We start from the raw sequence: 57671 nt of genomic DNA on the forward strand, positions 1-57671 counted from the left end.
AGCAGAGCAAACAGCGCGTAGCGAAGAAGATAAGTGGCAGAATCCACATAACAACCTGCATTACGGTAAAGAGTTACCTTGCCAAGAGTGTCATGGCGAGCATACATCTAAAAAGCCAATGTGCAGCAATTGTCATACTTTTAAGTTTGATAAGTTCAAAGAGTAGTCTACTGCCGTTTAGCGAGTTCTCCATCTTCGGTTTGTACCGAAGTCACCCGCCATATTGAGTTTTTGTCTTCTTAATATGGTTGGGCTTTTCATAATGATAAACGCCTAGTCTATTGCTCCCTGCAAAAGTAGTTTGGACCCGGATGTTTGATTACACCAATTGGCGCACGAAGTTGCTTCACTGGCTTATTGCTGTTGAACGGTGTCTATGTGGAACGCCTTCTCTACGTTATTTTATTTTAGAGAAGGTTATTTTTTAACAATAAAAATAATGGTGATGTGATGAATAAATGTTTGTTTGCAACTCAAGAAAGCTCGATCAATAGTCAATTCTATAAAAATAAAAGAGGATTGAGCTTAATTGGAATATTTGTGGCGAGTGCTTTTTCTGCTACTTGTGTTAACGCAGCGGTTTTAGACAATACTGATATGCAGTTTGGTGGCTATGTCAAAGTCGATGCAATGTTGAGTGATTATAGTAATGGTGCTCCAGGTTCAGGAGCTATTTCTAGACAGTTCTATGTACCAGGCACAATATATGGTGTTGATGGTAATGGAAGTCAAGTTATTGATTTTCAGGCAAGAGAGTCTAGGTTTAATTTCAAGACCATCACTAATATAGAGGGTCATAAACTAACAGGATTTATCGAACTAGACTTCATGACTCACGCCGATGGTAATGAACGCGTGTCTAATAGCTATTCTCCGCGAATTCGTCATGCGTTTGTTAGCTTTGATAAATGGACCTTTGGTCAAACATGGACAACTTTTCAAAACCCTGCAGCCTTACCAGAGAATCTTGATTTTGTTGGAGCAGCAGAAGGGACACCTTTTGTACGTCAAACTCAAATACGTTACACCAATGGTGGCTTCCAATTTTCAGTAGAAAACCCTGAAACGACCTTAAATGAGTACCAAACTGGTTCGAGGATGGTGAGTGGCAGTGGTATGGTGCCTGATTTTGTGGCACGTTATAACATTAAGACCGACGGTGGCACCAAGCTATCTCTTGCCGGTATAGGAAGACAGCTCAATATAGAAACTAAGCAGGGTGGAACTCAGCTAGATTCGACTGCATTGGGTTACGGCGTGAGTTTAAGTGGCATCTTACCCGTTGGTAAAGATGACATTAAATTTACTGCGACCTACGGTGAGGGTCTTGGTCGTTACATGGCACTCAACTATGTGAATGCTGGGGTTATCGATTCTGATGGCGATATTGAAGCGATTACCTCTTATGGCGGTTTTATTGCTTACCGCCATTGGTGGAATGGAAAATGGCGTTCAAGTGTGACTGCATCAGCCTTTAGCGCAGATAATGATGTCAGCTTGACCGGCGAAAACGTTAACAAAGACTCATATTCTGGCTATGTTAACTTGCTCTACTCCCCTATAAAACCATTAACGCTAGGGGTTGAATATATGTATGCTAAGAACAGTAAAGAAAGCGGCCTTGAGGGTGAGCTTAATCGATTGATGTTTTCAGCAAAATACGTGCTTTAGCTTACAGGAGTCATTATTGTTGACAGCATGATGACAAAGAGTGAGTGTAATAAAAAGGAGGCCTAAGGCCTCCTTTTTATTTAGTATATTTAAGTTATCTGTTACCACACGTGTCGTTAACTAATTGTTTTTAAATAATTACTAAGTGACCTTGCCAGATACCATTGGAACCTAATCTAATGTTTCTGCTTTGCTGTTCATAAAAGTTAGTGGTGTTTGGCCCGTTTGTTTCTTGAAAAATGCGATAAAAGCGCTATCAGAGGAAAACTCCAATCCATCAGCAACGTTACTGACTTGCATTTTTCTAGACAATAACTCAATTGCCTTGAGTAAACGCCATTGCTGTCTCCAGTCTTGATAGGACATTCCTGTTTCTGCTTTAAATAATCGGGTGGCTGTTTTGGTACTTGCCCCGATGGAAGCCGCGACAGAGGTCAGCGATGGAGGAAGAAAAGTGTCTTGTATCATTTGTTGGCGGAATTTTTGTAATCGGCGGTCTGAAGGTAAAGGGAGTTGGAACTCATAGCGTTTAGCGGCGTAAAATTCCTCCCAAAAAAGTGCAATAGTGTGCTTTGTTTCGTCATCGGGTTTATCCCATGGCCATAGCGCCATTTTATCAATTAACGCTTTTAACAGAGCATCTACTTCAAACATGGTGATGTCTTTTGGACATTGGAACATGGTGCAATCAAAATATAGCGAGCGATAAGCGACTACATTCGTCATCACCGCTCGATGCTGTGTATGCGGCGGGATCCAGACCGCTTTTGTTGGCGGCAATATGCAGATAGAGTTTTCTAAGGCAAAGGTCATACTTCCTTGTGGTGCATAGAGTAATTGCCCTTTGCTGTGCTGATGCATCCCGGAGTCATGCGCACCGACATTGATGGCGATCCCCACTACGGAGGAGGCCATTTTATCTGCGTCGAACTGGGTTTGTGGATTAATAATCGCCATTTGTCCGAATTCTGATGTTTTTGGTATTAATGTTGTTAATAGCTAAAGGATAGCCACATCTATACTGCCCGCCAAGTTAATTAATCACAGGTTCCAAAATGAACACTAAACCGTCTTTATGGTTGATGGTTGTCATGTTGATGTTTCCTCAAATAGTGGAAACCATCTATAGCCCAGCGTTAGGTTCCATTTCACAATCATTTGCAGTGACTTATGCGCAGGCAGCTCAAACATTATCTATCTATTTTACTGCATTTGCTATTGGCGTTGTGGTCTGGGGGATATTGTCGGATACATGGGGTAGGCGACCAACAATGCTCATTGGACTGTTTATTTACGGCTGCGCCGCTTTATTAGCAATGCAAACAGAAAACTTCACCGTTCTAATGGTCGCAAGAGCATTAAGTGCATTCGGAATAGCCGTTGGCTCTGTTGTGACCCAGACGATGTTGCGTGACGCATTTGAAGGCGAAGACCTCGCTAAAGTCTTTAGTTTAATGGGATTTGGGCTCTCTATTAGTCCTGTTGTGGGGATGTTATTGGGTGGTCAATTATCGCAAGCGGGTGGTCACTATTATATATTCTTAGCTCTATTTATGATGGCATTAGGCTTATTGATCCTTAATGTATTTACGCTTCCTGAAACTCAGCGTGAAAAGCGACCTTTAGCGCTGGGTAAGTTAAGTGTTCTAATGTTGAAAGATGCTCACATTTGGCAATCTGCATTATTGGTTGCGCTATATAACATTGCATTGTTTTCTTATTATCAACTTGGTGGGTTTATCTTTACAAAACTGGGATTTGATTCAGAGCAATTTGGTTACAGTGGAATGGTGTTAGGCCTTGGCACATTTATGGGGTGTTACTTTAACAAAGTCCTTCTGTCCAAAAAGGTGTCTGCACGCTCTCTGCTTTGGCTCTCTGCTGTTCAACTTACCGTGGGAGCTTTTGGGGTGTATATGTTGCTCGACTCTATCTTGTTTTTGGCGCCAATGATGTTGGTTGTGATGGCTTTTGCTATTGCGATCCCCAATGTACTAAGTCTGGCTTTAGTCAATTATAAACAGCAAGCGGGCAGTGCGGCTGCGATATTTGGGTTGATGTATTATCTGCTTATTGGCAGTGGTTTGGCGCTGGCTGGTACTGCTCAACACTTAGGCTTGGTGCTAATCGCCTGCGCTGTAGTGGCGGTGTTGGTGACACTCTCACGTAAATAGTGAGTTCGGGTCAGATAGCAATCATTGAGTAATGATTGCTATTCATTATGACGACCATTAGTCACCGCAGGGACCCGCTTCATGTATTAAGTGTAAAGTTACTTCGCAGTATTCTGATTGTAACTGTCTTGCACATTTTTTAAATTTTTTTCCGTTGTTAGTTTTCGCGCCTAGATTATTATTTTTAATACTATCAAGTGAATACACTCATTAAATGGATTGTTTATGGGTATCTGGAGCGAAAGAAATAATGCTATTATTGGTCATACGAGCCTCCTGTTATATGTGGAACACATATAACAGGAGGCTCTGGTTTTAAACTAACCCACGTAATGGAAACTAGCACCTCGTGGGGAGTCATTAGGTCTATGGCTACTATTTTAGCTTAAGTATTATTTTTATCTCATCATTCAAATATGTTGAGTAAAAAAATCAGGAAACAAGGTATTGTTAAATTGAAAATTCACGCCGTTACGATTGAATATTCCCTCGGCGATCTGGGATCGCTGCAACGTGGTATTGAAACGCTAACCCAAGATCTTGATTTAGAAAGTGTCGAAACAGAGAGGAGGTTGTATCGTGATTACCGCTTTATCGGCGTTGATGAGCATGGACAGTCGCTTGGAAAACCAAAGGTATGTAAGGCTAGTTTTTATAGTGTACTCGCTAAAAATGATGCACTAAGACCGTTATTGGTTGCTTATATAAAAAAGATGACCGCCTACAATTTTTTCCTCGGCACATCCTTTGCGTTGGTTACAACCGGTGAGGCACAGATCATCAAAGATCCCGTTTATGCTTTAGCGGATTTAGGGGAACAATATATTGATCTCTACTGTGACGCTTTTGGCACATCTGATCGCGGTTATGAATTGGGCTTTGATAAACCCAAACGTCAGTTTGTGCGGCAGTGCTCTGAAAGTGAACAGTTGGCCGTGCTTTATGCAGCGATGATCCTTGGCCGATTGACGGTTTATTCAACTGAAGCCGTCTTACCCAAACCGCCGGCATCATTTGTTAAGCGTTTCGCTGATGCTGCATATTGTGATGACTTTATTAAGCTCTGCGCTGCAGAATTTATCCGTAATGCGTTGATCCGTCGCAGAGAAAAACATCATTTGGGATTAGCTAGCCTTGATGTTAACAAAGTCGTCAGTGATATTTTTGAACTGGAAGAGCAGTTTACGTTTCAGCCTGAAATGATATTACTGCTTGAGCTGACAGGTCGAACTGCCAATGATATTTTGCATGGATTAAAGGACGAAGTCATTGGCATCTTTGATGGCAGCATATCGCCGGTCAAACCTGTGTTATTTGATTTCCCAACTCCCCAATGCGTTATTGAAGAATATGAAAAATAACATTGAATCGGATATCAATACTATAATTCAGAACGTCCTTTATTAGGCGCTTGTAATTGTAATCTACGAAGTCGTTTGATACGTCGCTACACTTGATCCGCGTTAGTGACGTTAGCGTGTTACCACAGTCATACTTGTGGTAGTTAAAACCGTAAATCATAGGGCTTAAGTGCTAACTGATTTTCCTCGGCCCCGCGTTAAGAGTCTCAACTTATTATAAAATTTCTCATCGGGTAATGAATGGTAACCCTTCTGGCACTGAGAGAGCGTCAAGCCTGTTTATTATCACTCATTACTATCGGGTTATTACATAAAATTATTATTTTAATAAATAACTATAATTTTACGTAATGCCATCTTGTCCATATACTTAGCTCATCAAAACAAACAACACATCAGTTAACTAGGTTTTTGGAGCATATTATGAAAATGAGTCATGTTGGGATCCTTGTTGGGGATATGGATAAAGCTGTTGAGTTTTATACCAATGCGCTTGGTCTTAAGATTATCATGGGCAATACTAAGGTCGAAGAGGAACGCGAAACTGCAATCGGTAAAATGTGTATTGCTGTTTTTGGGGAAGGCTTTAAAGGCTTTAATATTGCACACCTAGTGACAACCGATGGCATTGGTTTTGAGCTATTTGAAATGAAAGAGCGCCAAGAGCGACACGTAGTTGATTTCTCTCGGATTGGTATCTTTCACTTTTGTCTTGAAACGGATGATTTTGAAGGTGTTATTGAAAGAACCAAAAAGTTCGGTGGCAAAGTGAGAATGGATATCATGCGTTATCATCCTGAAGATGATAGCAAACCTTACCAAATGGTTTACCTTGAAGATCCATTTGGAAACTTATTTGAGCTTTACTCACACACTTATTCAGAGACTTACTCTTCTGAATACGATTAGTCTGAATACGACTAATTTGAATATGAACAGATTAGCGAGTATTTACAATTAACATTGCGAATAACCCGTTATGTGCCTAGTCCTAAAATAGGTTGACGGTTTTTATTAAGCCAGTTGGTACTCCCAGCTGGCTTTTTCATGCACCTCGTTTGAGGTTTTCATCCCTAAACTAAGATGCGGCCGTTAGCTACCGATGACTCTGTAACAATTGATAAAAGCTATTTATATCAAACTACTGCGAAATGATAAAAGTGATACGTAGACCTCGTAAACAAGCAGGCTCTATTTCTCCCTGCAAAATACTCTCTATTATTGGTAATAATTACGTAAATAAACCCATTTACGACAATAGCTTAGCAATGCTACCTTGGGTTGACATAAGCGTACAGTCAAGAACGTTATCGAACTGCTATTGAATAAGCTGTTGAACAAAACAGTTTGTTATGTTTATTGGCCATATTATAACTAACAATGTTAGTGCGCTTAATGCGACGTTATCCCGAAGAGAATCAAGTTTTATGCCTGAAGCCAATCCAGCGAGAATCATGACCTTTGTATCGCCGAAAGATCTCAGTCAGTGGCTCAAAGTGAATCACGCCTCTGAAAGTGAACTATGGGTGAAGATATACAAGAAAAATACTAGGATTCAGAGCGTGACTTGGGATGAGCTCGTGATTGAGGTTCTATGTTGGGGTTGGATTGACGGTATTAAGAAGTCAATCGATGACCAAGCCTACCTTCAGCGCATTACTCCCAGAAAAACGCGCAGTAACTGGTCTAAAAGAAATACAGAGCATGCGGAGAGTTTGATAAATGAGAGCCGGATGATGGAATCAGGGCTCGTGCATATTCGTGCTGCAAAAGAGGACGGTCGCTGGGAAAATGCCTATGTGGTAAGTGAAATGGAAGTACCCGCAGACTTCCTAGCGGCACTGGAGAGCAAGCCGAATGTTAAGGCGTTTTTTGATACTCTCAATAAATCGAGTCGTTATGCTATCGCGTATGGATTGAAAAGTGCGAAGAAACCCGAAACCAGACTTAGGCGATTTACAAAATTTATGAACATGCTTGTGCACGAAGAAAAGCCTAAATAAGTGGAATTAGGCTTAATAGGTTTTTCAAACGGACGCATAATAAGTCGTTATGCAACCAAGTTGTTCAACGCAAGGAGGAAATCTTGGAATTAGATATATATCAAGTTGATTCATTTACGACTAAGCCATTTAAAGGGAATCCAGCTGGAGTTTGTATATCAGAAAATGATCTTGATGAAAATCTCATGTTTTCTATCGCAGAAGAAATGGCAGTTTCTGAAACTGCATTTTTATCATTAAGTAACATGAAATTAAGGTGGTTTACACCCAAAATAGAAGTAAGCTTGTGTGGTCATGGAACATTGGCCGTCGCACATGTTTTAAAGGAAAATGGCTTGGTTGCGATTGGCGATACATTAGTTTTTGACACATTGTCAGGTGCTTTACTGGTCACAGTACAAGATAAAACGATTGAAATGGATTTTCCATCAACCACTATCAATCCGGGTATTTCTAGCCATGTAGAGCTCTTAGATCTTCTTGGGATCAATCCAGAACACGTGATTTTTTTGGGTCACTTCGATTCAAAATTTTTTATCGAAATTGACAGCGAGGAAACGCTGTTGGGGTTAAACCCAAACTTTGATGGCTTAAAGAAATTAAAGGGCCGTAGTGTTGTCATTACTGCAAAATCAGTATCCAGTGAATTTGATTTTATTTCTCGGTATTTTGCTCCTTGGGTTGGTGTTAATGAAGACCCAGTTACGGGTTCAGCACATTGTGCTTTAGCTGTATATTGGGAAGCAAAGCTTAAGAAAAACAAGCTTAAAGGCTATCAAGCTTCTGCCCGTGGTGGTTTCGTCGATGTTGAATTATTGCCAAATAATCGAGTGAAACTGATTGGTTCAGCGATAACTACGTTGAAAGGGGTTTTATACGTATAGGCAGTGTAACGATTTGATAATAAATGTAAAATTTAACATCCATCTTGACTCTTTGCACTTTTTCCAACCAATCTTATTTGTTATTAAGGCGTTGCGACACCGTAAGCTTCTTACATTCCCTAATCAGAATTTCATGAATTAAAGCCTAAGCACTAACCCACTGATGTAAAGATGTGGGTTAGGGTAAGTGCCTATCAAAATGCCCAAGAAGTGTTGGGGGTAAAGACGCGTTTATATGCTGTTTATCTGCATCTACTTTTCTCACACATTCCCTAATACAAGCAGAGTTAACCGGGGCATATATGGTTTTTGTCAAATCGTATTCGAGTACGAAGATACACCTAGTGCGTACTCAACAACGCGGGGATCTGCTACACTGCTTTTGGTTATTTTTTAATTTAAGATCAATTTGTTATGCAGCGCCAACCATTACGTCAAGCCAAAACTATCGATAACGTTTTCAATAGCGCCTATTGGCACCTTGGTCAGCAAGATTTTACCATTAATGAAATTCGGACCAAGCTTGAACGGAAAACCGAAAACCAAGAATGGATTGATATTGTCCTCGCCAAACTAATAGAGAACGAATATTTAAAAAATGACTTTGACTTTGCGGTGCGCTATTGCGAGGTAGCCTTTAGTAATGAACTCGGTAAAGGCGCAATAAGACGTAAGTTACAACTGCGCGGCGTTCCCGTCACCGACATTGATACCGCGATAGAGCAAGTAATGGACGAGCAAAAAGTCGATGCGTTTGAGATGGCCACCTCTAGGCTGTTAAGCAAGTTTGATAACTTTTATGGCACCAACAAAGAAAAGGTCTATACGCAGATGACCACTAAAGGTTTCTCTCGCGTAGAAATAGATCACGCATTATCACAACATCCAGAGCGTGAAACACTGCGCAGTAAATTAGCGGTGAAAGCAGACAAAGTTGACTTAACAACGGAAATAATCAAGCTATTTAACAAAGGTAAAGGCGAAACCTTGATCTTGCAAGAATTAAAGCAGCGACTGATTGATGTGAGTGACTTTGAAGATACGGTGTACAAATTAACGCTATCAGAAGATGTCGACTTTTATCAAAGTTGTAAAAAAGAGTTGGCGAAAAAGCGCTATGACTTATCGGATTATAAAGGAAAGTCGAAAGCGTACGCCTATTTATCCCGGAAAGGGTTCGGCAGTGATGAAATAAAAGAAGCAATGAATCCGGATGATGACTAACTAAAAGAAACCGTTAAAGAAACAATTATGGTACTCAGTATTGTGATTTTAAATATTGTAAACAGTAATATATCGATAAGCACCTAACACTAGAGGCAATAACGATGACCACTAAAATTCGAAGTGATAATTGCTACCGCGTCACCATTGAAGAGGTAGTATCGCTAGAGGAAATGGGGAAAACACGACAGTTTGAGTTACAAGATAGAGAAGATTTGTTCAAGGCTGTAGAAACTTAAAGAAAGGCAGTGGGTTGGAAGACTCTCTTGCAACTAAGGTTGCTGTTGCGCTACGCTTATTAGGTCCCGTGATGATTGAACATTGCAAACATGCGTTGTTTTTAGATTTTATGCCCCATTTTAAGACATTTATGCAACATATAAAAAGTATGGTGAAAAGTGCAGTAAAAGAAAAATAGTTTCGCTGCCGGAGGAAAGTGGTCTATTTTTCCTTATCGATGAGACTGACATCTACAGTGTTAATGTTATAGGGGCTCTAAGCTAACAAGTCGTCTTTGTTCGAAGAAAGCTATATCGCGATATATAGACTAATACCCTCTACGCTACATCAAGCCAATACGCTAACAAATCCTTGTCTAAAATAAGAGCTCAGTCATTTAGTATTATATTGTCATTACACAATGAAGACCATTTATACACGATTAAATGACCGTTAAGTAAACGCAGAGGAAGTGGCTAATGGCGCCACCTAATACAAACAAGTGCCATATCGCGTGGTTGTAGGGAATGCGTTTAGCAACATAAAAAACAATCCCTAAACTGTAAAATAACCCGCCAATAATGAGAAGGTTAAAGCCTAATGGCGACATTCCTGCAATTAACTCTTTCATCACGGTGACACAAAGCCAACCCATGGCAAGGTACAAGACTAGACTGAAGACTTTAAAGCGAGTGATAAAGAGTGTCTTGAAAAGAATGCCTCCGATTGCCAATGACCAAATGGCAATGAGCACCAAGTTGGCATTTCCGTTGCCATTTTCATTTTCTAAACTAATCAGCATTAAAGGGGTATAGGTACCCGCTATCAACAGGTAGATGGCACAATGGTCGGCAATTTTTAATTTATGCTTCAAAGCTTTATCTGTTGCGCTATGATATAGAGTCGAGCAAAGAAAGAGCAAAATAATGCTGCCGCAGTAAATCACTACACCTGCCATTTGCACAAAAGTTAATTGCTCATAGCCTTTTAAAATACACATAATCAAGCCGATAACACCTGCCACAACGCCTAACCCATGACTTAAGCTGTTTGCTAGCTCTTCTTTAACGCTATAACTAGCACTTGATACTAGGGTTTGCTTTGGCGACAAGGTTGATTCTTGAGTAGACATAAGGCGTAAATGACTTCTGGTTTGACCACGATTAGCTGCAGTGTATCAGCTTTAATGATAATAGTCATAGTTTAGCGTACACGTGTTAGCTTAAAATAGGTCCAATGTAATCACCATTACATTAGTGATGATCAATGATAAAAAAAGACAATAACACTCGATGTTGAACTTTTGTAATAAAGCGGTATCTAATGTTTTAAGTGATTATTATTCATTGATAAATTAGCTTAATTAATTAACCAGCCACAAACAAGCTTCATGTTAAATAAATCAGCATGAGTCAATCGTTATAAATAACGCCATTATTAAGGTTAACCTTGTCTTCTCATGGCGTTAATTGAACCTTATGGACTATAGAGTTATTCATCGGATGAAATCAGTTAGCAGATCCTCAGCACCTGTTTTTACTGCGCTTGCAGCAGAGAATGGCAAAGGACAACCTCTGCTCAGTTTATCGGTAAGCACTGAGGAAGCCAGTGCAACTTTGGCGGTCATTAGGGCTGATAAACAGTTTGAGCTCCCGGTCAGCCATCCTCTAGTTAAACCTATGTTTGGTATCAACACCGCTGCGGAATCAACCTCTATCGCTGAGGTCGTTGTTGAGGCGGATAATCGTGATAAAGGCGGCGTGAAACGCTCTTCTTGCTTGCGTTCATTTCAGCTGTTTCAATCATTCATATGGGTTATTTTACTGCACATTGTATTGATTGGTATTATTAATCAGCTTTGGGTGAGACAAACGCTAAAGGTTACAACTGTTGCCCCAATCAAAATCCAATCATACCTGTATGTCGAAGCTAAACCGGTAAAAGATGAGGTGATGGATAGCATCGACAGCTCAACAACTAAGGTGAGATCGCCACGTCATTCGCCAACAGATAGCGACAACCCCACCGAGGCTGACGAACTTGTCGAGACATCGCCAGTACATGAACCCGCGATGGAGGCTGACAACACCATTGAAGCCATACTGCCGACAACGGATTTATCGGAAAAAACGGACATAAGAATCAATAAGAGCCTGCCGACGTACGTTCCTCGCCGTAGTGCAATGGCTATTGCTCAATCCTATCTTCAACGAAAAAATGATGCCGCACTAGACGCACTGATTGTCGATAAAGCCAATAAATATAGCGGGCCGCACTCTTTGAGTAAGATGGATGGTGACATGGTAGAGTTAGTTTTTCCTGAGGTAGATGAGTACAGCAAAATACCCACGACAGATCATCGACTCGATCCTAACCGTATCGTACGTCACGGTGATACCTGCTTTCGAATAGTGCAGGTGCCGACCCAAATTAACCCTTACGCAGAAAATATCGGTTACCCCTTTAACTGCGGTGGCGATAAAGTTAAAAAAGCGATTAATGACGCTATCTCAGCACGATTAGAAAAGAGAATGATTAGTCGAAAATAGTCGTTTTTGAGGTGATAATTTTTCATGATAAATAGTAGTTTAATATGCAATATTAAATTATTTGTATTATTATCAATAAGCTATGAGTCAATAAAAATATTTACCATAACAGAGGTTTGTGAATGATTTGTACTTGTTTCTTAGTCACTGTTAGGCTTATACTGCCGGCTCATCTTGTCGGAGTGCCATAAGGCTGAGACCGTTTATTCGGGATCCGTTGAACCTGATCAGGCTAGAACCTGCGTAGGTAACAAGCGAAATAACTGCATAGTATCGGCTGTATTAATGCTGCTAGCAGTCACATTTCGGTGGTTAAGTGCATCTGGAATTAGCGTTATGACGCGGTTTCATTTTCAACTTTCAATTACTCATTTCTCCTGACAAGCAACTTCATTTTTATAATAGTGAGTTTGCTAATGTCTAAACGCCGCGAAACCCGAGCTCAAGCTCAACAGTTCATCGATAACCTAAAACCGTTACAACACCCAAATTCCGAGAAGATCTATCTTCAAGGTAGCCGCGTTGATCTTAACGTCGGTATGCGCCAAATTCATCAAGCTGACACTTTGCTCAGTGGTGATGAGAAAAATCCTGTATTTGAAGCTAACCCACCGCTGAAAGTATACGACTGTGCTGGGGCTTACTCAGATCCTGATGCCAATATTGATGTGCACAAAGGCTTAGATAAATTACGTCATAACTGGATCGTTGAACGAAATGATACCGAACAGTTACCCGCTGTCAGCTCTGGTTTTACCCAGCAACGCTTGGCCGATGATGGTTTAGACCATTTACGTTTTGAGTCGTTAGTGCCTCCTCGCCGTGCAAAGTCAGGTCAGCGCGTAACGCAAATGCACTATGCCCGCCAAGGGATTATCACCCCTGAAATGGAATATATCGCTATTCGCGAAAATATGGCAATGGCAGAGGTGACCGACCCTATGTTAACTCAAAAAAATAAGGGCGAAAGCTTTGGCGCCGTTATCGATGAGCCAATCACTGCTGAGTTTGTTCGCAGTGAAATTGCTCGTGGTCGAGCCATTATCCCGTTAAATATCAATCATCCTGAAGCTGAACCGATGATTATTGGACGTAACTTTTTAGTGAAAGTGAACGCCAATATTGGTAATTCAGCAGTGACTTCTTCTATCGAAGAAGAGGTTGAAAAGCTGGTGTGGTCTACCCGCTGGGGGGCTGATACGGTAATGGACTTGTCTACCGGTCGTTATATCCACGAAACCCGAGAGTGGATTATCCGCAACTCTCCTGTCCCCATTGGAACCGTGCCTATCTATCAAGCACTCGAAAAAGTGAATGGTGTTGCTGAAGATCTTAACTGGGAAACATTCCGCGACACCTTGATAGAGCAAGCTGAGCAAGGCGTTGACTACTTTACTATCCATGCGGGTGTATTGCTGCGTTACGTACCCATGACCGCAAAACGCCTCACGGGCATCGTATCGCGCGGGGGGTCTATTCTGGCTAAATGGTGTTTGTCGCACCATAAAGAAAACTTCCTCTATGAACATTTCAGAGATATTTGTGAGATCTGTGCAGCTTATGATGTCTCACTGTCATTAGGGGATGGTATGCGTCCGGGCTCGATTGCTGATGCCAATGATGAAGCTCAATTTGCGGAGCTCGAGACCTTAGGCGAGCTGGTTAAAATTGCCTGGAAATACGATGTTCAGACCATCATTGAAGGGCCTGGCCATATTCCAATGAACCTCATTAAAGAGAATATGGATAAGCAATTAGATATTTGTGATGAGGCGCCTTTTTATACTTTAGGCCCGCAAACGACCGACATAGCGCCTGGTTATGATCACTTTACCTCTGGGATAGGCGCGGCGATGATTGCCTGGTATGGCTGTGCAATGTTGTGCTATGTGACGCCAAAAGAGCATCTGGGCTTACCTAATAAAGACGATGTTAAACAGGGGCTTATTGCTTATAAGATTGCGGCTCATGCTGGCGATGTTGCTAAAGGTCACCCAAGTGCACAAATTCGAGATAACGCACTTTCAAAAGCACGTTTTGAGTTCCGATGGGAAGATCAATATAACTTAGGCTTGGATCCTGAAACGGCTCGCGCTTATCACGATGAGTCACTGCCGCAAGAGTCAGCCAAAGTGGCTCACTTTTGCTCTATGTGTGGTCCAAAGTTCTGTTCAATGAAAATAAGCCAAGAGGTTCGCGACTACGCCGCAGCGCAAGAGAAGCTGGCGTTAGAAGTTGAAGCAAAGGGGGTCGAAGTTAAGTCACCCGCAGAGTATCAAGCCTATAGCGGTCAAGCTGAAACATCAGCGCTTTCGGATAGTGATATTAGCAGTGGCATGGCGCAGATGTCAGCTGAGTTTAAGGCCAAGGGCGCTGAGTTATATCACGAAGCTGGCACTGGCGCTGAAAGTAAAGTCGTCGCGTTAGAGGAGTAGTTATGGCTGAGGTTAATTCTAGCCGACTGCCAACGAGCAATCGTCCATTAGTGTGGACGATTGCGGGTTCCGATAGCGGCGGCGGTGCAGGGGTTCAGGCCGATTTGGCCAGCATGCTTGATCTTGAAACACATGGTTGCAGCGTGATCACCGCTGTCACGGCACAGAGTTCGGTGACGGTAGCAGCGGTTGAGGCGGTCTCTGACGAGATGCTCGTGGCGCAACTTGATACGTTAGCAGCGGATCTCATACCAAAGGCAATTAAAATTGGTTTATTGGCAAGTCAGCTGCAGATTAATATCGTTGCAAGCTGGTTAGCGGACAAACTCGCGCAATGGCAAGGCGATAATCTAACTGTACCCGTCATTCTTGACCCTGTGATGATAGCGACTTGCGGCGACGCACTGGCTAAAGGTGCACAACTCGATTTTAGTCCGTTTAAAGGTTTACTGACGTTAATTACGCCTAATGTGAGTGAGTTGGAGATTTTAGCTGGGCGTCCATTATCGACAGCTGATGAAAGTATAAAGGCGGCAACCTCTATTGCGGTTTTATTAGCGACATCGGTACTGGCTAAAGGGGGCGATAAAGGGCCACATTGGCACCAAGAGCATGCCCGCGATTTGCTTGTTTGCTACCAAGTGACAGGGATCTCTAGTTTGCATAGAGACCAGACTTTTTGGTTAACATCGCCAAGAATAGCCACTAACAATAGTCACGGCACTGGTTGCACATTGTCATCGGCAATTGCTGCCGTTATGGCACATGGATTTGTATTGAATGACGCCGTTGTGGTTGCAAAAGCTTATGTGTCGCAAGGATTACACAACAGTTATCAACCCGGCAGCGGACCAGGTTGTTTAGCGCGCTGTGGTTGGCCAAATGAGTTGCTGTCATATCCCTTTATTGAGCCTCTTTCATCATTGAATCAGTCCCTTTATGGCGTTAATGCCATTAGTAAGCAGGTTTATGCTTTTAAAGAAATCGTTGAGCCATTAGGCGTTTATCCTGTGGTTGCAGAGATTGATCTTTTGCAGCAACTGCTCAGTGCAGGCGCCAAAACCATTCAACTGCGGGTTAAAGATGAAAACGATCCTTTGCTTGAGCAAAAAATTGTTCAAGCAATCGCGCTGGGCCGAGACTACAGAGCGAAAGTGTTCATTAATGACCACTGGCAGCTGGCCATAAAGCACCAAGCCTACGGTGTGCATTTAGGCCAAGAAGATCTGTTTGAAAGTAATTTAAAACGACTTAACGAAGCTGATATTGCACTGGGCTTATCGAGCCATAGTTATTTTGAAATCTTATTGGCAATGCAGCACCAGCCATCATATATCGCTTTTGGGCACATATTCCCCACCACCACTAAGCAGATGCCTTCGGCGCCTCAAGGGCTAAGCAAGCTGGCTCGCTATGTTGCTCTCATGCAAGGAGAGCTGCCAATTGTTGCTATTGGCGGTATTGATGCCGGTAATCTTGCTGCGGTGAAAGCCAGTGGTGTTGATGATGTGGCGGTGGTTCGAGCCGTTACTGAAGCTAATGATCCTGCAAAAGCCTATCAAACATTGGCAGATGAATGGACGTTGGGAGTAAGCAATGGCGCTCTCTGATCAAGCATTTATGCAGTATTCACGGCAAATTTTACTGCCTGAAGTGGGCGAACGCGGGCAAAGCATCTTTAGTCAATCTCATGTACTCATTGTGGGGGTGGGCGGTTTAGGCAATTTGGCTGCTCAGTACTTGGCTGCCGCTGGCATTGGCCAGATAACGCTCATTGATGGTGACATCATTGAGCGCTCCAATCTTCCTCGACAGTTGCTATTTACTGTTGAGGATTTAGGAGGCAACAAAGCCCATGTCGCAGCCAAAAAGCTAATGCGAGCTTACAGTGATTGTCATTTCAATAGCTTTCAACGCTATTTGACGGCAGACAATGGGGTCGAGCTGTTTAATGCCAATCAGCCAAAATTCGATTTGGTGTTGGACTGCTCAGATAATTTTTCGGTTAGGCAAGTTGTCAATCAGCTGGCCGTTGAGCATAAGGTCACCTTGGTATCAGCGTCTGCGGCTAACTTTCAAGGTCAGCTACTGAGTGTGAACCAACAACAATGTCCTGATACTGGTTGTTATCACTGTTTATACCCAAGCGACATGAGCGTCAGTCAGAGTTGTCAAACGGTCGGCGTACTTGGGCCTATGGTGGGCACCTTGGCGTCAATGCAGGCATTAATGAGCTTAAATTTATTGCTTAGTCATAATGCAAAAGCGGATCACCAGATAGATGAGCTAAAGACTCAAGTCGATAGCAATCAGTTATTGGGGCAATTATACCGATTCGATGGCGCTAAATTTACTTGGCGGCAAGCAAAATTGGCACGGGACCCTGATTGTACGGTGTGCAGGGCGTCATGAGTCTCAAACCGTGAGCAATCTAAAGATTAGAGATCTAGGAGATAGACAGATGATCAGCATTGTACTCAATGATGAAGTTGTAACCGTTTCAATTGGAACGTCACTTGTTAAGGTATTGGAGCATCAAACCATTGCACTCGATGCGGTGGCGTTAGCGCTAAATTCTGAAGTCGTACCGAGAAGCCGTTGGCCGCATATTGTGTGTCAGCAGGATGATCAGTTAGAAGTGTTTTCAGTCGTTGCAGGAGGTTAATGTGTTAAGAATTGGTGATACAGAGTTTAGTTCACGATTGTTTACTGGAACGGGTAAGTTCTCTCATGCAAGTGACATGCTTGCAGCCGTTAGTGCATCGCAGTCGCAACTGGTAACGTTGGCGGTTAAACGTCTCGATTTGAAGACAGGTAGCGATAATATATTAAAACCCTTGCAAGACAGTGGGGTAAAACTGCTGCCTAATACAGCGGGCGCTCGTAATGCCAAAGAGGCCATTTTTGCGGCGCATTTATCCCGTGAAATGTTAGGCACTCACTGGATCAAACTTGAGATCCATCCAGATCCAAAATATTTGATGCCAGATCCCATCGAAACCTTAGCTGCGGCGCGTATTTTATGCGAGCAAGGCTATGTGGTATTACCTTATGTGCATGCCGATCCTGTCTTATGTCGACGTTTAGAAGAGGTGGGCTGCGCTGCTGTGATGCCACTTGGCAGTCCTATTGGTTCAAATCAAGGCTTAGCCACAGAGCCATTTCTTAAAATGATTATTGAGCAGTCTAATGTGCCAGTGGTGATTGATGCAGGAATTGGCGCGCCGTCGCAAGCGACAAGAGCGATGGAACTGGGCGCGGACGCCGTATTGGTTAACACCGCAATTGCCAGTAGTGCCGATCCTGTTGCCATGAGCCGCTGTTTTGCTCAGGCAGTAGAGACTGGCAGAACGGCTTATTTGGCTGGGCTTGGTCGTGAGAGTAAGCATGCAAATAGCACGAGCCCCCTCACAGGTTTTTTAAATGTTTAATGCTATCTGGCCTGAGCATAATCAAAAGGCGATTTTATGAGCTTTGTCGATGAATTTAAAAAGTTGTCCCGCAGTGAGCTACAAATGTCGCTATATTCGACGACGAAGCAAGAGGTTGAACGCGCGTTACAAAGCCCGGCTGGCGATCTCAATAGTTTGCTCGCATTGCTGTCACCTGCTGCTGAACATTATCTTGAAGAGATGGCGCAGCGCTCTGCTGCACTGACTCGGCAGCGTTTTGGTGCCAGTCTCGGGATGTATATCCCGCTGTATCTTTCAAATCTATGCGCTAACGAATGTGATTACTGTGGTTTTACCATGAGTAATAAGCTTAAACGCAAAACGCTATCGGAAACTGAACTGCTTAAAGAGATGTCTTTAGTCAAACAGATGGGTTACGACGCGATTCTTTTAGTGTCGGGTGAGCACGACACTAAAGTTGGTTTACCCTATTTTAAGCAGATGTTGCCGCTGGTAAAGCAGCATTTTAGCCATGTTGCCATGGAAGTTCAGCCGTTGGATAAGAGCGACTACGAGTCGTTGATAGAAGATGGTCTAGATGCTGTTATGCTCTATCAAGAAACCTATAATCCCGTGACGTATGCTAAGCACCACACGCGTGGTAAAAAGAAAGACTTTAGTCATCGCTTAGAATCACCAGAACGAGTAGCGCAAGCTGGGGTTGATAAGATAGGTTTAGGCGTATTACTGGGCCTTGATGATTGGCGTTTGGATGCATTGTTGATGGGACATCATCTGGCTTATTTAGAGAAGCATTACTGGCGCAGTCGTTATAGTATTTCTCTGCCACGCTTAAGACCTTGTACTGGTGGCGTTTCACCTAAAGTTGAGTTAACGGATGCAGGCTTAGTGCAAATGATCTGTGCGTTCAGATTATTTAATCAGCAACTTGAAATAAGCTTATCTACCCGTGAAACCCCCGCGCTGAGAGATAATCTATTTGCATTGGGTGTGACTAATGTGAGCGCCGGCAGTTCAACACAACCTGGCGGTTACGATGAGCCAAATTCGCAGTTAGATCAATTTGAGATCAGTGATGATCGTAACCCACAACAAGTGGCTGCTGCAATGAATGCGCGAGGCTTCAATCCGGTGTGGAAAGATTGGGAAATGGGCTGGTAAAGAGGCATTTATTAGTGTTTTTTATGCGAGTATTGAGGGGGGGAGTAGCTTTTTAAACACTAGGCTGCAAAGTTTATCCCTCTTATTGGCATCGAAAGTAGGGTATTGCCAATTAATTGATAAATTGGGTCATTGGTTTAGCGCAATGTACCGATTCAATACGAGTTGATTTAGGCATGGCTAAAGACAATTTTTTTGCGCAACTGCTGCATGATAAAAAACACCGAATACGCTTTATACAGCTTGCCAGTCAATAAGTTAACTCACTAAGCTCATTTAAGATGTGTTTTTAATTTGTTGTATACATCATCAGGATTAATAGGCTTAAAAATGTAGTCTTGGGCACCTAATCTTAGGGCCAAATCTTCATCTGAACCTTCATTTAAACCGCTAATTATGATCACGGGAATTAAATTTGTTAAGTTATTGCTCTTTAGATCTTTGAGCACTTGATAGCCATTTTTTTCTGGCATCATGATATCAAGGAAAATACAGTTGGGTTGTAAATTACTAGCAAGATCAATTGCGTGTATGCCTGAATTAATTGTAATGACATGATAGTCATCACCTAATACTGATAGCAGCAGGCTTGAGCAAATGGGGTCATCATCAACAATGAGTATTTTAGGTTTATCCATATAAATAGTTTCCTCTTCCTAGTCTAATTAATTTTTTAACCTTACCGTATCATTTAAAAACAATAGTTGCTATTTTAAACCCATCTTCACCTCACTTTCTATAGAGAGTATAGATTGCTCATATCTGTGAGTAAAAATATTCATCACTTGAAAGACACTTCCGTTGAAGCTGACAATAAAAGATTACGCTATAAACCTTGAACTAAAGCTGAATAACGTCACTGATAACGGTTATTTAGAAGTGGCGGTGTGACTGGTCATTGAGTTCGGTGAGAAAGGCGTTGTAGCGATCATGCAAAGTATAATCTTTTGCTAGCTTTGACGTTAAATCTAAACCTTGCTAAATAGCGAAGCCATTGAAGCCGTCAGTAATGCACTTTAATGATGGGTTAGTCAGCGTTATCTTTACATAAATGCTGTACATTTTTAGTACGTTACTTGATAATCTAAACATTGACTAACAAGTGAGACACGTTATGCAAATACCTCCCAGTATTATTTCAGGGCACAATGGTTTTCAAAGCGCACAGTCTGATTTAACCCAAGCAACGGTTGATGTGGCAAGTTCAAGTCAGTCGGTGTCTTCAACTACGACAGTCGACAGCAGTGATAGTCAATCGGCGTTAATAAGTGCTACGCAAGCCGTAAGTCACGCTCAAGCATCAGCCGAGGTTATTGAGGCCTCATCTGAGACCATCGGAACTTTGATTAATATTGAAGTGTAGAAAGCACAAAAAACGCTCTTTCGAGCGTTTTTTAATTTTCAAATAGTATCGATTAAATGATGTTTTTTTATCAATGACTCGATTAACTCGCTCGCGGGCCCTTGTTTATCTCTATTAGGGATAACCAAACTTAGCGTTGCTTTGCGTTTAGATGAACCTTTCAAGTGGAGCTTTTTCAGCTCTCCATTTTCAATAAGAGACTGCACCACATCCTCTGGCAGCCAGCAAAACCCCATCCTTTTTTTTAAAATAACAATGGCTTCGTGAAAGTTTGTTACCGTCCAACGCTGCTCAGCTTTGAGCCAACCCAAGTCAGTATTGGGGCTTAGCGCGGTGTCTTTGATGACAATTTGCAGGTGCTGAGCAAGCGTTTCATCTTCTTCAATCACATCGTACTGAGCCAGTGGGTGCTCAGGATGACACACGAGATTAAAGTTAATATCAATTAAAGGCTCAGCCAAATGTCCTTTAGGGGGAGGGCCACCACAGATGGCAATATCCACAGCCTCATCGATAATAAGTTCGGACGTACCGGTTAATACCGTATCGATGACTGTAATGCGTGTGCCGCGACTAAGAGGATAGAATTGACTGAGTACATCAACAAGATCATCCATAGGATAGATAATTTCACGTGCTATCGTCAGTGTCGGTTCCCAACCGGTTTCTAAATTATTGGCCAGCAGCTCCAACTCATTCACCGATTGTGTAATATGGCGCGACCGGCGTAGCAGTACTTCGCCACACTCGGTGAGGTAGGCTTTACGGCCTTTAACTTCAAGCAGTTGAACGCCGAGTTGAAATTGCAGCTTAGCAACGGCGTGATTGAGTGAAGACTGACTCTTGTTCAGTTTTTCCGCAGCTTGGGCGTAGCCACCGTAATCGACAACCGCTTGTATAATACGCCACTGCTCTAATGTAGATTTTGCTCTATCCATTTTTTAGCGTTCACTATTTGTTTGTTGTTTAGACTGAACCTGCTTTGGCAAGTATTTTTTGGTTGCTTTTAGTTCAGACAAATAGGGTCCTTTATGCAGTTTTTCTGGCCAATCAAGCAGCATCATTGCTAACACATTACGATGCTCACCCATCGCCAGATCTGGATTGCCACGAGGCGAAGTGATCATCTGCTCTTGTTGATTGAAAGCCTTGATTATATGCTGTTGAGTTTTGGCGACAACGGGGTTATGGGGTTGTCCTGCAAGTAGGAAGCTGATGCCAACCTCTGCAATAATATCATCAGTAGCGTCTTCAAGGATCCGGTCAATATTTTTCTCAAAATGATCTAAAATCCAAGCAAACTCTTTTGCATCAACATCATGCTGATAATATTCGCTAGCGGCGAAAATGAAATGGGTCATACCATAGAGCTTATTCCGATACTGCTTTTTATCGAGCTGTTGATCTTGGCTATCAGGGTAGACACCAATGAATGCACTTTTATAGTCCGCTAAATAATCCCCAACACCAATCTGCTTTGCCCAATAGACATAGTTAATGAGTTGAGCTGCCCATGTTTCTATCATGGCTTTGTCAGTGAGTCCGGTTTTTAGATCGGCTTTTTTCAAGGTAGTGATCAATTGTTCATGGCATGGGCCAGTGAGACCAAATTCATCAATGCGGCTTGAGTAACGTAACAATACGTCGGTGTAGAAGATAAATTCTGGAAAAGGCTTTAAGGCTTTTTTACGCGCCTTAGCTCTCGGCCCTTTACCCAAAACTGAGATGGCTTTGGTTGCTTCGTTGCTGATGAAGTCTTTTTTATCAAGATTACAAGCGTAGAAGGCTTGGGCTTCTGTTACCGCATATAGGTCAACCAATGCTGCATTGGCATATCGACTGTCACCGGTCATTCTATATTGTCTAATGCCATAGTGGCCTTGAACGCGCGGAGGTAGCTCAAATAGATGCGTTTCAAGATTAGCTTTAATTCCTTGATAGACTTCACTTTTAGCCGCTTCAGTGACCAAAGGGGCTGATGCGAAACTACTGGCGCAAAAAAGTGCAGCGGCTAGGGTACTTATTCGGAGTATCGAAGGCATATTGAATCCTTTTTATAAGTGGAACAGCGGTAATCGGCGATCCCAATAGCTCTTGAAGGATAACTTCAATACTGTCGGAAGGTTCATTCACCACCAAAGTGTCAAAAATAACGGCTTGATTTTGGCAGCCCTTGGTCGATTGATAGATATAATTTGCGACGTTTTGTTGCCATGATTTTTGATAATAAAGCGGACCTTCGTAAACAATAGCACTAAAGGTAAAGGGCGCATCTTCTATTTTATCCCAGTATTTTTCGAAGCTTAGTGAAAACTGCTTATTAAGGTCGAACTGCGGTGAGCTTGAGTCTGCTCGGTATAAGTCCAGTGCGACTTTAGAGCGAAACAGCGAAAGTTGCTCTGAATAGAGTTGCAGTATGGCTTCTCGAGAACCTTGTTTAGGGGCTTTAAGTAGTTTATCTAATAACCAATACTCTATCCACAATGCATCGATATTATTACTATCTGCCGTTTCACCTAAGGTGTTGAGCAAATAAAATTGATGACCTTTACTCAGTTTTTTTATTGCCGCAGCAACGGCTTTAACGGCGTGCCTTTGTTGTTGGTATCGCGTTAGTTTTATTGGTAATGACAGTTCAATTTGACCGAACTGGTGTCCAACAACAAGTTGTCGAATTGGTTTGACGGCGATCTTCTTATTTTCAGTTAAATAAATATCACCGAGTAGTCGCTGCTTATGCCATACACGAATCGATTTTTCATTTATCCACTCAAAACGTATGGCTAACACTTCAAGTTCTTTAGCCACCAAAGTGAGCCATTTGCCCGAATCCATTGCGGTGACCGGAGAAGAAGGGGCAGACGCAAGCGCCCGACCAAGGTTCCATGGTGCTATGTTGATGTTCTTGGTTTGAGACAGCAAAAATTGCTCAACTATCTCTGAAGATGACAACATTTGTTGATGTAATTTGAATTGACTGTAATCAGTAAAACCTGACTGTCGCGCTTGTTGAGACCTTAAGTCTTTAATGGTGTCTAATGCGGTTTTATTTTTAGTTGATGCTCGTGATTGATAGGCTTGCCAAACACGCTTTCGACACAGCTCATCAGGCTGCCTAATCAAATAACTGGCTAATGAACCGTTGAAATTATTTTCTGTTTCATCGGCAGTGTTATGGGAAAGCTCACAGGTTTTATCTTGAATATTCAAGCTTAATGCTTGCGAGCTCACTTCCTGCTTAAACGCAGCTTGTGCAGTATGCAGTTGTGCTTTGTATCTGGGGGATTGACTGCTCTTTGATAACTGATTGATACGTTTTAGCAGGGCCGTGATTTGCTGACTATCGTTATTGGCAAAGCTAAATTGTAAAGTTTGAAACGGTGAGGAATCTAAAAAAAGTGCCAGTTCATCAGCGAGGTATAGCTGGCATTGGAGTACGAGTTCTCTATCAGAATAAGAGAGCGGATATTGACGATAATACTTAATTCGATCGTTAATATTGAAAAAGCCAATAAGCTGTCGTTCAAGTTTAATGGCATTGGTATTACTGTCTAAGGTGGGGTCAATAGCATGAGTTGGAAAACGATAGCGCAGGCATTGCTCAACCAATAGTGGAATAGGCGACACGGCAGCACAGGCTGCCGTGTGGACCATACTTGTTAGCATAATAACTAATCCAACAAGGTTTACTTTGAATCTAGCGGTTAGCACTAAAGTGTATCTTGGCGTAAGCCACACGTTCTTCAACCGACATGTTGTGGTTTGGCATCTGCTCAACATGACGCAAGTTTGCCAAGATCCCACAGCCATTTGCAATTTGAATCGCAAGGCCTGGACGCGCATTTAGCTCTAGTAATAAAGGACCTTTATACTTATCGAGCACCATATCGGTACCCAAATAGCCGAGCTCAGACATTTCATAGGCTTTAGAGGCGGTATGCAGCAGCATATCCCAGTGCGGCACCTGAATGTCAGTTAGCTTCTTTTGGGTATCTGGATGCAAGTCAATAGGTTTATCAAACTGGACGGCATGCAGCCCTTTTCCTGTTGCAATATCAACTCCAACACCCACTGCACCTTGGTGTAGATTCGCTTTACCGTCTGATGCTGCCGTTGATAGGCGTATCATCCCCATAATCGGGAAGCCTTTAAACACGATTAAACGGATATCTGGCACGCCTTCATAGGAGTAGCCATCGAACACCGGATCAAACTGGATTAAGCCTTCAACAATCGCGACATCGGGATTACCGCCTAATGAGAACAGTCCACTGAGCACATTTGATACATGGCGATAAACTTCAGAAGGCGTAACCTCCTGACCGTTTGGCTTGTAATAGCGACCATTCTCGACTTTAGTGACCACGAGGATCCCTTTGCCGCCAGAGCCTTTTGATGGCTTAATGACAAAACCAACTGTGTCATTAACCATTGCGGGAATATCGTTAATTCCGTGTTGCTCGGAGACAGTACCAATAAGATCAGGTACGGCAATATTATTAGCAAGGGCGAGTTGCTTTGTGGTTAGCTTGTCATCGACTCGTTTGTAGTACTTACGCGGGTTATAACGACCAATATAGTCGATATTACGCTTGTTCATACCCAAAACACCGCCACGCTTTAAAGCAGAGGGGTTAGCGAGAAACATATTATTCTCCAGCCAAAGGCTTAAAGCGTTTTAGCTCAAGCAAGCGATAACCCGTATATTGTCCCATCAATAACACGAGGGCCAAGATCACGAGGTGAATTCCAAGGAAGTTAAATACCCAATGTTGAACCCAAGTCGCGCTCATGGCTAAGTAAGCCAATGTTGCTACAAATAGGCTACCACCACCTTGTATAACCACTTCTTTAGCGCCTTCCTCTTCCCAGAGAATAGACATTCTTTCAATTGTCCATGCCAAGATAATCATCGGGAAGAATGTAATTGTGAGACCTTCGCTTAAACCGAACTTATAAGATATTAAGGTAAAGAGTCCGATAATACCGATAACCACAATAATCACGGCGGAGATCCGCGATATGAGCAACAGGTTCAATTCAGATAGGTATGAGCGGATCATCAAGCCAAATGCCACAATTAGCAAAAAGCCCACCAGTCCTGTAATGAGTGTTGTTTGGATAAAGGCGAGGGCAATTAGCACCGGCATAAACGTACCTGAGGTTTTAATGCCGATCAGTACGCGTAAAAACACCACCATTAACACACCGATTGGGATAAGCAATATACCTTTAAAAAGGCTTTGCTCCTCAAGCGGTAATTGATACAAAGAGAAATCAAGTGCATTGTCATTCTTCATTACATCAATGGCAGTCGCAAGGGCGGAACGAGTATCTTGTAACATTGAGAAATTAACTTGCGAGTTAACGCCGCCAATGACATCGAGTACAGATGTTCCTGAACGATCCCAGAGCAATAGATTCTCTGGACGGCCTTGAGTTCCTTTGACTGGGTCGAATAAGTGCCATTCACCGTCATTATACACTTCAACGAAAGTGGTCAATTGTTGTCTGCGGCGCTGGTCTTCAAGGAATAATCCACTCACTTCCTGAGCTGGAATGCCCTTGTTGTGCAGCATTCTCATGAATAACTTATTCGGTGAGTTTCCGGTCAGTAGTAGTTCAATATTTTGGCTGCGCTCATTAGCATTCAGCTCTTTGTTGAGCTGCTGAGCAAACGAAAGGTTAGTGGCACTTTTAGCCCAAACCTCTTCCGTTGCCTGTGTGGCTGCGGCACTTTCAGTTGCTGGCCACATATAAGGCGTTGGTGCTTCTGGTTCACCCTTTGCAAGCAGTTGCTCTTGACCTGTTGGGATCAAGGTCACTTTATAATAGAGATCTTGTTGGCCCGTCGCGCTGCGAATAGACCATATTGCGCGGCGATCATACTTGTTATTAGTGATGGTTAAACCATAGCCGGGTGATGTTGCATTTTCGACTAAGACTTCATAAGCAGGATCTTCAGGTAAAGAGAAAGAGACCTCAGAAGGCTCGCCGGTCCCTTGGAAGCTGACTTTTGCATCAATGGCCCAACTTTGAACTTGTTTGCCGGGGAAAAAAGGTACGCTGTGCTCAATGCCGCGATAAACACTCGCGGTGATGCCTGCAATAAAGAGCAAGGCAACTAAAATATAAAAAGGCTTTCTAGAATGCATTATTTGTATTCCTATTATTTAGAAGCAGACGATGCACTATCGCCTTTTTTCTTTCCATGGATATAAGTTTGGCCAACATCAACCACGGCAATATCTTGCATAAATTTGCGGCCAAGTAACAGTGGGAACTCTAAGTGACTTCTGTCGCTTAAGTTTAGATCTGTCTCAGCTTTGTATTGACCAATCTCGAGGTGTGCATGGATAACAGGACGTCTGTCCGTTTTATCATCAGATTCTTTAATCCGCACGAAGCGTTCGACTTTAGATTCAAACGTTTGTGCCGGCTGTTTAGCGCCATTAGTGAGCACATCAAATCGAACCCACTGGTTACCATCTCTTTCAAATAAAATAATATTATGAGCATCTAGTGAAGATGATTCTGCACCAGTATCGATGCGAGTGTTAAAGCTTGCTTTTATTTCATCGACATAGACATTTTCGACTGCGCCTAGAATAAACTTACCTTGAAGCGGTGATGGAGGGCATTGTTTTGGTGCAATAACCGGGATAACAGCGGTTTTATCTTTTTTATTCAGAGTGGTGATTTTTTCGTCTAATTGCGCTAGCTGGGCAGACAAGGTTGTCATGCTTGCTGTTTGCATCTCTTTGCACGAATCAATTGCGTTCACAATATTAACTTCTTGTTGATTCAAACTGGCTTCGAGCACAGTTGCATCAACGGGCATAGGTGCGTTGACGTCTTTAGTTGATGCACAACCGCTTATTGCGGTTGCGATGGCGGCGATACAAATTATCTGCTTTAACATAGTGCTTCCCATTACTATCGGCTAGATTAAATCTTTATTTGGTTGGTTTTTGGTGGCAATGATGGTTGCTCTTTTTGGCGCAGGATAACCTTCAACGGTAAGGCTAACATCATTAGGGTCTAAATAATCGACTAATGACTCATTCGGCATCCAGCTCGTACTTCTTTGTTCTGCTAAGGAGGTCACATCAATGTCAACACAACGTATATTGATGAAATCGCTCTTTTTAAGCCAAAGCATGAGCGCTGCAACTGAAGGTAAGAACCACACGTTATTCATTTTTCCATAGCGGTCTTCTGGGACTAGAACAGTGTTCTCGTCGCCATCAATGACTAAGGTCTCTAGAATGAGTTCTCCACCCGTACGTAATTGATCTCTGAGTTGGATCAGGTGATCGATTGGCGAGCGGCGATGATAAAGTACTCCCATCGAAAAGACGGTGTCGAATGCATCAAGGGGGGGCAGTTCTTCAATGCCTAACGGCAAGAAGTGAATCGGTTGGTCGTTACCAGCAATTCTTTTAACGGCTTCAAACTGACACATAAACAGGGGTGATGGGTCAATTCCTACCACATGTTTAGCACCATCACCCAGCATACGCCACATGTGATAACCACTGCCACAACCTACATCCAGTACCGTTCTGTTGGCTAAAGGTGAAATATGCGGTGCTAAACGCTCCCATTTCCAATCTGAGCGCCATTCTGTATCGATTTCTATCCCATGAATAGAATATGGGCCTTTACGCCAAGGTTTAAATATCGCTAACAGGTTTTCAAGTTTCTCTTGTTCGCCTGTCGATAACTGGCTACCAGAACCTATCGTTACACTGGTTTTAAAATCAATGCTATCGGGTGTAGGATAATGCAATTTGTTGAGCACTTTTTCCCATTTAGGCAGCGAACCATGTTTATGTTCTCGCTGCCATTCACCTAGAATGGCTGGGAGGGTCTCTAGCCAGTGTTGTAGACTAGAGTCCGAAATTTGTTTGTAAAACGAGCTAAAACTTATCACTTAATTGCCACCATAGATGCAAAGTTAAAACATTGGAACCAGACACTAAACTGGCTAAAACCCTGTTCTCTTATCCGTATTTCATGTTGTTGAAGCGTATCTGGCTTCATGACATGTTCGAGTGAACTTCTTTTTTGGCTGATCTCTAACTCACTGTAACCATTTGCTCTTTTGAAATCGAGATGTAAATCATCTAAAGTGGATTGAATTTTGTCTTGCTCGAAGTAAATCTTCTCAGACAAGACTAAAAGCCCACCAGGTAACAACCCATCATAGATTTTTTTGAGCAAGTTTTCTCTATGCTCAGGCGCAAGAAATTGCATGGTGAAATTGAGTATGACTAAAGAGGCATTTTCTATCTCGATATCGCGGATATCGCCGCAAATTAACTTCACGGGGGTTTCGCTGACATAAGCAGAAAGGTTTTCTTTACAGCGTTCAACCATGGATTCACTGTTATCGACGGCGATTATCTGACAATTACGGCCCTCTACTCGACGTCTAATACTTAACGTTGCCGCGCCCAAAGAGCAGCCTAGATCATACACTTTACTGTTTGGCACCGCATATTTTTGTGCTAAATCTCCAATAGTATTAATGATTTGCCCGTATCCTGGTACAGATCTACGGATCATGTCATTAAACACACCTGCCACTTTATCATCGAATTGAAAATCGCTGACTTGTTGGTACGGTTTAGCATATAGGTCGTCTTGAGAAAGTTTCATGTGATCAAATAGTGGGGATTCAACTCCTTATTCTAGCTAAACATATCTGCAACCAGCAAGACTAGTACTGGAAATTCCTCATAAAATTTTGTCTAATAGCATTATAGATACAAATTATTTACAGATAGTTGACCTTTTATAGGGATTGTAATTGAAATATAACGCTTACGTGTTGCTGACTGTTTTCTCCGTCTTTTTTTCGACATCAGTATTTTCTGCAGCTAAAGATAGCGGGCAGCCATTAGTGATATCAATGAGCGATGATAGTTACCCGTTCCAATATGTCGATGAAAACGGGGTCGCTGATGGTCTCTTAGTCGATTTTTGGCGGCAATGGGCCCGTCTTAATCAACAAGACGTTGTGTTTAGGCCTGTTAATTGGCAGCAATCTTTAGACAATGTTGAGCAATCACTTGCCGATATTCACATTGGGATGGCAAAGACGCCTGCGAGGCTAAAATTATTCGATTTTGCTGAACCTATCTCAAAGGTAAATGGCTACCTTTATATTAATAAAGCTTTGACCAGTATCAATACCTTAGAAAAGCTTATTCCTTATAAAATTGGTGTTGTTAAGGGCGCAGCCCATATTGACGCGTTGCTCGAAAAGCAGCCGAAGCTGACTTTTGCTTATTACGCTAATCGTCAACAGTTACTGGATGCGGTGATTAACAATGACGTTTTTGTCTTTGCTGGTCTTGAAGGTTACCTGCGTGAGAGCAACATTAGTCAAAAAGTGATCATGTCATTTCCAGTTAATCGGCGTATCGCGATTAGTGAATTTGCATTTTATCCGGCGGTTAAAAAGGGTAAAGCGTCATTGTTACGGACCGTAATGCAAGGATTCAGTTTAGTTACGCCACTAGAACGTAATAACATTGAACGTGATTGGCTGGGCATACAGCGCAGCCAGAACGAAGTTGTCGTGGCGATGCAGACCGGAGTTGAACCCTATGCGGATATTGGTCCCAACGGTTTACCACATGGTTTATTGGTTGATATTTGGAAATTATGGTCGGATAAAACGGGGTTGCCGATACGCTTTATTGCTGGAGACATGCAGCAAGGCATCGTGAATGTTCAACGGGGCATCGCGGATGTGCAGCTGGGTTACCCCGAAAGTGAGTCTATGAAGTCAGGACTTAATCGAGCCCATCTGATCTATCAAGTTAGCAGCAGGCTGTTTTCCTATAAAACGTCTTTTAAAACAGTTGAAGAGCTAAAGGGAAAAGTTTTTGCAGTCGCGCCTACATCGCCTTATCTAACCGAGTTAATTGAAGCCCTGCCGGATTCTGATTTTTACTATGTGGCCAATGTCCAGCAGATGATAGAAGCTGCTGAATCGGGCAGAGTGGACGGCTTTATTGCGGCAGCAGCATGGACACAACACTACTTATTGTTAAAAGATCGCTGGGAAGATTTTTACCAATTTAAACCGATCCATTTTAAAACCGACCTTTATGTATTAAATCGAAACAATGATCTCGATTTTTCTGATCGTATTTCAAAAGGGTTTACCGCTATTAACTCTTCGGAGTTGGCTGCGATTGAAAGAAAGTGGATTTTAAATCCTGCCGATAGAATTTATTCCTCGACCAAAAAACTCGTCCAGCTGAACTCAAAACAACGCGCCATGATAAAAAGCATGGGTGAGATTAAAGTGGGTTTTGTTAATAATTGGGCTCCGATGGAATATAAAAGCGACAATGGTGATTACGCAGGGATTAATAGCGAGGTATTTAAGATCATTTCGCAGGAGCTTGGTTTGAAGCTCAACTATGTCGAATTCAGTAATTGGCAGACATTGCTAGATGCGCTATTACGCGGTGATATCGACATGTCGGGTAGTATTGTGCCTACGGCGCAGCGTCAAGAGAAGTTAGTATTTTCCAACTCTTACTGGCCAGCGCCATGGGGATTGGTTAGCTCGTTAGATAGCGTTAGTATATTTAGTTTAACGGAGCTCAAAGGCTTGCGACTTGCGGTTGTTGAGGGCTACCATATTGTTACTGATTTAATGCAAGAGTACCCCACATTAGAGTTAGTATTGGTGCCCAATAGTCACGCTGGTCTAAATGCTGTAGATGAAGGCTTAGCGGATGTCTTTATCGATAAAGTGATGAATTTAAGTGCAGGGCTGAAAGAAGGCCAATTTTCTGAACTCAAAATGTCGATGTTGGTTGATTTTTCTGAGCAGCGTAGCCACATTGGTATCAATAAGCGACAACAGCTTTTGTTACCTTTCATTAATAGCGTCATTGACAACATTGATCGTGCTCAGCAGCAAAAGATTCATCAAAAATGGGTATCGCAAACAATAGAGTTTGGTCGTGAGGATTTTGAAAATAGATTGCGGTTAAGTATTATTGTTTTTAGTGCGCTTGCGGTATTGGTTATTGTGGCCTTGTTGGCAAATAGGCGTTTGCGCAGAGAAGTGGCGCTAAGAATTGCGGCCGAGAATAAGATGGCGCTGTTTGCTAAACATGACAGTTTAACCAAACTCCCTAATCGCTCAATGATAGAGGAACGATTGGAGCAGGCAATATTGACCCATAGTCGAGAAATGTCACAGTTTGCCGTTATTTTTGTTGATCTTGATGGTTTTAAAGCCATTAATGATGAATACGGTCATCATGTTGGTGACGACTATCTTATTGCGATTAGCCAAGCATTGAACAACGCTGTTAGACGTGCCGATACGGTCGGTAGATTAGGTGGCGATGAATTTATTGTCATACTTCATAAAGTGGATTCGATATCCGCGGCAAATGATGTAGCAGAACTGTTGCTACAGCGCTTGTCGAGCCCCTTTGTGATTGATCAACTTTCACTATCGGTATCTGCCAGTATGGGGATTGCGTTATACCCTGCGGATGGTGACAGTGTTGATACATTATTAAAGACGGCGGATAGACATATGTATCGTGCTAAGAATGCCGGCGGAAAATCATCCAGAAATTCGCAACAGCAGTAACATTCGGTTAAATCTATTCATTTTTTTTGAAAATTGGCTGATACTTAACCGACTAGTCGATAAGTTATTTGGAAAACGGCAATATGTCTCTATAATGCCGCTTTTGTCTTGTTTTGAACCAGATCTTCAAACATCGTTTTGTGGAATAAAGGAAAGAGTTAAATGCGCAGTCATTATTGTGGGGACGTTAATCAGTCTCACGTTGGTCAAGAAGTAACCCTAGTGGGTTGGGTTAATCGTAGCCGAGATTTAGGCGGCGTTGTTTTTCTCGACCTGCGTGATAGAGAAGGCATTGTTCAAGTTGTTTATGATCCAGATCTTCCTGAGGTGTTTGAGATAGCAAGCACCTTACGCAGTGAGTTTTGTGTTCAAATAAAAGGCCAAGTTAGCGCTAGACCCGATAGCCAGATTAATGCAGATATGCGCACCGGTGAAATCGAGATATTTGGATCTGAACTGACCATATTAAACAGCTCTGCTCCATTGCCAATTAATATGGACAAAAACCAGCACAATACTGAAGAGCAACGCTTAAAGTATCGCTACTTAGACTTACGTCGTCCTGAAATGGCTGACCGTATCGTATTCCGTTCTAAAGTGACCAGTGCTGTTAGACGTTTTCTTGATGGGAACGGTTTCTTAGATATTGAAACGCCAATCCTGACCAAAGCGACACCAGAAGGTGCACGTGATTACTTAGTGCCGAGTCGTACTTACAAAGGTCAGTTTTTCGCTTTGCCACAATCTCCACAGCTATTTAAGCAGTTGTTGATGATGTCTGGATTTGACCGCTATTACCAAATCGTGAAGTGCTTCCGTGATGAAGACTTACGTGCTGACCGTCAGCCAGAATTTACTCAGATAGATATTGAAACCTCGTTTATGTCTTCAGCGCAAGTGATGGCTAAAACAGAAGAGATGACTCGCGGTCTATTTAAAGAATTGTTGAATGTTGATTTGGGTGAATTCCCAAAAATGACCTTCGCTGAAGCGATGCGTCGTTACGGCTCAGATAAGCCAGATTTACGTAACCCACTTGAGCTAATTGATGTTGCTGATCTTGTAAAAGATGTTGAGTTTGCTGTGTTCAATGGCCCTGCAAACGATCCAGAAGGGCGAGTTGCCGTTCTTAGCATTCCTGGCGGCGCTAAACTTTCACGCAAGAATCTCGATGACTATGCAAAATATGCCACTATTTATGGCGCAAAAGGCTTAGCGTGGATGAAGGTTAATGACCTTGATAAAGGCATGGAAGGTATTCAATCTCCAGTGCTTAAGTTTTTAACTGAAGATGTTGTTACCGCACTGCTTGAGCGCACCGGTGCACAAACAGGTGATCTAATTCTGTTTGGCGCAGATAAAGCGAACATCGTTGCCGAAGCTATGGGCGCACTTCGTTTGAAAGCGGGTGAAGATTTTGAATTACTACAAGGCGATTGGAAACCGCTTTGGGTCGTTGACTTCCCGATGTTTGAGCCGACTTCAGATGGTGGATTGCATGCGATGCATCACCCATTCACCGCGCCGAGCAATATGACACCAGCAGAACTGGAAGCGAATCCTATTGGCGCTATTTCAGATGCCTACGATATGGTATTGAACGGTTGTGAGTTAGGTGGCGGTTCGGTACGTATCCATAATAGTGAGATGCAGTCAGCAGTATTTAGAATTCTAGGTATTAATGACGAAGAAGCGAACGAAAAGTTTGGCTTCCTACTTGAAGCGTTACGTTATGGTACGCCGCCACATGCAGGTTTAGCATTTGGTTTAGATCGCATCATCATGTTGATGACGGGCGCAAGCTCAATTCGTGATGTAATGGCATTTCCTAAAACAACAACGGCGGCATGTCCGTTGACGAATGCGCCTGGCTTTGCAAATCCAGTGCAGTTAGTTGAACTGGGTATCTGTGTCATTGCGGAAGAGAACAAAGACGAGCAGTAAATACTGTTAAAAAGAGCCGAGTTTAGACTCGGCTTTTTTTTCGAATAATTTTGGTGATGGGCATGATGAAATGCTTATTTTCTAGAGAATCGAATGTAGGAGAAAGAGATGGCAGGTCATAGTAAATGGGACAATATTAAGCACCGTAAAGCAGCGCAAGATGCTAAGCGTGGTAAGCTTTTTACTAAATTTATCCGTGAGCTCACTGTCGCTGCAAGAGAAGGTGGCTCTGATCCCGATTCAAATCCAAGATTGCGGGCAGCCATCGATAAATCATTATCAAATAACATGACGCGTGACACGGTTGAGCGAGCGGTAAAACGCGGTGCTGGCGAGTTAGATGGTCAAATATTAGAGACCATTATCTATGAAGGTTATGGTCCTGGCGGTACAGCGGTATTAGTTGAAACCATGACGGATAACAAAAACCGTACGGTTTCCGGCGTCAGAAATGCGTTTAGTAAATCAGGCGGCAACTTAGGCACCGATGGCTCTGTGGCTTATTTGTTTGATAAAAAAGGTATTATTTCTTATCAAGATGTAGATGAAGATACTGTTATGGACGCCGCACTTGAAGCTGGTGCTGATGATGTTATTGCGCATGAAGACGGTTCTATTGATGTATTTACCACACCAGAGGATTTTGGTGCAGTAAAAGATGCATTGGATGCTGCAGGGCTTGAAGCGGTGAATGCTGAAGTGACCATGTTGCCATCCACAACAGCGGAACTTGATGCGAGCACGGCACCAAAGTTTTTACGCTTAATCGATAATCTTGAAGATCATGATGATGTGCAAGAGGTTTACCACAATGGTGGGATTTCTGACGATGTCATGGCGGGGCTGGAATAAGCGATATGGCTATTATTTTAGGCGTTGATCCAGGCTCTAGGATCACCGGTTATGGTGTTATTCAATGTATTGGTCGCCAACATGTTTATGTTGGTAGCGGTTGTATAAGAACCAGTTCAGACGAATTACCACTGCGTCTTAAGCAAATTTTTGATGGTCTTTCCGAAATTATCAGACAATACCAACCTGATGAATTTGCTATTGAACGGGTGTTTATGGCTAAGAATGCGGATTCAGCACTTAAGCTTGGTCAAGCGCGTGGTGCTGCCATTGTGGCGGCCACCGCAGCAAATTTACCCGTTGCTGAATACAGTGCGACTCAAATAAAAAAATCAGTTGTCGGCACAGGTAGGGCACAAAAAGAGCAAGTACAGCACATGATCCAGCAAATTTTAAAGTTGCCGAGTGCACCTCAAGCCGATGCGGCTGACGCATTAGGGGTTGCGGTATGTCATTTTCATACAAGTCAAAGCTTGGTTGCTATGGGCGGCAAAGCGAATTCAAGTACATACGGAAGATATAAATGATTGGTCGTATACGTGGTCTACTTGTAGAAAAACAAGCACCTGAAGTGCTTATCGATGTTGGCGGTGTGGGGTATGAGATCCAAATGCCACTGACAAGCTTTTATGAGTTACCCGAAATAGGATTAGAGGCCGTTGTTTTTACCCACTTCGTGGTCAGAGAAGATGCGCAATTATTGTATGGTTTTATCTCTAAGCAGGAACGTGCACTCTTTAGGTTGTTAATTAAGACTAATGGCGTCGGGCCAAAACTGGCGTTGACCATTTTATCGGGCATGACAGCGGGTGAGTTTGTCGCTTGCGTAGGCAGAGATGATATTGCTACGTTGGTAAAGTTGCCTGGCGTCGGTAAGAAAACGGCGGAACGTTTGCTCATTGAAATGCGTGATAAGCTCAAGAGCCTGATGGAAGCATCGGTAGGATCTGAAAGAGAGTTTATGCTGCAATCAAACTATACCGTTCCCGTAGTCGCCAATACTGCCGAAGAAGATGCTATTGGCGCACTGTTGTCGCTCGGATATAAACCAGCGCAAGCGAGTAAAGCTGTTTCTGCAGTGTATGTTGACGGTATAGACTCTGAATCGCTGATTAAATCAGCACTTAAATCGATGCTTTAAGGATAACCGATGATTGAAGCTGATCGCCTAATACAACCACACGTTATCGAACCTATAGAAGTCATTGATAGGGCGATGCGTCCTAAACTTTTGGACGAGTATACGGGGCAAGATGATACTCGCGCACAGTTGAAAATCTTTATTGAAGCCGCGCAAAAGCGTGGCGAAGCGTTAGATCATATGCTGATTTATGGTCCTCCGGGTCTTGGAAAGACAACATTGGCGATGATTGTTGCCAATGAGATGGGCGTGAATATAAAGTCTACATCAGGGCCTGTGCTAGAAAAGGCGGGTGATTTAGCGGCTTTGTTGACTAACCTTGAAGAGAACGACGTTTTATTTATTGATGAAATTCATCGATTAAGTTCGGTAGTAGAAGAGATTTTGTATCCCGCGATGGAAGACTACCAATTAGATATTATGATTGGTGAAGGACCAGCGGCGCGTTCTATTAAGCTGGATCTACCGGCATTTACATTAGTGGGAGCCACCACAAGAGCCGGTTCATTGACCTCTCCGTTACGGGCGAGATTTGGTATTCCGCTGCGCTTAGAGTTTTACAACGTTAAAGATTTATCCACCATTGTGCTCCGCTCTGCAAAAGTGATGGACTTAGAAATTGACGAAGAAGGCGCGGTTGAAATAGCCAAACGTTCTCGTGGTACACCTCGTATTGCCAATCGTTTACTGCGGCGAGTACGTGACTTTGCAGAGGTTAAACATAGTGGAGATGTGACCAAGGTGATTGCAGAGTTAGCCTTAGACATGCTCGATGTCGATGCGGAAGGTTTTGATTATATGGATCGAAAACTACTGCTTGCCATTATCGACAAATTTATGGGTGGCCCTGTAGGGCTTGATAACTTAGCGGCAGCGATTGGTGAAGAGCGCGAAACGATTGAAGACGTACTGGAACCGTTTTTGATCCAACAAGGATTTATACAAAGAACGCCACGTGGACGTATTGCAACGCAACGGGCCTATAACCATTTTAATATGATCCAACCAGAATCTAAGTAAGCATTCCGTTTACTTCATTGTTTGAGCAATCGCGTTATGATTGCTCTTCAATCCACAATATATACTGCGGGCGCTTATCACCTGCAGTCGCATTTTTTACCCATAACCACCTTTGCAGCCATCACCATCATTTCCCCGCCGATGCCTGAATTCTCTAAACTCATGGCCTGAAAGGGCTTGTAAGTGTTGTTTTTATCTAAGCCGCAGCGTTTTTAGATTTAGTTTATGCTTATTGGCTAATTGAATGGGGGCTCCGTATCCGATGTGACTCATTACTTTCCTTGATAGTCATTATTATCGAGCAGTGTTGCATCGAACGAACGGCTAATTCCCTTTCCCATTAATGACAACAGTGGACAGTCCCTCATTCTTAATGGGTGTTGAATATTTTAGTGGCGGGGTTTAGACATGTTGATCAACGTTTAAGTGATACTTGTGCGCGTTCGAATACAACTTTAGGTAAAATCAAACTGCAAAATCGTGAGGTCGAACTGTCAAAACCATTGGCGCACATCATGCCTACGTCGAATCTATCCCTGTACTTTCTAATGGTACCTAAGAGCAACAATTCACCCTTTCAAATTATGTAGACAGTCATCTATACACTGTAGTTTGAGTGACAGTGATGAACTCAAGGTGATTCCAGCCTATGTTGAATATTTCGCCGTGATTATTTCAGCGTGATTGATGCTCTGTGATGTAATGGGTCTAAATCTACAATTCGGCAGCTTAGTTATCTATCAATTGTGAGTATTTATTCTAATTCATAAATGTTACTTCTAACATCTGAAGTTATAACATCTGTTGCTGATACGTGTGGATTGATGTGTGTTTGTACGCTCTTATGTTGTCAGCGGTAACAATCCCAGTGTGAAGTATTGTTTCAATTCTGAACGGTTTCTTGCTGGCTAGTCTATTTCTGCATAAAAAAGCATGAGCCAACTCTAATAATTGACCATATATGTGGCCTTTTTACTAAAAAAACAAAAGAATAAACGTGATCTGCGTCACGCTTTGTTTATTTTGATGGTTAATAAAAGGTTACTGGCTCAGTAGATGTTTACACCAATATATGGGTGTATTGGGGCTTATTACTCTGCCTTGTTGGGTTATTGCTTTCATGAAAAACGACCAGCTCGATTTTTGATTACTTTATTTACCATATTAGTTAACAAGGCAAAGTGAATGGTTAACGATTTGGTGGATTGACGGCATAAACGTGAAATTGCAGTATCTCTAGCAACGTCACTGATAACAAATGACGTGCATATAAAAATAATTAAGCTAGGGAGTACGACATAAATGAACAGACCATCGAAATTGGCCTCTGCAATAAAGTTCGGATTGATCGCATCTGTATCTACATCAGCAATTACTGTTTCTACAGCAGCCTACGCTGAAGAGGAAGCTAAAGTAGAGCGTATCGCTGTAACCGGCTCCCGTATTCAACGACAGGATATGGAAACAGCCTCTCCAGTTACCGTTATTGACGCAGCAACAATTAAAGCTGAAGGCTTTACTTCTGTCGACCAAATGCTACAAGCACAAACTTCTATGGCTGGTGCTGCTATGGGGTCAAGTACTAACAACGGTTCAGACGGTGTTGCTCAAGTTGACCTTCGTGGTATGGGCTCACAGCGTACGTTAGTATTGCTTAACGGTCGCCGTATGGTTAACTCAGGTTCAGGTGCTGATAGCGCTGTGGATCTTAACTCTATCCCTGTTGCAATGATTGCACGTGTAGAGATTCTAAAAGATGGTGCATCAGCAGTCTATGGCTCTGACGCTATTGCAGGTGTTGTTAACATCATCACTAAAAAAGATTTTGATGGCTTCCAGATAGATGTAACTGGTGGCATGACTGATAAGAGCGACGGTGAAAACGGCGAAATCAGTGCGCTTTACGGTTTTAATACCGATACAGGTAACTACACATTCGGTGCTGCTTACTCTGAGCGTCGTGGTGTTGTTCAATCTGATCGTGACTGGACAGATCCAGGTAACAGTTCATTTACGCCAAATGGCGGCATTGTTGGAAATCAATTGGATGAGAATGGAAATCCAATACTAGATGACAAAGGCAACAATAAAACAGAAGTTAAGAATAATGATGGCACTGCGTGGGTTCCCCAAGGGCAAGGCTATGATTATACTCAAGACAGTTTTTACCAGACCCCAAGTAAGCGTTACAGCTTGTTTGCTAACATGACTCAAGAGCTTGGCGATGAGCTAGTGCTAACGGGTGATATTCTTTACACCAAGCGTAAGTCAAACCAGCAGTTGGCGCCTCAGCCAGCAAATTTACAGCTAGATGTCTGTAAGACAGGTCAAGATCCATTAACTTGTGCAGAAATTACGCCTGAAATGGCGGCTGGTGGTATTGTTGCTGATGATAAAGGCGAGATAAACTACAGAAAACGTATGAATGACGTTGGTCCTCGTGTTTATACTCAGGACACTGACACATTACGTGTCTCAGCTGCTCTTGCTGGTTCAATTGATGTCAATACCGGTATGGATTGGGATATTTCTTATACTTACGGTAAAAACAAAGCTGAAACCGCGGTAGAAAACTCGATCAATGCAACAATCATGACAGATGCAATCTATGCTGATCAAGATGCATGGTTCAGTGGTCAGCCAATGACAGATCAAGATTTGCTTAACAGTGTTTCTTATGATGAACAGTCTGATGGTGGTAATGAGCAACATGTATTCTCTGCGGGTCTAACCGGTGAGCTTTTTGACCTTGATGCAGGTGCTGTAGCTTACGCTATCGGTGCAGAATACCGTTATGAGAGTGGTTTCTACAATCCAGACCCAATTGTGGTTGCAGGTGAAAGTACCGCTGCTCAACAAGATCCTACTGATGGTAACTACAACGTAATTTCTGTTTTCCAAGAAGTCAGCGTGCCGTTTACTGATAAGCTAACCGGTGAATTCGCGCTTCGTTTCGACGATTACTCTACATTCGGTAACGCATCGACTTGGAAAATTGGTCTAACATACGCAGCGACTGATGACTTAATGATCCGTACAGTTGCAGCGACAGGTTTCCGTGCACCAAGTGTCAGCGAGCTATACGGCGGAAACTCAGGTTCATTCGATTATCTTAAAGACCCATGGGGTAATGAGCAAGACCCACAGATCTTAGTTAACCGTACTTCAGATGAAAACCTTAAACCTGAAGAGTCTGAGTCTTACACTGCGGGTTTAGTGTATTCGCCTAGCTATGTTGATGGCATGTCACTGACTGTCGATTACTGGCGCTTTAAAGTGAAGAATGCGATTGCACGTATGGATACTCAAAATGGTTTGAACAACTGTTTTGCGGGTGACCAAGCAGCGTGTGAAGCCTTTAATATTGGTGCAGACGGTGATCTAGATAACCTTACCAACTCACTAACTAACGTCGGTTACCAAGACACTAGCGGTATCGATTTTAACCTAGCATATAGCTTTGAAGTGTTAAATCTAGACTGGACCGTTAGTAATGACACCACTTACTTGCTGAACTTTGAGCAAGATGGCGTTGATTACACAAACACTATCGATGGTAACTTCGGTGCATATGCTCAAGTACGTAACAACTTTAGTATCAAAGCTGGTCAAGATGATTGGAATGTTATGTACTTCAACCGTTATATCGGTGAGATGGATGACTTAGGCGAAGGCACTAAGGTTGATTCTATGCTTTATCATAATGTTTCAGCTAGCTACTTTATCAATGATACTTGGATGGTAAGTGCTGGTGTTAAAAACCTAACTGACGAAGAACCATCAAACGTTTCTAACGGCAGTGACGGTGGAACAGTTCCAGAAGTTTATGACACCATCGGTCGTCAGTACTTTGCGGGTGTAACCGTTAAGTTCTAAGTTTAAAACTGATTTAAAAACGAGTACTAATAAACAGTTCTAGAGAATAGAGTTTAAAGCTAATAAAAAAGCGCCGAAAGGCGCTTTTTTTTGCGTTCATTTTGTCTAAACGTTATCCCAAGCCTTGCTGAGATGAGCTCATTTGGATTAGCTCGATCTTATAACCATCAGGGTCTTCTACAAAGGCAATGACAGTACTGCCGCCAGCAACGGGACCCGCTGGACGTAGAACTTTAGCGCCAGCGTTGGCTATTGCTTCACAACGGGCATAAATATCTTCTTCACCTATGGCTATATGGCCAAAAGCGTTACCCATGTCATATTCTTCAGTGCCCCAGTTATAGGTCAGTTCAATCACCGCACTGCCTGTAGATTCTTCATCGTAGCCAACAAATGCTAGGGTATATTTGTATTCACTATTTTCGCTTTTACGTAATAATTTCATACCCATAACTTGGGTGTAAAATTCAATACTGCGCTCCAAATTTCCTACGCGTAACATGGTATGTAGTAACTGTGCCATTTCGTCCTCTTTATTTGTTGTTTTTTCTCATTGAATTATATCGAAAATATAGCCGATGGATACTGTTTGCTATTAGGATAGAGTATTGACTACATTAGACCGTGCGCAGATCACAAAACGTTTAAATTAGCCTGATAAAGTCTCATTTATCTTATAGTATTAATTAACTTATTCGAGGAGTTACCGATGCAAACTGAACTAAAAATGTCGCTAGGACTTAGCGTTATTATTGCGGTTGGACTGTCTATTTTCTTTATCAATATGTTTTAAAAAAAGCCGCGAAAGCGGCTTTTTTATGGGTGATATTTATCATAAACCGTGAAGGTGTTATTAATCTTCAGGGTAAATTTTGTCTTTAAATTCACACAAGTCTTCAATTATACAGCTGCCACAACGAGGCTTTCTGGCAATGCAGGTGTAGCGGCCGTGTAAAATCAACCAGTGATGTACATCAACTTTAAATTCAGTTGGCACCACTTTTAACAGTTTCTTCTCGACTTCAACGACATTTTTACCCATCGCAAACTTAGTACGATTTGAAACTCTGTCAATGTGAGTATCTACCGCGATGGTAGGCCAGCCGAATGCGGTATTAAGTACTACGTTAGCTGTTTTTCTACCAACGCCAGGTAGCGCCTCTAATGCTTCTCTATTTTCGGGTACCACACCATCATATTGCTCGACTAAGATCTCACAGGCTTTAACGACATTAATTGCTTTATTGTTGTATAAGCCAATGGTCTTAATATACTGCTTGAGTCCGTCAACCCCAAGGGCGGCAATACTATGCGCTGTATTAGCGACAGGAAATAATTTTTTTGTTGCTTTGTTAACACTAACATCGGTTGCTTGAGCTGAAAGTGTCACTGCCACTAACAGCTCAAATGGACTTGAGAAATTCAGCTCAGTTTCAGGATGAGGGTTGTTATCTCTAAGTCGCTCTAAAATAATGCGCCGTTTTTCTGTGTTCATATGCCAGTATCCATCGATGTTATTATTATTTTGAAGATGATATTTTTAGATTAAATGAACCTGTATTAGTTAACTTTCGTGATCCTAACGCGTGTTGGCGCTGCTTCCTCAATCTTAGGCTGTCTAGCCTCGAAGTAACTATCAATTACATTTTTAAGCGCGATCAGCAGTCCAATTCCGATAAAAGCACCGGGTGGAAGCATGGCTAACAAAAAAGTGGTATCGACTTGCCAAAGCTGGATCGTTAACCCTTTTGCCCATTCACCTAATAACTGGTCCGCACCGTAAAAGAGCGTACCTTGTCCCAATATTTCACGGCTAGCACCTAGTACGCAAAGTACGAGAGTAAAACCTAATCCCATCATTAATCCGTCGAAGGCTGATTTTGCTACGTTGTTTCGCGAGGCAAATGCTTCAGCTCGGCCAATGATGACGCAGTTGGTCACAATCAGTGGTAAAAATATCCCTAGCGACAGGTAAAGACCATAGGCATAAGCATTAATGAATAGCTGAACGCTGGTGACCAATGCGGCAATGATCATTACAAACACCGGTATGCGGATCTCTTTCGGGACAAAATCTCTCACTAAAGAGACTAAAATGTTCGAACCAATCAACACCAGTAATGTCGCCAACCCAAGTCCTAACGCATTGGTTAAAGTGGCTGTAACGGCGAGCAACGGACATAAGCCCAGTAATTGAACTAGCCCTGGGTTGTTCTTCCAAAGTCCTTGCCAGGCTAACTCTTTATAATCACTCATTACCTACCTCACAGTTAGCGGGCGCATCTAATAGTTCGTCTTTATGTGCATTAAAATATAGCGTGGCTTTTTTAACCGCTTTTACGAATGCTCTGGGTGTAATTGTAGCACCAGTAAATTGGTCTATCTCTCCGCCATCTTTTTTTACATGCCAGCGTTTATCTTTGTCTGACAATATCGATAACCCTTTGAACGAAGATACCCAATCTGATTTTCTTCGCTCGATTTTGTCACCTAAGCCAGGGGTTTCTTGATGTGAAAGTGTACGCACGCCTAACACGGTGCCTGACTTATCTAAGCCGATGATAATTCTAATGTCGCCGTTGTAACCATCGGGTGCAACAGTTTCAATTGCGATGGCAATACCAATACCCTCTTTTGTAGCAATATAAGCTGGAAGGGGCTTGTCAGTGCCTAGGAAATCAACAGATGTAATGGTTATGCAATGTTCTGTGAGCTCGTTATCATGTAATTCATCAGGAATTATCTGATGTAGCACTCTTGCCAGCTCAATCTGTTCCTGTTGCTTTATTTTAGCAAATGTAAGCTGGTTGACTACGGCGACTAGTCCGGTGCAAAGCAGGGCAAATAGTGCGAGTAACAAACCATTTTTTAACATTGAATTTTTCAAAATATTGTCTCTAAACTGATTTTCAAAATATAGCCTCTAAACACAGTCTTGATGGCACCTATTTGACTTAAGTTCCGCTGTTTTACTCGCCATTTAACGGCGATTAGTTTCCAGAGCGATGCCCGTAGCTACGTGGTTTTACATAATAATCGATGAAAGGTGCACATAGGTTCGCCAGTAAAACCGCGAAGGCAAATGCGTCTGGATAGCCACCATAAGTACGGATAACATAAACTAATACTCCGATTAAGGCACCAAATAGCAATCTACCTCGTACGCTGGTTGCCGCGGTGACCGGATCGGTGGCGATAAAGAATACGGCCAGCATCGTTGCGCCTGAAAACAGTTGGAATAATGGACCAATGTGTGTGTCTGGGCTTAATAAGTAACCAAAGCTACTGCATACAAAAAGAGAGGCAATAATGCCGACACTTATCTGCCATCGGATAACTTTTAATTTAAGCATGGCGAGGCCGCCAAGTAAGTAGGCAATATTTACCCAAAACCAACCTACGCCGTAACCGTCAGAGAAAATGGCTTTCGTTAGGCTTTCTGTAATGGTTAATCCAAGTGATAAGTCAGTCTTTACTGTATCGAGAGGCGTCGCCATTGCTATGCCGTCAAAACCCAATTTGTATATATTGAGTTGCTCTGACGTCATGGTTCCAAAAATGGCTTTGAGTGTTAACCCTAAATCCATTGGCGTTGACGCTAATGATAACGGTACTGCCCAACTGGTCATTTGTACTGGAAAGGAGATCAGTAACATGACATAGGCTGCCATCGCGGGATTAAATATATTTTGCCCTAAGCCACCGTATAGGTGTTTGACGATGACAATGGCAAAGACAGTACCTATCACTACGACCCACCAAGGTGCTATTGAGGGGATTGAGACCCCGATTAATAACGCCGTAAGGACCGCGCTATTGTCGCTTATGGTCGGTCGAACAGGACGCTTTCTTAGCTTGAGTACGGCTGATTCACTGAGCAAAGCAACAGCAATCGCCAGTAATACTTGGATCAAAACACCCCAGCCAAAAAAGTAAAACTGGGTAGCGATACCGGGGAGTGCACACAAAATGACTCTTCGCATCACACTTTGGGTTTGCAGCTGCACTTTTAAGTGTGGCGATGAAGCTAACTTAAATGCCATGAATTATTCCTTCTCTTCCAATTTGGCTTGCGCTTTTTTTGCTTTCGCCTTGGCGACAGCTGCAGCAATACGGGCTTTTTTGATATCCTCTGGTGAGAGTGCTATTTCTGTCAGAGTCCCTAAATCGTTATCTAGCACGCTACTTTGCGTCGGTGCTGACGCATCAATAACAGCGGACTGCTTTTTTGCTTTCGCCTTGGCGATAGCTGCAGCAATACGGGCTTTTTTGATCTCTTCAGGCGAGAGCTGTAACTCTGTTTTAGTGACCAATTCAGCTACTACCGCGTTGTTTTGAACTGGCTCTGCATCAAGCTGTCGTAGTTTCTTTGCCTTGGCGCGAGCGATAGCGGCGGCCACTTTCGCTTTCTTTTCGTCTACAGCATCTACAGAATGAGCTTCTTCTGTAACGTCGAGAGACTTCACCACCGTTGTGTTTTGTTGTGCCTTTTTGGCTTTTGCTCTGGCAATGGCCGCGTTTACTTTAGCTTTTTTATCATTGCTCTCGTCGACTTCTACATCGTCGGAGTCAGCTGGCTGTTTATTCGTTGCAGCAGGAGAGGCTTTCTTAGCCTTTGCACGAGCAACCGCGGCGGCTATTTGCGCCTTTTTATCTTGAACAGCGTCCGTTGCAGTGGTGTCTCCAGCATTCGACTCGGCGGCTTTCTTCGCCTTAATGCGTGCCATGGCTTCTGCCACCGCATTGTTGTCGGTGCTCCCCATGTTATTTTTACGACGTTCGGCAGCTTCTTTTGCTTTAGTTTCTCGAGCGAGTTTTTCATCTTCCAGTCGTTGCTGTCTCGCATCAAAACGTTGTTTGGCTAAATCCGCCTGTTTTTTCTCTTCAGATTGTGTACGCAGTGCAGATTTAGCGACGCGATAATATTCAACTAATGGAATGTCACTTGGACAAACATAACTGCAGCAACCGCACTCAATACAATCACGAAGATTAAAGCTAGCGGCTTTGTCATATTCCTCTGCTTGAGCATGCCAAAAAAGCTGCTGTGGTAATAGCAATGCAGGGCATACTACGGCGCATTCTCCGCAACGAATGCAAGGCATTTCATGTTGTTCTTCTGCGATCTCTTCACTGCTTGGCAATAATACACAGTTGGTGCCTTTAAGCACCGGCGCTGCGACATCAGGTAATAAGTGGCCCATCATTGGGCCGCCGATAATGACTTTATCTTGGTTTAGATCGCCTTTAAAGCCGTTAGTGTGAAGAATATGCTCAATCGGCGTGCCTATCGGCATCCAGTAGTTACCAGGATTTTCGCTATTAAGTCCAGTAACCGTGACCACTCTTGATGTGAGTGGTTTTCCATTAATGACAGCATCTTGTATTGCGTATGCGGTACCTACATTTTGTACCAGCATACCAAGCTGGGCGGGTATTGCGCCTGAAGGTACTTCTTGACCGGTTAAAATTTGGATTAACTGTTTCTCACCGCCAGATGGGTATTTTGTGGGTACTTTTGTGATCCTAACTTGGTCACTGGACAGTTCGCTTCGATTGAGTGAATGCTGCATTGCTTCACTGGCTTCGGGTTTATTATCTTCAATGGCGATAATGATCCGTTTAGGGGTCAATAAGCGTTCAATAATGGCGATGCCGGACAGGATTTGATCGCTATGCTCTTGCATTAATCTATCATCGGACGTGATGTAAGGTTCACACTCAATACCGTTGATGATCACGAGCTCAATGTCGCTCGCTGGTCGTAGTTTTATGTGGGTCGGAAATGCGGCTCCACCGAGGCCAGCTATACCAGCGTCTTGGATCTTTTTTAAGATCTGTTGATTGTCCAACGCGGAAACGTCACTGGTAATGGCTTCGATAGCTTCATCTTGTCCGTCAGCGGCGAGCACACAGCTTAAAACAGGTAAGCCAGAAGCATGATTGCTGGGCATCTGTTTAATGGCTGTAATGGTGCCTGAAGTCGGTGCGTGCACAGGACAATGAGAGAAACTGGTGCCTGTTGTCAGTGCTTGGCCTTTTAATACCCGCTCACCGGCGTTGATACTAAGCAACGCACTATCGCCCACTTGTGGAACAGGAATGACAAATTGCTTTGCTAAGGGGAAATCGGCAATAGCGGTCTTATTTGATAGCGTTTTTAACTCTGGGGGGTGGATACCACCATGCGAGCGCCAAAGCGTTCCTTTATCAACTTGTTCTAATAAAGTTAGCACTGCGGATCCTCTTGCACTTGTGTTACTGGAATCGCATTTAACTGCCAATTCCAGGTCTTAGTTGTTTGTTCGATGGGAAGCATATCAATACAATCTACAGGGCAGGGAGCAACGCATAGATCGCAACCGGTGCAATAATCGATAATGACAGTATGCATCAGCTTTCCTGACCCTAAAATGGCATCGACAGGGCAAGCTTGAATGCATTTAGTACATCCTATGCATTCGTCTTCACGTATATAGGCGACTTTTTTCTCTTGGACTTCCTCTGTGGCGTTGAGAGGCTCAGGATCTACGCCAAGGAGATCAGCAATCTTCTCCATTGTGGCAGTGCCACCCGGGGGGCATTTATTGATCTTATCACCATTGGCAATAGCATCAGCATAAGGCTTGCAACCCGGATACCCACATTGACCACATTGTGTTTGGGGCAGTAATGCTTCCACTTGCTCTGCAAGCGGATCTCCTTCAACTTTAAATTTTTCAGCGGCAAATCCCAGCAAAATACCAAAGACAAGCGCGAGTACTGTGAGAACAACAACAGCAATGACAATACCTGACATGTTTATTTAACCAACCCTGTAAAGCCCATAAATGCAAGGGACATAAGACCCGCGGTTACCATTGCGATAGCGCCACCTTGAAACGGGGCGGGTATATCTGCAGCGGCGAGTCGTTCACGCATTGCTGAAAATAGGATCAAGACTAACGAAAATCCAACCGCTGCACCGAAACCGAATATGGCAGACTCAAAAAAATTATGGTCTTCATTAATATTGAGCAGGGCAACACCAAGTACTGCGCAGTTTGTGGTGATCAAGGGTAAGTAAATACCTAACGCGCGATGTAATGAAGCACTGGTTTTTTGTACTAACATTTCGGTAAATTGAACAACCACGGCGATAACTAAAATAAAGCTCATTGTCCTCAAGTAACCGAGATCAAAAGGTAATAGCAGGTATTGGTTTACTAGATAGCTGAGAATAGACGCGAGCGTCAACACAAATGTGGTCGCCATGGACATACCAATAGCAGACTCAAGTTTGCTGGACACCCCCATAAAAGGGCATAAACCTAGGAATTTTACTAATACAAAGTTATTGACCAGCACCGTGCCGACCAACAATAGGAGATATTCACTCATCTCAATTCATTTTTTAGACAATCTTAGCGCTATTATCGGCTTTTCCGACACTATAAACAACACAAAGAAAACAAGGACAAATAAATTTGATTTCTTGTGGGTGAAATTAACGCACTATTTCAATTTTCCGCTCTTACTCACGGTGATTAACGGCGTTGGCTTCGCAATATAGTATCCTTGAAGCCCATCGAGTAATAGCTGCTCCATGGCCAATTTTTCTTGTTGATTTTCGACGCTGGTCGCAATCACTTTAATCATCAGTTTTCTTGCTATATCAATGATCATTTTCACAAAAAACTGATTATGTGTGTCCGAAATAATACCTCGAGTATAACTACCATCTAACTTGATAAAGTCTGGGCGAACATCTTTAAAAAACTTGAACGAGGTAAAGCCGAGACCAAATCTTTCAATCGATACTCGAGCGCCAACACTATGCACTTCATTGATGAAATGATATGTCGCAGATAAGTTGGTTTGCATCCCCGATTCACTGACTTCAAAAACAAGTCTAGCGGCCAAATGTCGTTGGCGAACCAAAATGTTTTTGAGCCAAGCGACAAAGCTTTCTTGGTTTGCGGATGATGAGCTGATATTGATCCCAAATAGGCCCGTAAGCGAAGGCATATTAATGAGCGTGCTCAGCGTTTTTAATATCACTAGTTTATCAAGTTCTTCACTCATGCCATGGCGCTCTGCCATCGCGATAACCGTGGTAGTGGGTAAGAATTTACCTTGATCGTTGTAAAAGCGAGACAACAGCTCTCGGTAAGACTCAATATTAGTTCGGCAGGGACGAATAGGCTGAGCGTAAAATTTTATCGCTTTCCGTTTTAGAATATCATCGATTGCGATTTTCCAACGGCTATCACCAAACAGTTCATCACCCGACAGCTTCTGCTGTACATGAAAACTATTTGGGCCAAGTGTTTGCGCAATACTGACGGCAGTATCGGCTAATGTCATTAATGACACGGGATCAGAGCCTTGCAGATAAGGGCATAAACCTATGTAGGCGACAGAATCGGTGCCCAAATTTTGTTGGTACTCATCAAAGGCAACTTTAAGCTCCTCGATAATAGTGGTGCCATCTTTTAAGGATATGTCGGGTAATATGAGTGCAAAATCAGCAGTCGATATGCGATAAAAATAAGCATTGGGTGATTTAACTAAAGACTTTCTGATGTGGTTGGCTATGCGTGTTAAATAATCATCACCCGCTTCACGCCCATGTAGCTGGTTGATGACGGCAAGCTCAGTCGCTCTAACGATAGCCAGTACACCTAATTGTTGGCTGTTAGGCAAACATATTTCATTTAACTTTTCAGTGAATTTAGCGCGTGTACCGAAGCCCGTGACTGGGTCCTGAAAGGCGACTCTAGTGAGCTTTTCATGGGCATCATTAAACTCATCCACTTTAGCTTTTAGATTGCTTTGGCATGACTCTAGCACTTTTGCTAATGGAGTGAACTCTCCCTTTAATTTAGATTTTTGAATCGCATGGAAAGTAAAATTGGGTAAGTCATCGATTATTTTGCAACTGTAGCGCAACTTTTTAGCGTGGAGTGCCGCGAGTAACACATTAAAAACACTGATGAGTAGGAAGGTGCCCCAAATTAACAGCAGTTGATATTGAAATCGATTGGATACTGCAGTGAGCTCTTTGTCTATGGCAAGCTTGACCTGTAATCGACCATTAGCGAGTGTTCGGGTTAACGGGATATCAATCTGATATATATTTTTAATAATACTTCTACTTTCAGCAAGTAACTTGCCGTGAGTGAAGCTATTGTCACTGTCATTGGTGTCGATGTATTGGAAGAACTGAAAATTAAAACTCGTCGTCAAATGTTGGTATAACGCCTTGCCATTGCCTTGCCAATTGCTTTGGGTCGCAATACTTGCAGTATATTTTGTGAGTTCTTGCTCGCGACTATGGGCAAAATCAGCTTGATTGATTGAATAGGTAATGAAGGTGAGCCCGCAGAAAACGAACACTAAAAAAAGTTGAGAGTATCTGAAGCTGGTCATAATGAGTCCATTCACAATCATAGAAGACAAAATTGTTCTAAAAAGGTGTATCTCTATGGGTATTATAAACAGGTTTTAGATTGAATATCAGTTGCTTTGTTTGATGAGTGTTTTATTTGAACGATTATTTCTTGATTATCGAGAGGCTTGTTATGGAAAAGCAGAGATTAATTTAGATAAGGTTGGCTCCCCAGACTGGACTCGAACCAGTGACATACGGATTAACAGTCCGCCGTTCTACCAACTGAACTACAGGGGAATCACAGTACTACCTATATCTAACTTATCTTTAAATTGGCTCCCCGGACTGGACTCGAACCAGTGACATACGGATTAACAGTCCGCCGTTCTACCAACTGAACTACAGGGGAATCGCTTTAAATCTAAATCTTAAATAAAATGTTGGCTCCCCGGACTGGACTCGAACCAGTGACATACGGATTAACAGTCCGCCGTTCTACCAACTGAACTACAGGGGAATCGCATTTTACTTCTTTTACGCTGATAAAAATGTGGCTCCCCGGACTGGACTCGAACCAGTGACATACGGATTAACAGTCCGCCGTTCTACCAACTGAACTACAGGGGAATTGCATTTTTACCAATATTTAACGGTGATATAAAAGTGGCTCCCCGGACTGGACTCGAACCAGTGACATACGGATTAACAGTCCGCCGTTCTACCAACTGAACTACAGGGGAATTGCTCTTTTATATTACCAGATAAATATCTGATTAACTTAAACTTTGGCTCCCCAGACTGGACTCGAACCAGTGACATACGGATTAACAGTCCGCCGTTCTACCAGCTGAACTACAGGGGAATCGTTTAAGTTATGTCTCGTTGAAGACGGAGCGCATATTAAATGGCTCTTACTACTGAGTCAACTCGACAATGGAAAAAAAGTGAATTTATGCGGTTAAGTGTTCATCAAATGTGCATCATGGTGATGAATGCACCATATTTGTCATTAACTGAACAGCTAGAACGCAAGTGAATGAGTTAATCGTAGTTTTCGATTACTTTCAAAGTATATAGAGAAAAACAATGCTTCAAACAGAAGAGTACGAGCACTTCATATGTAATAAAATTACAAAATCTTGCTACATAAAGCTTCAGTAGCAGTATTGGTTAAAAGTCCCGCTATAACAAGGCTAGAGTGAGTTATCCACTAAATCTGTGGATAAGCCTGTGGGTTAAGTGAAAAAATCGGTTGCTAAGGCCTATGAATAGGGGCTTGAGCTTAAAATGAGCAATTTTGTCGAGTTTTTTTTTTATTGTTTAAAAACAGACTGATGTAAAAATCAACAGTTAATTTTTTGCCATTCAGAGGGTGTTGCCAAATTGTAACCGCTTATTGTGGTCGAATTGTGAATTAAAGTGCCTGTTCTAGGCCGTTGTAGCCTAATATCCCTTGCTAAGTACTTGATTGTTATCTTGTCACAAACTTTCATATGATTAATCATAAACGGTAATAACATTGGTGTAAGAGCGTTTAGTAAGAAGTACATTCTGCTGAGCGCATTATTTCTAATATAAAGTGATGCTTATAAACTTTGTGGTGGTCGATATTCGTTAGATTGGATTAAAGGTGGAAAACTAGCCCATAAGAGTTGAACTGACCTTAAACGCTCATGATATCAATGCGATTAATGTGAAGGCTATGTACAGGGCTCACTTTGGATAGCCGTATATATAGCAATAACCTCTGCTGTTACCTACATTGTTGAATCTTCTGTATCGGTGATAATTTTACGGTTCATGCCATCTTAGTGTTAAATAGGGTAAAATGCGCCCAAGTAAAATGAGGAAGCATAACCTAGTGTCTGAATCTGTATTTCAATTGGAATCGCAATACCAACCTGCGGGCGATCAACCTACGGCAATTAAACAGCTTGTCGATGGATTAGAGTCTGGGGTTGCCAGTCAAACCTTATTAGGTGTTACTGGCTCAGGAAAAACGTTTACTATCGCCAATGTGATAGAACAAATGTCTCGACCGACTATTATCATGGCACCCAACAAGACACTGGCAGCTCAACTCTATGGTGAGATGAAAGAGTTCTTTCCACATAATGCCGTTGAGTACTTTGTTTCTTACTATGACTATTACCAGCCTGAAGCTTATGTTCCCTCTACCGGTACCTTTATCGAAAAGGATGCCTCGGTCAACGCACACATTGAACAGATGCGTTTGTCAGCAACCAAGGCACTGCTCGAGCGTAAAGACGTAGTCCTCATAGCCTCTGTTTCTGCTATCTACGGCTTGGGTGATCCAAAAGCCTATATGAAAATGTTATTGCACCTTCGAGAAGGAGCGATAATGGAACAGCGCGATATGCTGAAACGACTCAGTGAACTGCAATATAAGCGCAATGATACCGATCTTCAGCGCGGTACTTACCGTGTTCGCGGTGAGGTTATTGACGTATTCCCTGCAGATTCCGATAAACATGCCATTAGAGTAGAGCTTTTTGATGATGAGATTGAGCGACTGAGCCTGTTTGATCCGTTAACGGGGCACATTGTTAAGCGTATTGCCCGTATTACCGTATACCCTAAGAGTCACTATGTTACGCCGCGTGAATCTATACTCGCCGCAACAGAGTACATCAAAGAAGAGTTAAGAGACCGTAAGAAGCAGCTACTGGAACTCAATAAGCTGATTGAAGAGCAACGTATTACCGAGCGCGTGCAATATGATATTGAGATGATGACAGAGCTCGGATATTGCTCGGGGATCGAAAACTACTCACGCTATCTCTCGGGACGAGCTTCGGGCGATGGACCACCAACCTTGCTCGATTACTTACCCAAAGATGGTTTATTAATTATCGATGAGTCTCACGTGACCGTTCCGCAAATTGGGGCGATGTACAAAGGTGACCGTTCTCGCAAGATGAACCTTGTTGAATATGGCTTTCGCTTACCATCAGCACTTGATAATCGTCCGTTAAAATTTGAAGAGTTTGAAGCCTTAATGCCACAGAGCATTTTTGTATCAGCTACGCCGAGTGATTATGAGATTAATAAATCAGACGGTGAAATTGCTCAACAAGTCGTGCGGCCGACGGGCTTGTTGGATCCTGAGATTGAAGTGAGGCCGGTAGGGACTCAGATTGACGATCTACTCTCAGAAATTGCTAAGCGAGTGGCGGTTAACGAACGAGTGCTAGTGACGACATTAACCAAAAGAATGTCTGAAGATTTATCTGAGTATTTAGATGAACATGGAGTCAAAGTCAGATATCTGCATTCGGATATCGATACTGTTGAGCGCGTTGAAATCATCAGAGATCTCAGACTCGGCGTGTTTGATGTGCTGATTGGCATTAACTTACTGCGTGAAGGCTTAGACATGCCTGAAGTGTCATTAGTGTGCATTCTCGATGCAGATAAAGAGGGCTTTTTGCGCTCAGAGCGTTCACTTATCCAAACAATTGGCCGTGCTGCACGTAATGTGAATGGTAAAGTCATTCTTTACGGTGACCGCATAACTAAGTCTATGGATAAAGCGATTACCGAAACCAATCGCCGCAGAGTGATGCAACACCAGTACAACCTTGATAATGGAATTACCCCTAGAGGTGTTATTAAGCGTATTACCGATGTTATGGATGTGGGTGATAGCAAACAGTATGGTAACTCGCGCAAGGTGGCAGAGCAGGGCGCTGACTATCTGGTTAAACCCGCCGATATTAGCCACGAGATTGATAAGCTTGAGAAACAGATGCATGAGCATGCTAAGAATCTTGAATTTGAAGAAGCTGCAGCGGTAAGAGATCGAGTGGGTCAATTGCGAGAGCAGTTTATCAAAGCGTAGCCATGAACCGTGATGATATAGAGAATGAAAAATAGGGACCTAGTCCCTATTTTTTTAACTTCCTAACGGCATATACTGAGGCTAAACAGATAAGACCACTAATCAGTCCGACAAAATGTGCTTCAGTTGCCACTCTCGCGCCGATAAGCGCGGTGACTTCGCTACTGGCACCGTATGTTTGTTCATAGAAAACTTTTAAAATAACCCCTAGCGTAAGCAAGTAACCTGTTTTCAATCCTTTAGTGATATCAAGTACAGCACCATAAACAAATAATCCGTGCAGCATGCCACTGAGGCCGACATAGCCTTTAGTCTCAGGAAAAAACAGTAACAGCCCAATACCTTGCATTAAACTTAAAGCGACGATAATAACCGCGAGCGATTTAGCGCGGTAATGTTGCTCATGTAATAACAGTATCACCCATAAACCGGCCAAGTTCATGACCAAATGCCAGGCGTTGGTGTGCAGAAAGTTCCCGGTTAACAATCGCCAGTATTGGCCATCAAAAATCAGATCACGCCGATAGGCTAAAAGATCATCTAAGCCCAAATAAAAAAGAGCAATGCAAATGATGCTAATAATGGCAGCCACAGCGTAAGGGCTTTTTACCATTGTTGTTATTTGGTGCATTTAACCGCTAATTGCGCTTGAATATCTTTTGGGTTTGCTAAATATTCATCTAAGCCGCGTTGACGTAACAAACACGCAGGACAGGTACCACAACCATCACCTTTAAGGCCGTTATAGCACGTTAAGGTTTGCTGGCGCACTAACTCTAGACTATCGTATTTGTCAGCAAGAGCCCAAGTTTCGGCTTTATCAAGCCACATTAAAGGCGTGCTGATCTCTAATTGTCTATCCATTCCCTGCATCAATGCTGTTTGCATCGACTTGATAAATTCATTTCTACAATCAGGATAACCAGAGAAGTCTGTCTCGCATACGCCAGTAATAATGACGTCAGCATCAAGCTGGTAGGCATAGATCCCCGCAAGGGTCAGAAATAGAATATTACGCCCGGGAACAAAAGTATTTGGGATTGAATTACTATCTTTGTTTTCTTCGATAGGTATATCACGAGTCAATGCACTGACTGTTAGGTCATTGAGTATTCCAACGTCGAGTAATTTATGGCTTATGGCGCCCAACTGTTTAGATAAAGTCTTTGCTATTTCTATCTCTTGACTGTGACGCTGACCATAATCAAAGGTCACAGTGTGGACTTCATCATATTGGGTGAGTGCTTGAATAAGACAGGTAGTAGAATCTTGACCACCACTAAAAACGACAACAGCTTTGGACATAGTAAGGCTTCAATTTATATTTCTAATGAGAACTGACAGTTTAACGCAGCATCGCTCGCTTTTAAACTACTTGCGACTCGGTTAAAAATCCTCTATAAATGCCGCCCTGCTAATCACGAGGTAAATTAGATGAACTATCCAGTCAATGAAGTGTTTGAAACAATACAAGGCGAAGGCTATTTTACCGGTGTGCCTGCTATCTTTGTCAGGCTTCAAGGTTGTCCTGTTGGCTGCGCATGGTGTGATACCAAACATACTTGGGAGTTAGTGGAGAGTAATCGGGTTAAGCCTGAATTAGTTATCCAAGTTGACGGCACAATAGGTCGCTGGTCTGAGCTTTCAAGTGAACAGCTTGTCAGTGCTTTTAAGCAGAAAGGCTTTACAGCAAAACATATCGTGATTACTGGTGGTGAGCCATGTCTATATGACTTATCAGAATTGACCGCATATTTGCATGACAATGGTTATCAAACACAGATAGAAACCAGTGGTACATTCGACGTTCTATGCGACAGTGATACCTGGGTGACAGTCTCACCTAAAATTAATATGAAAGGCGGTTATAAGGTCTTAGCGCAAGCACTTGAGCGCGCGAATGAGATAAAGCACCCTGTTGCGACCAACAACCACATTGAAGAGCTTGACCAACTGTTGGCTGATATCGACTTAACGGGTAAAACCGTATGCCTGCAACCGATTAGCCAAAAGCCAAGAGCAACTGAACTGGCGATGAAAACCTGTATTGAGCGTAATTGGCGTTTATCGATACAGACCCATAAATACTTAAATATTGATTAGTCAGTAATATACTAATAAAGGTATAGCAAAAAGCCCTAGTGAGAGTGATTTCACTAGGGCTTTTTAGATCTTGTTTACAGACTATGTTTTAGAGGGGCAATCTAGCACGCTAGTCATACTAAATTGCTTCAGAGCGTCATTATAAGGTGTTAAGTCACCAATGTTAGCTTGCACCCACTCAGGACTGTAATAAGTATCTAGGTAGCGCTCACCAGAGTCACAGATAAGAGTAACGATAGAACCTGTTTGTCCCTTCTTAGCCATTTCAGAGGCTAACTGCAATACGCCATACAGGTTAGTGCCGGTTGATGGACCCGTTTTGCGACCAATGATGCTCTCTAGCCAATAGATGGTCGCTATAGATGCTGGATCAGGGATTTTACGCATTTCATCAACTACACCAGGGATGAAAGAGGGTTCCACTCTTGGTCGGCCTATACCTTCTATCTTACTGCCGTTAACACAAGTAATTTTTTTATCGCCATTGTTGAAATAGTCGAAGAAAACTGAGTTTTCAGGATCGACAACACAAAGTTTAGTGGCTAACCGTTGGTAGCGGATATAGCGTCCTATTGTTGCTGAGGTGCCACCCGTGCCAGGGCTCATCACTATCCAAGTAGGAATTGAATGTTGCTCTTTTTCCATCTGGTTAAAAATAGCGTTGGCAATATTATTGTTGCCGCGCCAATCAGTCGCACGCTCTGCGTAAGTAAACTGGTCCATATAATGGCCATCAAGCTCTTGCGCTAGTCGTTCTGATTCGGCATAGATTTTACTTGAGTGGTCAACGAAATGGCATTGTCCTCCGTAGAATTCAATTTGCTGAATTTTTGTCTTAGCGGTACTACTTGGCATGACTGCGATAAAGGGCAGTCCAAGTAAACGAGCAAAGTAGGCTTCTGATACCGCGGTACTGCCCGAAGATGATTCTATCACCGTGGTGTTCTCTTTTATCCAGCCATTACATAAAGCGTAAAGAAAAAGAGAGCGGGCCAGACGGTGCTTTAAACTACCAGTTGGGTGGGTACTTTCATCTTTCAGATAAATATCTATTCCGCTCAAACTCGGTGTTTCGAGTTTGATGAGATGAGTGTCAGCACTTCGTTGAAAGTCAGCCTCAATTTTTTCGATGGCTTGATTTACCCAATAATTGGTCACGTTAAGGCCTTAGCTGGTAGTAACAAAGCTAAATCATAGTGAAATTGATCAGGGATTGGTAGTAGAAACGGTAGATAAAAATCAGAAATGAGGTTTGGCAACGTTAAGTAAGCTAATGATTAACCTTGATTTTACAACTTTGATAGTTTTAAATTATGAGATGGATATCATAGGATTAAATGAATTTGATCTTTGGCTAGAGAAGTAAGAAGTGGTGGAGGGAGAAGGATTCGAACCTTCGAAGGCT

General features: G+C 42.7%; 52 protein-coding genes, 7 tRNA genes and 1 riboswitch (1 of these 60 running past the window's edge). Of the genes, 29 read left to right on the plus strand and 30 right to left on the minus strand.

The window, feature by feature from the left end; all coding sequences use genetic code 11:
• On the plus strand, positions 1-166 hold a 166-nt coding region (locus CXF86_RS13140), incomplete at its 5' end, for an acrylate reductase cytochrome subunit ArdB (protein WP_180961065.1).
• A 284-nt stretch (positions 167-450) separates the two neighbouring features.
• A complete protein-coding gene (locus CXF86_RS13145; protein ID WP_219621770.1) occupies positions 451-1671 on the plus strand; it encodes a DcaP family trimeric outer membrane transporter in 1221 nt (406 codons plus the stop codon).
• 171 nt (positions 1672-1842) lie between these two features.
• On the opposite strand, the gene CXF86_RS13150 is transcribed toward CXF86_RS13145, so the two are convergent.
• Positions 1843-2628, minus strand: a complete 786-nt coding sequence (locus CXF86_RS13150) for an AraC family transcriptional regulator (protein WP_102039189.1) — start codon at positions 2626-2628, stop codon at positions 1843-1845.
• A gap of 98 nt (positions 2629-2726) precedes the next feature.
• On the opposite strand from CXF86_RS13150, the gene CXF86_RS13155 reads away from it, so the two are divergent.
• From CXF86_RS13155 to CXF86_RS22940, 8 genes are all read left to right on the plus strand, one after another.
• Positions 2727-3845: a multidrug effflux MFS transporter gene (locus CXF86_RS13155; protein ID WP_101092019.1), complete on the plus strand. Its 1119-nt coding sequence runs from the start codon at positions 2727-2729 to the stop codon at positions 3843-3845.
• Positions 3846-4300: 455 nt separating this feature from the next.
• Entirely contained in the window at positions 4301-5206 is a 906-nt protein-coding gene (locus CXF86_RS13160) for a hypothetical protein (RefSeq protein WP_145991660.1), read from the plus strand.
• A 423-nt stretch (positions 5207-5629) separates the two neighbouring features.
• The gene (locus CXF86_RS13165; RefSeq protein WP_102039191.1) at positions 5630-6115 is read left to right on the plus strand and encodes a VOC family protein; all 486 of its coding nucleotides are present in this window, start codon (positions 5630-5632) and stop codon (positions 6113-6115) included.
• Positions 6116-6633: 518 nt separating this feature from the next.
• Positions 6634-7209, plus strand: coding sequence for a YdeI/OmpD-associated family protein (locus CXF86_RS13170; protein WP_102039192.1), 576 nt, complete (start codon positions 6634-6636; stop codon positions 7207-7209).
• 83 nt (positions 7210-7292) lie between these two features.
• Positions 7293-8093, plus strand: a complete 801-nt coding sequence (locus CXF86_RS13175) for a PhzF family phenazine biosynthesis protein (RefSeq protein ID WP_102039193.1) — start codon at positions 7293-7295, stop codon at positions 8091-8093.
• Positions 8094-8507: 414 nt separating this feature from the next.
• Complete coding sequence (locus tag CXF86_RS13180; protein ID WP_101092024.1) at positions 8508-9317, plus strand: RecX family transcriptional regulator; 810 nt, start codon at positions 8508-8510, stop codon at positions 9315-9317.
• 104 nt (positions 9318-9421) lie between these two features.
• Complete coding sequence (locus CXF86_RS22935) at positions 9422-9556, plus strand: DUF3861 domain-containing protein (RefSeq protein WP_219622736.1); 135 nt, start codon at positions 9422-9424, stop codon at positions 9554-9556.
• Positions 9557-9570: 14 nt separating this feature from the next.
• Positions 9571-9735 (plus strand): DUF3861 family protein, encoded by a 165-nt coding sequence (locus CXF86_RS22940; protein ID WP_198553537.1) that lies wholly within the window; start codon positions 9571-9573, stop codon positions 9733-9735.
• 243 nt (positions 9736-9978) lie between these two features.
• Here the strand turns inward: CXF86_RS22940 and CXF86_RS13190 are convergent, their stop codons facing one another.
• A complete protein-coding gene (locus CXF86_RS13190) occupies positions 9979-10668 on the minus strand; it encodes a PAQR family membrane homeostasis protein TrhA (protein ID WP_101092025.1) in 690 nt (229 codons plus the stop codon).
• A gap of 370 nt (positions 10669-11038) precedes the next feature.
• Between CXF86_RS13190 and CXF86_RS13195 the strand changes: the two genes are divergently transcribed.
• The 8 genes from CXF86_RS13195 (at position 11039) to CXF86_RS22760 (ending at position 19351) form a co-directional block, all read left to right on the plus strand.
• Positions 11039-12085, plus strand: a complete 1047-nt coding sequence (locus tag CXF86_RS13195) for a hypothetical protein (RefSeq protein ID WP_102039194.1) — start codon at positions 11039-11041, stop codon at positions 12083-12085.
• A gap of 168 nt (positions 12086-12253) precedes the next feature.
• Positions 12254-12352: riboswitch (TPP riboswitch) on the plus strand.
• A 149-nt stretch (positions 12353-12501) separates the two neighbouring features.
• Positions 12502-14520, plus strand: a complete 2019-nt coding sequence (gene thiC, locus CXF86_RS13200; protein ID WP_102039195.1) for a phosphomethylpyrimidine synthase ThiC — start codon at positions 12502-12504, stop codon at positions 14518-14520.
• A gap of 2 nt (positions 14521-14522) precedes the next feature.
• The gene (gene thiE, locus CXF86_RS13205; RefSeq protein WP_102039196.1) at positions 14523-16130 is read left to right on the plus strand and encodes a thiamine phosphate synthase; all 1608 of its coding nucleotides are present in this window, start codon (positions 14523-14525) and stop codon (positions 16128-16130) included.
• The gene (locus tag CXF86_RS13210; RefSeq protein ID WP_102039197.1) at positions 16117-16932 is read left to right on the plus strand and encodes a HesA/MoeB/ThiF family protein; all 816 of its coding nucleotides are present in this window, start codon (positions 16117-16119) and stop codon (positions 16930-16932) included. Before thiE ends, CXF86_RS13210 begins: the two co-directional genes overlap by 14 nt.
• Positions 16933-16981: 49 nt before the next feature.
• Positions 16982-17185 (plus strand): sulfur carrier protein ThiS, encoded by a 204-nt coding sequence (gene thiS, locus CXF86_RS13215; RefSeq protein WP_101092030.1) that lies wholly within the window; start codon positions 16982-16984, stop codon positions 17183-17185.
• A gap of 1 nt (position 17186) precedes the next feature.
• Positions 17187-17951, plus strand: a complete 765-nt coding sequence (locus CXF86_RS13220; RefSeq protein WP_101092031.1) for a thiazole synthase — start codon at positions 17187-17189, stop codon at positions 17949-17951.
• A gap of 36 nt (positions 17952-17987) precedes the next feature.
• Positions 17988-19094: a 2-iminoacetate synthase ThiH gene (gene thiH / locus CXF86_RS13225; protein WP_102039198.1), complete on the plus strand. Its 1107-nt coding sequence runs from the start codon at positions 17988-17990 to the stop codon at positions 19092-19094.
• A gap of 116 nt (positions 19095-19210) precedes the next feature.
• Entirely contained in the window at positions 19211-19351 is a 141-nt protein-coding gene (locus tag CXF86_RS22760; protein ID WP_157822928.1) for a hypothetical protein, read from the plus strand.
• A gap of 15 nt (positions 19352-19366) precedes the next feature.
• Here the strand turns inward: CXF86_RS22760 and CXF86_RS13230 are convergent, their stop codons facing one another.
• Positions 19367-19732 (minus strand): response regulator, encoded by a 366-nt coding sequence (locus CXF86_RS13230; RefSeq protein ID WP_101092033.1) that lies wholly within the window; start codon positions 19730-19732, stop codon positions 19367-19369.
• A 476-nt stretch (positions 19733-20208) separates the two neighbouring features.
• Between CXF86_RS13230 and CXF86_RS13235 the strand changes: the two genes are divergently transcribed.
• Positions 20209-20457 carry a chemotaxis protein gene (locus tag CXF86_RS13235; RefSeq protein ID WP_101092034.1) on the plus strand — a complete coding sequence of 83 codons (249 nt, stop codon included), beginning with the start codon at positions 20209-20211 and terminating at the stop codon, positions 20455-20457.
• A 38-nt stretch (positions 20458-20495) separates the two neighbouring features.
• Here CXF86_RS13235 and CXF86_RS13240 read toward each other — a convergent pair whose 3' ends face one another.
• From CXF86_RS13240 to cmoA, 8 genes are read right to left on the minus strand one after another with little or no spacing between them, the layout of a single operon-like run.
• Positions 20496-21395, minus strand: a complete 900-nt coding sequence (locus CXF86_RS13240; RefSeq protein WP_101092035.1) for a LysR family transcriptional regulator — start codon at positions 21393-21395, stop codon at positions 20496-20498.
• A gap of 3 nt (positions 21396-21398) precedes the next feature.
• A complete protein-coding gene (locus tag CXF86_RS13245; RefSeq protein ID WP_101092036.1) occupies positions 21399-22499 on the minus strand; it encodes a DUF3541 domain-containing protein in 1101 nt (366 codons plus the stop codon).
• Positions 22444-24123 carry a M3 family metallopeptidase gene (locus tag CXF86_RS13250; protein WP_102039199.1) on the minus strand — a complete coding sequence of 560 codons (1680 nt, stop codon included), beginning with the start codon at positions 24121-24123 and terminating at the stop codon, positions 22444-22446. Before CXF86_RS13250 ends, CXF86_RS13245 begins: the two co-directional genes overlap by 56 nt.
• A gap of 31 nt (positions 24124-24154) precedes the next feature.
• Entirely contained in the window at positions 24155-25105 is a 951-nt protein-coding gene (locus CXF86_RS13255) for an alpha-L-glutamate ligase-like protein (protein WP_101092038.1), read from the minus strand.
• A gap of 1 nt (position 25106) precedes the next feature.
• Positions 25107-26612: a UUP1 family membrane protein gene (locus CXF86_RS13260; protein WP_101092039.1), complete on the minus strand. Its 1506-nt coding sequence runs from the start codon at positions 26610-26612 to the stop codon at positions 25107-25109.
• Positions 26613-26626: 14 nt separating this feature from the next.
• Positions 26627-27379, minus strand: a complete 753-nt coding sequence (locus CXF86_RS13265; RefSeq protein ID WP_101092040.1) for an ATP-dependent zinc protease family protein — start codon at positions 27377-27379, stop codon at positions 26627-26629.
• A 21-nt stretch (positions 27380-27400) separates the two neighbouring features.
• Positions 27401-28393, minus strand: a complete 993-nt coding sequence (gene cmoB, locus CXF86_RS13270) for a tRNA 5-methoxyuridine(34)/uridine 5-oxyacetic acid(34) synthase CmoB (RefSeq protein WP_101092041.1) — start codon at positions 28391-28393, stop codon at positions 27401-27403.
• Positions 28390-29121: a carboxy-S-adenosyl-L-methionine synthase CmoA gene (gene cmoA, locus CXF86_RS13275; protein WP_101092042.1), complete on the minus strand. Its 732-nt coding sequence runs from the start codon at positions 29119-29121 to the stop codon at positions 28390-28392. The genes cmoB and cmoA overlap by 4 nt, the downstream gene beginning before the upstream one ends.
• Positions 29122-29272: 151 nt before the next feature.
• On the opposite strand from cmoA, the gene CXF86_RS13280 reads away from it, so the two are divergent.
• The 7 genes from CXF86_RS13280 (at position 29273) to CXF86_RS13310 (ending at position 40928) form a co-directional block, all read left to right on the plus strand.
• The gene (locus CXF86_RS13280; protein WP_257985350.1) at positions 29273-32095 is read left to right on the plus strand and encodes a diguanylate cyclase domain-containing protein; all 2823 of its coding nucleotides are present in this window, start codon (positions 29273-29275) and stop codon (positions 32093-32095) included.
• 162 nt (positions 32096-32257) lie between these two features.
• The gene (gene aspS, locus CXF86_RS13285; protein WP_102039200.1) at positions 32258-34039 is read left to right on the plus strand and encodes an aspartate--tRNA ligase; all 1782 of its coding nucleotides are present in this window, start codon (positions 32258-32260) and stop codon (positions 34037-34039) included.
• Positions 34040-34147: 108 nt separating this feature from the next.
• Positions 34148-34891, plus strand: coding sequence for a YebC/PmpR family DNA-binding transcriptional regulator (locus CXF86_RS13290; RefSeq protein ID WP_101092044.1), 744 nt, complete (start codon positions 34148-34150; stop codon positions 34889-34891).
• A 5-nt stretch (positions 34892-34896) separates the two neighbouring features.
• Complete coding sequence (ruvC, locus tag CXF86_RS13295; protein WP_101092045.1) at positions 34897-35418, plus strand: crossover junction endodeoxyribonuclease RuvC; 522 nt, start codon at positions 34897-34899, stop codon at positions 35416-35418.
• Positions 35415-36032: a Holliday junction branch migration protein RuvA gene (ruvA, locus tag CXF86_RS13300; protein ID WP_101092046.1), complete on the plus strand. Its 618-nt coding sequence runs from the start codon at positions 35415-35417 to the stop codon at positions 36030-36032. The genes ruvC and ruvA overlap by 4 nt, the downstream gene beginning before the upstream one ends.
• A 9-nt stretch (positions 36033-36041) precedes the next feature.
• Positions 36042-37052, plus strand: coding sequence for a Holliday junction branch migration DNA helicase RuvB (gene ruvB / locus CXF86_RS13305; protein WP_101092047.1), 1011 nt, complete (start codon positions 36042-36044; stop codon positions 37050-37052).
• A 1302-nt stretch (positions 37053-38354) separates the two neighbouring features.
• Entirely contained in the window at positions 38355-40928 is a 2574-nt protein-coding gene (locus CXF86_RS13310; protein WP_102039201.1) for a TonB-dependent receptor, read from the plus strand.
• A 112-nt stretch (positions 40929-41040) separates the two neighbouring features.
• Here the strand turns inward: CXF86_RS13310 and gloA are convergent, their stop codons facing one another.
• The 15 genes from gloA to CXF86_RS13385 all read right to left on the minus strand — a co-directional run bounded on the left by gloA (position 41041) and on the right by CXF86_RS13385 (position 51163).
• Positions 41041-41451: a lactoylglutathione lyase gene (gloA, locus tag CXF86_RS13315; protein WP_102039202.1), complete on the minus strand. Its 411-nt coding sequence runs from the start codon at positions 41449-41451 to the stop codon at positions 41041-41043.
• 330 nt (positions 41452-41781) lie between these two features.
• Entirely contained in the window at positions 41782-42423 is a 642-nt protein-coding gene (gene nth, locus CXF86_RS13320) for an endonuclease III (RefSeq protein ID WP_101092050.1), read from the minus strand.
• Between the two features lie 65 nt (positions 42424-42488).
• Positions 42489-43184: an electron transport complex subunit E gene (locus CXF86_RS13325; RefSeq protein ID WP_101092051.1), complete on the minus strand. Its 696-nt coding sequence runs from the start codon at positions 43182-43184 to the stop codon at positions 42489-42491.
• Positions 43177-43815 (minus strand): electron transport complex subunit RsxG, encoded by a 639-nt coding sequence (gene rsxG, locus CXF86_RS13330; protein ID WP_101092052.1) that lies wholly within the window; start codon positions 43813-43815, stop codon positions 43177-43179. Before rsxG ends, CXF86_RS13325 begins: the two co-directional genes overlap by 8 nt.
• Before the next feature lie 103 nt (positions 43816-43918).
• Positions 43919-44971: an electron transport complex subunit RsxD gene (rsxD, locus tag CXF86_RS13335; protein ID WP_101092053.1), complete on the minus strand. Its 1053-nt coding sequence runs from the start codon at positions 44969-44971 to the stop codon at positions 43919-43921.
• 3 nt (positions 44972-44974) lie between these two features.
• On the minus strand, positions 44975-47164 hold the full coding sequence (rsxC, locus tag CXF86_RS13340) for an electron transport complex subunit RsxC (protein ID WP_102039203.1): 2190 nt from the start codon (positions 47162-47164) through the stop codon (positions 44975-44977).
• Complete coding sequence (gene rsxB, locus CXF86_RS13345) at positions 47158-47727, minus strand: electron transport complex subunit RsxB (RefSeq protein WP_101092055.1); 570 nt, start codon at positions 47725-47727, stop codon at positions 47158-47160. Before rsxB ends, rsxC begins: the two co-directional genes overlap by 7 nt.
• A 2-nt stretch (positions 47728-47729) precedes the next feature.
• Positions 47730-48308: an electron transport complex subunit RsxA gene (gene rsxA / locus CXF86_RS13350; RefSeq protein ID WP_101092056.1), complete on the minus strand. Its 579-nt coding sequence runs from the start codon at positions 48306-48308 to the stop codon at positions 47730-47732.
• A 114-nt stretch (positions 48309-48422) separates the two neighbouring features.
• On the minus strand, positions 48423-50339 hold the full coding sequence (locus CXF86_RS13355) for an EAL domain-containing protein (protein ID WP_102039204.1): 1917 nt from the start codon (positions 50337-50339) through the stop codon (positions 48423-48425).
• A 183-nt stretch (positions 50340-50522) separates the two neighbouring features.
• Positions 50523-50598 (minus strand) — tRNA-Asn (locus CXF86_RS13360).
• A gap of 36 nt (positions 50599-50634) precedes the next feature.
• Positions 50635-50710, minus strand: a tRNA-Asn gene (locus tag CXF86_RS13365).
• 32 nt (positions 50711-50742) lie between these two features.
• A tRNA-Asn gene (locus CXF86_RS13370) sits at positions 50743-50818 on the minus strand.
• Between the two features lie 34 nt (positions 50819-50852).
• Positions 50853-50928, minus strand: a tRNA-Asn gene (locus CXF86_RS13375).
• A 37-nt stretch (positions 50929-50965) separates the two neighbouring features.
• A tRNA-Asn gene (locus CXF86_RS13380) sits at positions 50966-51041 on the minus strand.
• A gap of 46 nt (positions 51042-51087) precedes the next feature.
• Positions 51088-51163 (minus strand) — tRNA-Asn (locus tag CXF86_RS13385).
• Positions 51164-51205: 42 nt separating this feature from the next.
• Here CXF86_RS13385 and CXF86_RS23080 point away from each other — a divergent pair.
• Together CXF86_RS23080 and uvrB are read left to right on the plus strand one after the other, a co-directional pair.
• Positions 51206-51337, plus strand: coding sequence for a hypothetical protein (locus CXF86_RS23080; protein ID WP_257985351.1), 132 nt, complete (start codon positions 51206-51208; stop codon positions 51335-51337).
• An 825-nt stretch (positions 51338-52162) separates the two neighbouring features.
• Positions 52163-54163 (plus strand): excinuclease ABC subunit UvrB, encoded by a 2001-nt coding sequence (gene uvrB, locus CXF86_RS13390; protein WP_101092097.1) that lies wholly within the window; start codon positions 52163-52165, stop codon positions 54161-54163.
• A gap of 46 nt (positions 54164-54209) precedes the next feature.
• On the opposite strand, the gene rrtA is transcribed toward uvrB, so the two are convergent.
• Positions 54210-54776 carry a rhombosortase gene (gene rrtA / locus CXF86_RS13395; RefSeq protein WP_101092098.1) on the minus strand — a complete coding sequence of 189 codons (567 nt, stop codon included), beginning with the start codon at positions 54774-54776 and terminating at the stop codon, positions 54210-54212.
• Between the two features lie 5 nt (positions 54777-54781).
• Positions 54782-55468 (minus strand): 7-cyano-7-deazaguanine synthase QueC, encoded by a 687-nt coding sequence (queC, locus tag CXF86_RS13400; RefSeq protein WP_101092058.1) that lies wholly within the window; start codon positions 55466-55468, stop codon positions 54782-54784.
• Positions 55469-55597: 129 nt separating this feature from the next.
• Between queC and queE the strand changes: the two genes are divergently transcribed.
• Positions 55598-56266, plus strand: a complete 669-nt coding sequence (gene queE / locus CXF86_RS13405; protein ID WP_102039205.1) for a 7-carboxy-7-deazaguanine synthase QueE — start codon at positions 55598-55600, stop codon at positions 56264-56266.
• 81 nt (positions 56267-56347) lie between these two features.
• On the opposite strand, the gene CXF86_RS13410 is transcribed toward queE, so the two are convergent.
• Together CXF86_RS13410 and CXF86_RS13415 are read right to left on the minus strand one after the other, a co-directional pair.
• The gene (locus CXF86_RS13410) at positions 56348-57424 is read right to left on the minus strand and encodes a PLP-dependent cysteine synthase family protein (RefSeq protein ID WP_101092060.1); all 1077 of its coding nucleotides are present in this window, start codon (positions 57422-57424) and stop codon (positions 56348-56350) included.
• Between the two features lie 212 nt (positions 57425-57636).
• Positions 57637-57671 (minus strand) — tRNA-Tyr (locus CXF86_RS13415); it runs 50 nt beyond the window's last position.

Source organism: Shewanella sp. GutCb, from assembly GCF_002836135.1.
Taxonomy (GTDB): Bacteria; Pseudomonadota; Gammaproteobacteria; order Enterobacterales; family Shewanellaceae; genus Shewanella.

What these genes read in the sequence shown, in the direction of transcription:
- CXF86_RS13250 (WP_102039199.1), bottom strand. Translation starts at nt 24,123, where the DNA reads ATGCTAACAAGTATGGTCCACACGGCAGCCTGTGCTGCCGTGTCGCCT.
- CXF86_RS13180 (WP_101092024.1), top strand. Translation starts at nt 8,508, where the DNA reads ATGCAGCGCCAACCATTACGTCAAGCCAAAACTATCGATAACGTTTTC.
- gloA (WP_102039202.1), bottom strand. Translation starts at nt 41,451, where the DNA reads ATGGCACAGTTACTACATACCATGTTACGCGTAGGAAATTTGGAGCGC.
- CXF86_RS13260 (WP_101092039.1), bottom strand. Translation starts at nt 26,612, where the DNA reads ATGCATTCTAGAAAGCCTTTTTATATTTTAGTTGCCTTGCTCTTTATT.
- CXF86_RS13165 (WP_102039191.1), top strand. Translation starts at nt 5,630, where the DNA reads ATGAAAATGAGTCATGTTGGGATCCTTGTTGGGGATATGGATAAAGCT.
- CXF86_RS13235 (WP_101092034.1), top strand. Translation starts at nt 20,209, where the DNA reads ATGCAAATACCTCCCAGTATTATTTCAGGGCACAATGGTTTTCAAAGC.
- queE (WP_102039205.1), top strand. Translation starts at nt 55,598, where the DNA reads ATGAACTATCCAGTCAATGAAGTGTTTGAAACAATACAAGGCGAAGGC.
- thiE (WP_102039196.1), top strand. Translation starts at nt 14,523, where the DNA reads ATGGCTGAGGTTAATTCTAGCCGACTGCCAACGAGCAATCGTCCATTA.
- thiH (WP_102039198.1), top strand. Translation starts at nt 17,988, where the DNA reads ATGAGCTTTGTCGATGAATTTAAAAAGTTGTCCCGCAGTGAGCTACAA.
- queC (WP_101092058.1), bottom strand. Translation starts at nt 55,468, where the DNA reads ATGTCCAAAGCTGTTGTCGTTTTTAGTGGTGGTCAAGATTCTACTACC.
- CXF86_RS13245 (WP_101092036.1), bottom strand. Translation starts at nt 22,499, where the DNA reads ATGCCTTCGATACTCCGAATAAGTACCCTAGCCGCTGCACTTTTTTGC.
- CXF86_RS13355 (WP_102039204.1), bottom strand. Translation starts at nt 50,339, where the DNA reads ATGACCAGCTTCAGATACTCTCAACTTTTTTTAGTGTTCGTTTTCTGC.
- CXF86_RS13145 (WP_219621770.1), top strand. Translation starts at nt 451, where the DNA reads ATGAATAAATGTTTGTTTGCAACTCAAGAAAGCTCGATCAATAGTCAA.
- CXF86_RS13190 (WP_101092025.1), bottom strand. Translation starts at nt 10,668, where the DNA reads ATGTCTACTCAAGAATCAACCTTGTCGCCAAAGCAAACCCTAGTATCA.
- CXF86_RS13230 (WP_101092033.1), bottom strand. Translation starts at nt 19,732, where the DNA reads ATGGATAAACCTAAAATACTCATTGTTGATGATGACCCCATTTGCTCA.
- CXF86_RS13265 (WP_101092040.1), bottom strand. Translation starts at nt 27,379, where the DNA reads ATGTTAAAGCAGATAATTTGTATCGCCGCCATCGCAACCGCAATAAGC.
- CXF86_RS13150 (WP_102039189.1), bottom strand. Translation starts at nt 2,628, where the DNA reads ATGGCGATTATTAATCCACAAACCCAGTTCGACGCAGATAAAATGGCC.
- CXF86_RS13240 (WP_101092035.1), bottom strand. Translation starts at nt 21,395, where the DNA reads ATGGATAGAGCAAAATCTACATTAGAGCAGTGGCGTATTATACAAGCG.
- ruvB (WP_101092047.1), top strand. Translation starts at nt 36,042, where the DNA reads ATGATTGAAGCTGATCGCCTAATACAACCACACGTTATCGAACCTATA.
- CXF86_RS13290 (WP_101092044.1), top strand. Translation starts at nt 34,148, where the DNA reads ATGGCAGGTCATAGTAAATGGGACAATATTAAGCACCGTAAAGCAGCG.
- ruvA (WP_101092046.1), top strand. Translation starts at nt 35,415, where the DNA reads ATGATTGGTCGTATACGTGGTCTACTTGTAGAAAAACAAGCACCTGAA.
- cmoA (WP_101092042.1), bottom strand. Translation starts at nt 29,121, where the DNA reads ATGAAACTTTCTCAAGACGACCTATATGCTAAACCGTACCAACAAGTC.
- CXF86_RS13195 (WP_102039194.1), top strand. Translation starts at nt 11,039, where the DNA reads ATGAAATCAGTTAGCAGATCCTCAGCACCTGTTTTTACTGCGCTTGCA.
- ruvC (WP_101092045.1), top strand. Translation starts at nt 34,897, where the DNA reads ATGGCTATTATTTTAGGCGTTGATCCAGGCTCTAGGATCACCGGTTAT.
- CXF86_RS13155 (WP_101092019.1), top strand. Translation starts at nt 2,727, where the DNA reads ATGAACACTAAACCGTCTTTATGGTTGATGGTTGTCATGTTGATGTTT.
- CXF86_RS13310 (WP_102039201.1), top strand. Translation starts at nt 38,355, where the DNA reads ATGAACAGACCATCGAAATTGGCCTCTGCAATAAAGTTCGGATTGATC.
- nth (WP_101092050.1), bottom strand. Translation starts at nt 42,423, where the DNA reads ATGAACACAGAAAAACGGCGCATTATTTTAGAGCGACTTAGAGATAAC.
- CXF86_RS13325 (WP_101092051.1), bottom strand. Translation starts at nt 43,184, where the DNA reads ATGAGTGATTATAAAGAGTTAGCCTGGCAAGGACTTTGGAAGAACAAC.
- CXF86_RS22935 (WP_219622736.1), top strand. Translation starts at nt 9,422, where the DNA reads ATGACCACTAAAATTCGAAGTGATAATTGCTACCGCGTCACCATTGAA.
- rsxA (WP_101092056.1), bottom strand. Translation starts at nt 48,308, where the DNA reads ATGAGTGAATATCTCCTATTGTTGGTCGGCACGGTGCTGGTCAATAAC.
- CXF86_RS23080 (WP_257985351.1), top strand. Translation starts at nt 51,206, where the DNA reads ATGGCTCTTACTACTGAGTCAACTCGACAATGGAAAAAAAGTGAATTT.
- CXF86_RS13170 (WP_102039192.1), top strand. Translation starts at nt 6,634, where the DNA reads ATGCCTGAAGCCAATCCAGCGAGAATCATGACCTTTGTATCGCCGAAA.
- rrtA (WP_101092098.1), bottom strand. Translation starts at nt 54,776, where the DNA reads ATGGTAAAAAGCCCTTACGCTGTGGCTGCCATTATTAGCATCATTTGC.
- rsxD (WP_101092053.1), bottom strand. Translation starts at nt 44,971, where the DNA reads ATGGCATTTAAGTTAGCTTCATCGCCACACTTAAAAGTGCAGCTGCAA.
- thiS (WP_101092030.1), top strand. Translation starts at nt 16,982, where the DNA reads ATGATCAGCATTGTACTCAATGATGAAGTTGTAACCGTTTCAATTGGA.
- thiC (WP_102039195.1), top strand. Translation starts at nt 12,502, where the DNA reads ATGTCTAAACGCCGCGAAACCCGAGCTCAAGCTCAACAGTTCATCGAT.
- rsxB (WP_101092055.1), bottom strand. Translation starts at nt 47,727, where the DNA reads ATGTCAGGTATTGTCATTGCTGTTGTTGTTCTCACAGTACTCGCGCTT.
- CXF86_RS13210 (WP_102039197.1), top strand. Translation starts at nt 16,117, where the DNA reads ATGGCGCTCTCTGATCAAGCATTTATGCAGTATTCACGGCAAATTTTA.
- aspS (WP_102039200.1), top strand. Translation starts at nt 32,258, where the DNA reads ATGCGCAGTCATTATTGTGGGGACGTTAATCAGTCTCACGTTGGTCAA.
- CXF86_RS13255 (WP_101092038.1), bottom strand. Translation starts at nt 25,105, where the DNA reads ATGTTTCTCGCTAACCCCTCTGCTTTAAAGCGTGGCGGTGTTTTGGGT.